The sequence below is a fragment of the Agrobacterium genomosp. 2 str. CFBP 5494 genome (assembly GCF_900013495.1).
In the GTDB taxonomy this organism is placed as follows: domain Bacteria; phylum Pseudomonadota; class Alphaproteobacteria; order Rhizobiales; family Rhizobiaceae; genus Agrobacterium; species Agrobacterium pusense.
In genome coordinates, this window is sequence record NZ_LT009721.1 from 188,489 (window position 1) to 233,119 (window position 44,631).

Sequence of the window (44,631 nt, forward strand, 5' to 3'; positions counted from 1 at the left end):
CTGGGCCGATTTGATCCGTGATCTCCACGGCGAAACGGAACAGATCAACGACTTGTTCGACCTGGCCGACGAAAGCCCCTTCAGCAAGCAAAAACCGAAACCAGCGCCAGCAACCGACAAAAAGTCGCGTCAGCGCAAACGTTGGGGGTCATACTCTTGAGTGAAAAACCTCGCCATCGCGTCAAGGCGAATTCGGTTCGGGTATCAGCCCCGGCCGCGAACAAGCCGCTGGCGCGAAAGATGACTGCGCGGTATCTGCGCGGCGACACGGCAGGAACCCTTGCCATGCGCCGCGCCGTCACGCGCGATGCCCGCCTCGATGTTCGCGAGTCGGCCGAACGCGCCTCGGCGCTTGCCTTCGACTTCATGCAGAACAGCGGCTGGATATCCGGCGCGGTTGAACAGATCATCACCGACACCATCGGCGACGAACTGAAACTCAATCTGCGCTCCCAGCTCGAAGCTTTCGGCTACACGAAAAAGCAGGCCTCGGCGTGGTGCCGCAAGGTTGAACGGGCATGGCGGCGCTTTGCGTGGAACCCGAAGGAATGCGATCTCGCCGGCAAGGCGACGATTGCGGATATGGCGGAAGCGCTTCTGCGGAGCTTCCTTGCCACGGGCGAGGGCTTTGCCGTTCTCGATCAATTGCCGGTGGACGTTCAACGCCGCCTCGGCCTGACCATCGGCCTGAAGGTTTCCGTCCTCGCCGCGCATCGTTGCCCGCGCACGACAAACGAAAGCGAGGGGCTTGATCAGGGCGTCTATCATGACGAACACAACCGGGCGATTGGCTACAAGTTCCGTGTCCGTAAGAATGGTATCGAGTCCGATCGGACTATCGATGGGGCTGACGTTATCCATGTCATGGACCGCGCCGCCAACCTCAACAGCCCGCGCGGGATTTCGGTCATTGCGCCGGCGCTGAAGGTCATCGCGCAATCCGACCAGCTCGCGGACGCAACGCTCGCCACGGCGCTGATGCAGACTATCTTCGCGGCGACAATCAAAAGCCCCGAACCCAGCGAAACCGCCTTCGACGCCATCCGGACACTTTCCGAAATGGAAGCGCCCGAAGGTTATGAGGGCGATTGGGACGCATTCATCGGCGGCCTGCAGGAAGACTTGATGGACGTTTGGGGCAATCGCATTGATGCCCTGAAGAACAAGGGCATTTCGATGTCCGAGTCCGGCCGCATCAATCATCTTGGACCGGGCGAAACTTTCGAGATGCACACGGCGGCAACGCCGGGTTCGCAGTATCTGCCGTTCTTCCAAAGCCTCCTGAAGGAAATCGCCCGCTGCCTCGGCATCACATACGAGGCACTGGCGATGGATCATTCCAACGCCTCTTATTCGTCGGTTCGCATGGCCGTTGCCACCATCTGGCCTATCGTCATGCGTCGGCGTTCGCGGATCGTTGCCCCGTTCCTTCAGGGCGTTTTCGAGCGCTGGCTTGATGAGATGATCTTTCGCAAGATCATTCCATTCAAGGGCGGATATGCAGCCTTCAGCCGGGACCGCGAAAGCGTTTACCAGTCTGAATGGAGCGGACCGGCTGCACCATCTGCCGACGACTACAAGGCGGCTCTTGCGGTCAAGATTCGTCTGGAAACTGGAATTTCAACATTCCACGACGAATGCGCTCTGGCCGGCAAGAACGGCGAGGAACAGATCGAACAGCTCGGCATCGAAAAGAAGATGTTTGAAGCCGCAGGCGTTCCCCATCCGTTTGGCCGTTCGCAAGGCGGGGGCGGCGGTCCGCTTGGCGCTGCTGCCGAAGGCAACCGCGATCCAGCAAAGGAGGCCGCCTGATGGCCGATAATGACGATCCTTTGAAGATCGACTGGTGCGCGCGCGCAGCCAAACTGCGCCGCGTTGAGGAAGCGTTGCTTACCGGCGAGATGATGACGGAAGGCCGCTTCGGCGAAGACATGATGCGCTATTCCACCGCCTCGCTCGACCAGGTGCAGCGCGCTTTGAATGAAGCCCTCCGCAATTGCCAGATTGCGCGCGGCGAGAAACCCAAAATTCGGCGGCACGCTATCAGCGGTCGTTTCCGGCCCTACTGAGGTAATCCCAAATGGCTGCAATTCTTGAAGACGGAAAGCTTCGGCTTTCCGGCTATGTCGGCGAGTATTACTACGATGACGGTTTTACCGCCGCTGATGTGATCGTTGCGCTCTCGCAGATCGATGGCGATTCCGAACTTGACGTTCATTTGAATTCGGGCGGCGGTGTTGCGACGGAAGGCGCTGCAATCCACGCGCTGTTGTCGGCTCGCCCTGGCATCACGAACATTGTCATCGAAGGCATTGCCGCGTCGGCCGCCTCGCTGATCGCCATGGCTGGCGCAACCGTCACCATGACGGCCGGCTCCGTGATGATGATCCATGATCCGAGCGGTTTCACCTTCGGAAATTCCAGCGAACACAGCAAGACAATCGAAGCTCTGGAAGCCTTGGCAACGTCCTATGCCCGCGTCTACGCGGCAAAGTCCGGCAAGAGCGCTGAAGACTGCCGCGAGATTATGAAAGCGGAACGCTGGTTCACGCCCGATGAGGCGGTTGCCGAGGGCTTCGCCGATGCGACGGCCACCACAAAGGCCAAGCCGGTTGCTGCCTTCGATTACAGCCTGTTTGCGCACGCGCCCAAAAAACTGGTTGCGCTGGCGAAAACGAAGAAATGGTCGATGGCATCCAGCCATCCGCCGAAGACCCAAACGCCAAACCCTCCAAAGGAAACCACCATGACCGATGCAGAGCGCGCCGCGCTGCTTGAAACGGAAAACAATGGCCTGAAAGAACAGGTCGCGAAACTGACGGCATCCGCGAACGACGCCGTTAAGGAGGCGCTTGATCGCCGCGCCGCCATCATGGCGCTGGATGAAGCCAAGGGCCGCGAGGCGCTTGCCGAGCATCTGTTCAACGCCGGCAACACTGTCGAGGCCGCCAAGGCAACGCTTTCCGTCGCGCCGAAAGCCGACGCCGGCGAGGAAGAATACCAGCCGCCGCGCCGCATGATGAATGCGGAAAACCTCAACCGCGAGCCGAACGGCAAGCCGAAGGCAAAGGGCGGTCTGTCCGCTCGCATGGATGCCCGCGCCGCCAAGATGAAAAAGAGCTGATCGGCTCCGCGCGTCACCCCTGAAAACTCCAATTCCTTTCGAAAGGGAACAACCATGGGCACTTTGCCTGTTATGAAATTCCAGCAGACCCCCGGCATGTCCACGCTGTTGAAGAAGGAAGTAGATCCCGAAATCTCGCGCGGCGTCGGTACGCTGCTCGGCGGCACGGGCGGTAGTGCCCGCCTGGTCAAGCTCGGCCAGCTCATCGGCCGTATCGCCGGAACCGAAGAAGCGCCGGCCGGCGACAAGCTCGGCAAGCTGGTCGCATGGGACCCGGCCGCGACGGATGGTAGCCAGATCGTTCACGGCGTTTGCCTGAAGGATTGCGAAGCGCCGGACGGCACGGACCGCGTTGACGGGCTGCTCTATTCCCGTCGCTTCTCGGTTCTCAACCGTGCCAACATCGTCTGGCCCGCTGGCGTCACTGCCGAACAGCAGGCCGCCGCCATCGCAGATATCGAAGACCGCCTCGGCCTGATCCTGCGCGCCTGATCCACCCTTTCCAACAATAGCCGGCCTTTCAGCCTGCGCGCGCGGGACGCGATGTCCTGCGCCTTTTTCTTCACAAGGAACAATCGGCAATGCCTGAAATCTTGCTGCCTTACTCCAACGTTGAACTCACCGACGAGGTCAACAAACTGCCGAATACCTTCGGCCTTCTGAACGCGCTCAACATCGCGCCGAGCGAACCGAAGCGTTCGCGCATGGTTCGCATCGACTTCCGCGACGGCCAGATCGTCGTTCTCTCGCATCAGGAGCCGGGTGCACCTGGTGAGGTCGCCGGCGATGATGACCAGAACGGCATCATCATTGCGATCCCGCATTTCGTGCACCTCGAAAACATCCTTGTCGGCGATATCGACGGCATGCTCGAAGTCGTCAACGGCGAGATTACCGAGCGCTCGCTTGATGCCGAACTTGAACGCAAGCTTGTCATCATCCGCAAGAACCATGCGATTACGCGCGAGTTTCTGCGGCTCGGCATGCTCCGCGGCGAAATCAAGGACGGCAAGCTTCGCACGCTGTACAATCTTTACGACACGTTCGGCGTCGAAAAGAAGGAAATCGATTTCGCGCTCGGCACGGCCGCTACCGATGTCCGCGCCAAGTGCGAAGAAGCAAGCGACCACATCATCAGCAATGCCAGGGGTGAAACGGTCGGCGCGGTGGAAGCCGTAGTCGATACGAAATTCTTCTCCAAGCTGATCTCGCATGCCAAGGTCGAAAAGTTTTGGGTGCAGGCACAGAATTCAGGCCTTCACACAACGCTTGAACGCCAGCGCCTCGGCGGCAATTGGGGCCGCGTCTTTGAATTCGGCGACATTCTCTTCCGCGAATACAAGGGCGGTCTGCCGGTCAAGGCGAATGATGGCTCTGTCTCGACGGTCAAGAATGTGGATGACAACAGCGGCACGGCCTACCCGACCGGTACGCAGTCCATGTTCCGCACCTATGACGGCCCGGCCTATCATATCGACCGCGTCAATCAGGCGCCTACGGAAGGCGAAGACGGCTCGATCTTCATCTCTACCGAGACGCTGAAACACGGAACCGGCCTCGAAATGAAGTCGCAGTCCAACATGCTGGCCATCTGCAAGCAGCCTGACTGCCTGGTGCAGCTCAAGACCAACTGATTTTCAACAAACGCCCGGTCGCCATCTCGACGGCCGGGCGCACTTCATGGGGATTGCCATGCCGGTTGCTTCTTCCTTTCGGGCTGCGCGCGATGCGGTTGTGTCCGGCGTCGACCAGAGGTTTGCGGAGCGCATTCGCCTGTCTCCCATGAAAAACGAAAAAGCCGATCCGGACCGGCCGCAAGTCGTCATCATGGCGGTTCTGCGGACTGGCGACGAAACGGCCGGGCCTCTCGATGTCAGCGGCGGCCGCTCCCTGCACTCGCGGATCGCGGCGGGAAAGGCGGCTCTCTACATCGACCGCACCGAATACCCCGATATCGTCCTTCGCAAGAAAGACAAGCTGCGCGCCTTGGAGCGCCCCGGCGAACCCGTCTTTGAAGTTTCCACGGTCGATGACCGAAATCACGCCCGGTTGATTGCCGGGCTTAATCAAGCCTGACGCTGGTAGGTGCCATGTCTCTTGTCCGTATTGCCCTCCGCATCTGCGCCGTTCAAGCTTTCAAGGGTCGAACGCTGGTTGGCGACAATGTTCTCGATAGCGAGATTGGCGCTCTGGAAACCAGCTCTGCCGGCGAGCTCAAAACCCCGCAGGAAAAGCAATTCGTTTCGGTCTATACCGACGACAGCAAACAGGTGAGCGGCCTTGAATTGCGCTCCCTGATCGCCAGCGGTGAAATCGATCTGGTTTTTGAAGCCGGCGTTGCTTCGCCGCACCTGATGACTGATTCCCTTACAGATGAAAAGGTCATCATGAATGGCCTTCCTGCGGCCGACGCCAACTTCGAATTCTATCTCGATATGACGCTTCGCCAGATCGCGGATGCTCTGGCTGATCCGGACAATGAGTGGGCCGCGATATTCAACAGCCTGATTTTGCGGGTCGAGAAATGCCAGCGCGCCCGTATCAGCGGCGACACGAACGGCGTTCGCTTGGCGGCCCATCAGATGAAAATGACTGTTGCCGCCGTTGCTGAGCCGGTTACGGGCCACCCGCTGAAAGAAGGTTCACCGATGGCTGCATTTTTCGCCAAATGCGAAAGCGACCTGGTGCACCGCGAGCCGGACATGGTCAAAAAGATCGCGCTTATGAAAGCGCAGATCGCCGGCAATGACGAAGAGCTGGCGGCGGCGATGCGGCGCTATGGCATGACACACAGTGAAGCAGACGCCATGCTGCTGACGCTTCCGGGTGGGGTGCGCCATGAAGGGTGATGACTGGCTGGTCCACCATATCGAGGAACTCAATTACCGGATTGCCGATATCGAACGGCGCGAGCGCAATCGTCGCCGCAAGGGCAAGATTGCCGAAATCAGCGACGACAAGAGCAGGTATCGCGTCGAGCTGTCCCGGCAGGGTGAGGAACCCTACCTGACGCCATGGATCAAGGCGCGCACACTTTCTGCCGGTGGCGTCAAGGTCGATGTGCTTTACAGCGTCGGCGAGCAAGTGGACGTGGTTTCGGAAAGCGGCGATCTCGCAGACGCGCAGATCGACTTCTCGACCTATAGCGACGAGAACGCCCGCGAAAATAGCGACACGCCGCTGCATATAAAGATCGGCAGTACCGTTATCGAAGCGATGGACGGACTGGCAAAAGTGACGGCCGACAAGGTCATCGTGCAATCCGATAACGTGCAGCTCGGCGGCGACGGCGGCAAAAAGGTCGCGCGGATCGGCGACCTGGTGCACGTCATGTCCGGCTCTTCCTCCGGAAAATGGCCGATTGTCGAAGGCTCGGGAAAAGTCTTCGCGATAGACTGAGGAACCCCATGAAAAACTACACGGTTCGCACCGGCTGCGAGATTGCCGGGCGCTGGCGTGCTGCCGGCGAACCCATCCAACTGTCTGCCGATCAGGCCCGCGAGCTTGCGCCGCCCTTCGGCGATGTCGTCTCGCCAATCGATGAAAAGGGGAAAGCGGATGCCAAGCTCAACAGGCGTCAACGCCGCAACCGGCGAACCCCTGACTGATTGGGATCATACCCGGCAGTCAATCGCCAAAATCCTCAACACGCCAATCGGCGCACGCGTCATGCGACGCGATTTCGGTTCGGACCTGCCGGACCTGGTCGATGCGAAGATGACGCGGCGCAATGTGCTGGCGCTCTATTCCTCGGCCGCAACCGCCATCCAGAGATGGGAACCGCGTTTCCGGATGCGGTTCGGAAAAGTCAGCCGTGCCGACGCCGGCGGCGCAATCGCGCTGGAAATCTTCGGCGTCTATTATCCTCTCGGCCATCGCGGCGATTATTCCATTGCGGAAGATGAAAGCGTGCGGGTCGTCATAGCGGGCAGATCATCATGACACTTGCTGTTTACGCGCCGGCCGCCATCGACGTTTCGCGCCTGCCGGCTCCGGATGCCATCGAGGCGCTGGACTTCGAAACCCTCTATTCGGCCTTCAAGGTCCGGTTTCTGGAATTCTGGAACCAGATGCGTGTCATCAATCCGGCCCTGCCGGTCTATGACGTGCAGAGCCTTGAAACCGATCCTGCCGGCATTGTCGGCGAAGCATGGTCTTATCTGCGCCTGATGGATCGCCAGCGCGTCAACGATGCCTTCCGGTCGCTGCTGGCCGCCTATGCCAAGGGCAGCAATCTGGAAGCCATCGCGGCCGGCCGCAACATCGTCCGTTCGGTCGTTGCGCCTGCCACGCCCAGCTCGGCCGCCATCATGGAAGGCGACGACGCCTTGCTTCGCCGCTACCTTCTGTCTTTCGATCTGCCGGCTGCTGGTTCGGCCGGCCGCTATCTCTTCGATGCATGGACGGCGTGGCCGCAATCTGCGGACAGGTCGCTTGGGCTTTGGGATGCGCGTGTGAATGGCCGTGCGGTCCACGGCCGGCGCGGCGATACGGATGTTGTCATAGCCGGTCCGATGGGCAGGCTTCCGACAGACGCCGAGCTGGCCGTTATTCGGGCGGCCGTTACGCATCCGGACCGCGCGCCGGAAGCCGTCGCCATCTCGGTCATGGCGGCCGGCCGCACCGAATATGCCGTTTCGCTCTCGCTGGAAATTGTGGCCGCGCGTGCCAGCGCCAGCATGATCAAGGCGGAAGCGGAAAAGCGCATCATCGCGGCAGCAACCTCCCGCATCCTGATTGGCGGCGAAATCCCGCAAGCGCTTCTTTCCGGCGCTGCCTTCGGCGATGGCGTAATCCGGGTGCGCGATCTTGCGCCGGTTGTTATCGAACCGGACCCATACAAGGTGCCCGTCATGACCAGCCTTGATATTCAGATCGAGGTGCGGGCATGAGCGATGTAGGCGTTTTGCTTCCGCCATCGTCGGAAGAATTCGAAAAGGCGCTCGCCGCCGCAATGTCGGATGACTTGCCGATCCCTTACGCCGTACTGATGGACCCGTACCGGACGCCGGCGCGGTTCCTGCCTTGGCTTGCCGTGCATCATTCGGTCGATCTCTGGTTTGATGATTGGACCGAAGAGCGAAAGCGGGAAATGATCGCGCAATGCGCCGGCGTTTCCACTCTCTACCCGGCGTCACCTTTGGCGGCGCTGAAAGGCACCCTTGCCGGATTGAAGCGCTATCTCGCCTTTGTCGATGCAGTCATTGTGGACCGCATCGCACATCCGAACCGCTTCACCTTCGGGCGGGCAGTGATCGGGCGAACGCCCATAGCCCATAAGCCATTCGTTGCGCACTACCTGGTGCGCGTCACGCTGACTGCCCCGAAGAACCGTTTTCAGATCGGCCGCAGCGCCTTCGGGCGGGCCGCAATGACGCCGGTTAACCTTGAACCCATCCGCCGCGCCAAACTGGCCATGACGACCGCCAAGACGCCGGAAACGCTCTACTCCGTTTCCTTCGCATGGCGGCGCGGCATCACCTTTGACGACAACATCTTCATCGACGGAAGCCACGCCCTCGGCGGTTACATGGACCGCAAACGGCTGGATTGAGGGAAACAGACATGCAGAGAACCGCTTTTTCTGAAGCCGAAATCGCCGATCACGCCGATTTCGAAGCCATCGGTTTGCAGGGGCAGGAGGCTACGGACAATCTTTGGCTTGATGCCATTGGCTATCCCGCTCATTGGGCCGCCTTTACGGTGGCGAAGAAATCCGCGCAGGAAATCACGGTTTCGGCCGGCCGCTATGTTGCCGGCAAGATCGTCTATGCGCACGAAGCGCCGACCAATATAAACCTGCAGCTTCATATTCCGGTCGCCGCATCGGACCAGCGCTGGGTTGCCGTCCTTCTGCGCGGCCGCGAAGTCACCGATACTGCGACGCGACCCTTTGAAACATCCGACGATCCCGAAACCAGTGTCATCGTCAACCGCACAACGCCAAAGACCATCCGCCGCGTCGTTGACCTGATTGTGCAGCCGGGCGAAGCAAACCCGGTTCCGGTCAAGCCGCTCGTTGATTCCACGGATGCCTGTATTGCGTTCGTTCTGCTGAAATCGACCGGTGTCGACGCCATAGAGCCGGGCAACAGTTCCCGCGTGAAGACCCTTTTTGAAGTCGAGGGCCGCGTCACGGCGCTGGAAGTCGATCTCGATGGCCTCTTCATGCGGACCGAGACGATTGAAACGCAGATCGTCAATATCACGGCCGAGCTGACGCAAATTCCGCGTCGTGAAGTTATTCGCCAGATGCAGCGCGATATCGGCGCGGCGCGGCTGAAGGTCGATTTGCCTGACGAGGCACGCGCTTATGTCTTCGATGACGGTCTGATTACCGACCGCTGGGACATGGCGCATGTGGACTGGCTGGCGCGCATTGAGGAGGGCATCCGCTTTGGCTTCGCTGCTGAAGCGCAGGCCCGCCTCGAAGTGCAGGCGGAAGACGATCCGAAGATTGCCTTTCGTGATCGCCGCATGGTGCCGGCCTTTGACGAGGTGACGCGCATAGCCAATACGGCGCTGGATGGCTCGCTCAACATCTCGCAGTTGGTGCACACGGAAACCACGCTCGTCCGAAAGGAAGCATCGCGTATCCGGATCACCTACGGCCCGACGATGCACGCTTGCGAAAACGCGGCGGGCTGGTCTGGCCTCGGCGGCGATGCGCGTGTCGGGCAGATGCTTAATGTTGGCGGCGAAACGTTCGAAGTAGTCTATCGCGATGCGAACTATGGACCAGGCCACCAGACTTATGGCGTTCGCCAAATTCGCCAAGAAATCTATAGCGAGCCTTATTGGGAGTATGTGACCGAAGAGGTCGGCATCAACGGCTCGATCTATGGGCAAACTTTCCTTGTCGCCCAGCCCATGCAGATCACCAGTCTCGATCTGTCATTTGCTCGGGTTGATAGTGACGGCGATGTGCATGTTTTCATCGTGGAAACCACGACTGGCGGTGCGCCACGTTTCGATGCGGTGCTGGCGCAAGGCACATTGAAGCATGCCGATCTGGTGGTTGGGTGGAACAAGGTTGTCCTGCCGATCACCTTGCTCGAAAGCGGCAAACGCTACGCGTTCGTAACCGTGACGACAGGCGCACACGCGCTGCATGTTTCCGCTGCGAACAAATATGTGGGCGGGACGCAGTTTCTAACGACAGACGGCGCATTCGCGCAGGGGTCAACGGAAACGGACATCTGCTTCCGGCTGAATGCCGCCCGCTACCGTAGCCCCCGCACGGTTATCCCGATGCAGGCTTTGAACCTTGCGGACGGCATGACGCAGATTGACATGCTGTTTGCCGGTTGGGTGCCTGGTGGCTGCAAGCTTGGCTGGGAAATCCGGCCGTCCGGCTCGCCGGTCTGGACGGAACTGGATGACGGTGACCCGTCAAAGAACCCGCTCGTGGGATTGCCTGCCTCGGTAGAGCTGCGCATGGTCATGATGGGTACGGCGGATTTGCAGCCGATGATCCAGCTCGACCAGAAAGCGGTTTCGAGGGTTGCCCGCAATCGCAACGCCATGCGAGCCGTCACAAAAAGCTTTCCGTTCGGGTTCGCGACAACCAGCATCCAGACGCAATACACGCTGGATAGCTTCGATCCCGACCGCCACACGTTTACGCCGGCCATCATGGTGGGCAACGCTGTGGTTAATCCCACCACAACCGAAGTCACGATCGATCCGCAGATGCCTGCGCGTCGGACGTATCTTACAACCTACATGCTCGGCGCGTCGACCACAGCCGCCCGCATGCGCCCTTCTGCCACCACAAACAATGTTGCCTCCGTACCTTTCGTACAGGACGCTTTCATTGCCGCACTTTAAGGAGTTCCCATGGCCTTCAAGATCGACACGGAGAAATCCTACGATGTGAAACTTTCTCGCATCGTGAAATGGGGGCGGTTCACCTTCTACCCCCTGAACAAAATCAACATGCGCGGTGAGCTGGTGGCGGCAATCATCGAGCAGGAAGGCGACGAGGTGCTTGATTATGCCAGAGAGGTCTAACGGCTATCAGGTTCCCTCATATCCGAAGACACTCATCGACCGCATTCTGTGGAATTTTACCATGGGGGATGTCGATGAGCGCCTTCGGGTTGTGGAGGCGCGCGCAGCATCTTTCACCGAACTTGAAGAGCGGGGCATTCAGGCCTCCCTCGATTACATTCAAGTGAATGTCGCGCCGCAAATTGCCACCCTGCAAACCAAAATCACTTTGGCGCAGGAGCAGATCGACCAGATCATCGTCGGCGGAAAGGCACCTGACACGCTGAAGTTTGGCGGGCAACTGCCGGCCTACTATGCGACGACGGAAGGTTTGGAAAGCCTTCAGGCAAGCCTCTCCGAGTACATGCGCAATGACCTGTTGAACCAGCCGGAGGGCGTGGCACCCCTCGGGGTGGACGGTAAGGTGCCGTTGGCTAACCTGCCGGCGCTGACTACCACCGCGACGGTGGGCGCGGCGATTGCAGGCGCAAACGGTCTGGCAACGCCCGATGATAGTGATACCTTCGCGGGTGTGAAATCCGGAACGTCCACCATGTTTCGAACGACATGGGGGAACATCAAGGCTGCGCTGACGGCCTTGTTCGATGGGCGGTATCTTCGGCTGATCGGCGGTGTCGTTAATGGCTCACTCACGATCCAGCCCTCAGCTAATGCGGCTATGCTTGAAATGCGAGCCGCTGCAAACGGCGCATGCCTTATCGACTTTTCGCCAAACGGCTACGGCGGCGATTTCAACTGGCGGATGATCGCGCAGCCGAACAATGCGGAGTTCGATTTCCTCCGAAACGGGGTTCATCTTTTCCGCGTCAACAGCGATGGCAATCTCTGGACGGCCTATCTCGGCTGGCTGTCCGACCGCTTCGCGGATCGGGGCGCACGCGTCCAGCGCGAGGGGGGTATTTGGGAGTTCGGTTCGATTGACCCGAATTACAACGCCCGCACTACCGATGCCCCAGCGCCTTACGTTCTGGTCGGACTGCGCAGCTCCAACGGTACGAACGTTATCAACATGCGTGCCGAACTGTTGAGGAATAACTGATGAGCGACCCTTATAGCACTGAGGGATTGCCCTACGATCTCTCGTCAGACGAACTGAGTTTCCTGATCCGCAAGCTTCATCCTGCGGCAATCCATGGCGTTGACTTCTGGTGCGCGCACAAGGTGAAGCCAAACAGCCCCGACAGGACCAGCACGGCCATCATCGTCAAATGGGATTTGGCGGCTGAAAAGCCATCGCCGGCCGAAATCGAAGCACTGGCGGCCACCTATGCCGCCGAGCTGGTAGCGCTTCGCGGGGTGACCGCACTCGATGTCGATATCGAGCGCGACCGTCGCGTCGAGGCGGGTTTCGTATTCGATGGCATTCTCTACCAGTCCCGTCCGGAAGATCGTGAGAACATCGCCGGGGCGGTTAAGGCGGCAACTGATGCGGTTGCTCTCGGAGCTGCGGCCGGTGATTACGGATGGCAACGCCTGCTGGACCCAAATGCGCCGCCTGAATTCAGGTGGATCGCAGCCGACAACACGACGCAGGCGATGGATGCTCAAACCGTCATGCGCTTCGGTTACGCCGCGCTCGGCCACAAGCAGGCTCATATCTTGGCTGCTCGCGAGCTGAAGAACATGAACCCGATCCCCGCCGACTTCGCAACAGAGCCGGCTTATTGGCCGTGACGCCTCTCACGCTCTGACAAAATCCGTCCCGCCATTTCTGGCGGGGCGCTTCCTCCTGTCCGGCAATGAGCCGGAACCCTCCCTTCACAATCTGGAAACTTCAAAGGAGTCCATAATGGCTGACCTGGCCTATGCGCATGGCGTGACCTTGACCGAAAGCACGGAAACCCCGTCGCTTCTCCGTGTCCAGCGCCAAGGCATCACTTTCATCAACGGAACGGCACCTGACGCCGATCCGGCCGCTTTCCCGCTGAATACCCCGACGCTCATCACGTCTCTGACGCAAGCGACCGGCCTCGGCGCTGACGGCACCCTGCTCGAAGACGTGAAGACGGTGTTCGGCGAAGGCGGATCGTGGTGCATCATCAACCGCGTGGAACACAGTGCCGATCCCGCAGAATTGCAAGCGAACCTGATCGGCGATGCTGTTGCCCGTACCGGTCTTTATGCGGCGCTCCGGGCCAAGGGTATCACGAGCTACCAGCCGCGCGTCATCATTACGGCCGGCAACACTGGCGCTTGGGTGGAAGCCGGCGTCGTTTCAGTTTCCGTTGTTGCTGAAGGTTCCAAGCTGACCGAGCCGCCAATCGTGAAGGCCACGGGCGGCGGTAACGACCAAGGCAAGGAGCTGCCGACGCTGGAAGCCGTCATGGGTGAAGGCACCAACGCGGATAAGGTTGTAGCCGTCCGCGTCGTCAAACCCGGCAAGAAGCTTTCGGAACCGCCTGTCATCACCTTCGAGGGTGGTGGCGCTGATGCCGCCAAGGTGCTGCCCGAAGCGACGGCCAATGTCGGTGACGTTGCAAACCCGTTTGTTTCGGCGCTGAATGCCATCACCCCGAAAATCCGCGCTCGCGCTTACATAAGCGGCCCGAACACGACCAACGCCGAAGCCCTGCGCTTCCGTCGCACCATCAATGGCGGTCGCATTCTGGTTATTGATCCGAAGGTCATCAAGAACGTGAACGGCGTTCCGGTGACAAAGCCCGTTGCGGCAGTGTTTGCCGGCGTGCGCTCTCGCGTCGTGGCATCCAGTGAGGGCGTGTCGGGTTCGGTTTCGAACAAGATCATCCGCACCATTGACGGCGTTGCCCGCACGATCATGTACCCCGATGATTCCAACTATCTGAACGAAAATCAGGTGGCGACGATCATCAACGAGCGTGGCGGCTTCCGCACCTGGGGTAGCCGTCTCGCGATTGATGATCCGATCTGGCAATTCGATAACGTCCGCGCCACGGCCGACATGATCAACGAGGCGCTGGAGGATATCTACTTCCTCTACGTGGATCGCAAGCTCTCGAAGGCCAACATGAAGATGATGATCGAGGACGGTAACGCCGCTGGTCGCGTCTTTAAAAACAACGGCGACATTCTCGGTTTCCGTTGCTGGTTCCCGACGGTCAATGATCCGACCCTGATGGCAAACGGAAAGCTCTTCCTCGATGTCGAGTTCGAGCCGGTTGGCATCATGGAGCAAATCCACATCACCACCCACCGCAACATTCTCTATTACCGGCTTCTGCTGGATGAAGTGAATGGGCTTATCGAAACCGGTCCGCTCGCGGTTGCCGCTTAAGGAGTAGCCAGACATGGCAGAAAAAACACTTCCCCGTTACATCCTCCGCGACTGCATGCTGTGGGCAGATCGCGAAAGCCAGCTCGGCCAGATCGGCGAAATCACGCCGCCCGTGCCGGAAGCCAAGCGCGAGGGGATGCGCAACGCTGGCATGATCAAGGAACGCAACGTGCACCTTGGTTACAATGCGCTGGAATTCAGCTTCAAGATGCCGGGCCTTGATCCGCAAATCCTGAAGCTCTTCGGCCTCAAGCCCGGCGCTGACACGCCTTTCCTCGTTACCGGCGCGCATGTCGATGAAGATGGCACCACGCACAGCGCCGTCATGTCCATTCGCGGCAAGCTCTACAAGCCCGATCCGGGCACCTGGAAGGGTGGCGATCTGGCGGCAAACGATTACGCCGTGGACGTGAATTACTACAAGCTCGAAATCGACGGCGAAGAAATCTACGAAATGGATGATTTCGAATTCAAAGTCGGTGGCGTCTCGCAAAACGCTGACATTCGTAGCGCGCTCTTGCTCTAAGGGCGCGTCACTCCCCTCCAGAATTTTCAACTTTCATTCGGCCCGCTTCGTGCGGGCCATTTCTTTGAGGTTCTACCATGACCGAGACTGTAACCGTTGCCCTCGCCAAGCCCGTCACCAATGGCGAAACCACAATCACCGAGCTGACCTTCCGCGAGCCGACCGTGGGCGATCTGATCATCGGCGACCAGATGACCGGCCAGCTTTCCAAAATGACCGCTATCCTCGCCTCGATCTCTGAAACGCCCCTGCCGGCGTTTAAGAAGATCGGCGCGAAAGACTTCTCCAAGATTGTCGATGCGACGGCCGGCCTCTTGGGAAACGAGAAGAAGAAGGACACGACTGGCGGCTGATCGCCGTCTTCGTCTCCGAACGTCACTCCACATCGCTTGAAGCCATCGAGCGATGGTCTCCTAAAAAGCTGCTGGCCTATTTCGAAAAGTCCTGTGAGCTTTCCAAGATCATGAGGCAATAAATGTCTGTCGTGCAAAGCACCCTGCGCATCTCCCTTCTGGAGGATGTCGTCGCAAAATCCGCCCCGATCTTCCGCACTCTTGACCGGCTGCAAGGCCAGCAGATGAAGGCGTTCGCGCCGATGCGCGGGCTGATCGGGCAGGCCGTCGCGCTGGGTGCCGGCTACCTCGGCGCGACCGAAGGTATTTCGGCGACGGCCGGCGCTGCCATCGAATTCGAAACCGCTTTCGCTGATGTGAAAAAGGTTGTCGAGGCGACCGACGAACAGTTTGAAAACATGCGCCGTAGCATCCGGCGCATGTCTGGCGAAATCCCTCTGGCCGCAACCGACATTGCGGCCTTGTTTGCGGCGGCCGGCGAGTCCGGCGTGGCGACTGAGGATCTACAAAGTTTTGCCGAGATGGCCGCCCGTGTCGGCGTTGCCTTCGATATGACGGCGGCCGACGCCGGCGAGAGCCTCGCCAAGCTGAAAACCCAGCTCGGTTTGAACGTCGCCGAAACCGGCGATATGGCCGACGCCATCAACCATCTGTCAAACAACATGGCGTCCAAGGCCAAGGACGTCACCGAATTCATGCTGCGCGTTGGCGCCATCGGCGAGATGAGCGGCTTTGTGAAAGAAGACGTTGCGGCCATGGGTAGCGCCATGATCGCGGCCGGCTCGGATGCCAGCACGGCCGGCACGGCAATGAAGAACGTTATTCGCGCTATGGCGAGGGGCGACTTTGCCAAGAGGTCACAGAAGGACGCGGCGAAAGCCCTTGGCCTGCATCTGCCGTCCATCGCAAAGGACATGCAGAAAGACGCAAAGGGCACCTTGCGCAAGGTTCTCACAGCCATTGCCAAGGCTCCGAAGCACCAACAGACGGCGCTCCTGTCTGAGTTCTTCGGCGATGAAGCCAGTGCCTTCATGCCGCTGGTCGGCAATATCAAGCTGCTCGACCAGGCGCTCGCATCCGTGGCCGACCGCACGAAATATTCCGGGTCGGCTTTCGCTGAGTATGTCCAGCGCGCCAACACCACGCGCAACGTTCTCGATCTCTTGGGCAACAAGATTTCTAACAAGTTCGCGGAGATGGGCGACAACATGTTGCCGGCAATCCGCGAGGGCGCTGAAGCCATTGGCTATGTGATTGACACCCTTGGCAGCCGGGTGACGATCTTTGACAAGTTAGAGGCCTCAATGAGGGGCTTCATGCAGGGACTTGGCTACGAAGGCGGTGTGCGTGAACTGACAGAAGATTTGGGCGATTTGCTGTTCGGTAAAATCGATCCAAACGCGGCAGATCGGATCGGCAGCATCTTCGTTCAAGCCAGGGAATGGGGAGCTTCGATCCGCGAATTAAATGACGCGATCAAGGATAACCCGATTGCCCAATTCCTCGCGGAAATGTCTGGTTACGGCTTCCAGCTTTTCTTGTACGCGGCCGGCATTGCGATGCTAGCAGGCACAATTCGCAAGCTGGCTGGGGCATTGATGCTTCTTTCAGGCGCGAGCACTGCGCTTTCGATCCTTAAGACGATAGGGACTTTGAGCGAGTTTCCGGGGCTGGGTGGCGACGGTGGAAAACCGGGCGGTAAAGCTCCCAAAGGTGGGGGCGGCGGCAATGTTCCTGAAGTTCTGCCTTGGTATAGCCAAGCTGGCCAGTGGCTAAAGGGTTTCGGTTCGCAGCTCGGCTTCGGCCTGTCCGTCCAAAGTTTGGGTGACACCCCCGGCGATACGTTTGAGGATCAGGTTAAAAACCAGCAAAAGTACAAAGAAGCTTTGCAGAAGCTCTTCGGCCTCAACAAGGATGCTTCGGGGGTTTCTGGCTGGGATAGCTTCTGGTTCGGCGATGCCGCCAAACCGGATTTCAGCTTCCGCGAACACGCCGGTATTTCTGGCGTCGGTGGACCGGCGAGCGGTGCGCCAGCCACGGCAAGCGCCTCCGGTCAGCCGGTTTTGGCTCGCATCGACGCTGGCTCAATTGCTGAAATGGTAAAGCCAAACGGCACGCAGGATGTCCGGGTGACAAACCGTGAGCCTGTTAACGTCACGGTGCACAACCAGATCAGTATCACGGGTGTTTCCGATCCGGAGGCGGCCGGTAATGCAGCCGCTGCGCAAGTCGGCGAAAAGGTGCGGCAGGGTGTCGAAAGCTCTTATAGCGACTAGCGGATGAAAGCGTTCGCCTTGGCGGTCCTGCGTATCTGTGTGCAGTGGGCTGCTTTGGCGGATGCTGTCATGCCCTTTTGGGCGGATTGTTTTCCGGCCGTCATCAACTGCAACAGAGAAGCGAAACCCATGTCGTCGGCCGCCACATTCTTCTCGATAAAAGCAGTGATCATCCCTTGATCATAGGTTAGGCCGCAAAAGTCTTCGGCAGCCAAAACCGTTCCGAGCTGAAGTGCAATGTCGCTCGAATCCTTTTTAGGGGCGGCAAGCGCGACGGTCGCGAAAATCATCAGCGGTGCAAGTATCAGCGTTGGCTTCACCGCTGTTCCCCCTCTTATTCATCATGCGTCGCCAGAGGTAAAATATGTCCGGTTACACGTCAATGATGCTCGGCGACTACGCTTTCGAGGCGCTGGGCTTCGGCTATCAGGGTGTCAAACGTTCCCTGAACACCCCATGGGCTGAGGTAGCCGTGGGGCAAACCCTCAACCCCCAGCAGTGGACCGGCCCCACGTCAGACGAAATGACCATCGCCGGCGTTATTTTCACAGAGGAATTCGGCGGGCAATCGCAGCTCGACGGAATTGCCGCTGAAGCGCTCGCAGGCGTGCCCATGATGCTGGTGACGGGTGATGCCGTCGAGGGTGTCATCCAAGGCATCTTCACGGTGCAGGGCATTGAGGAAGACAAGTCGCTTCACAACGCGCGTGGCGTGGCTGCGCGCAACGCCTACACCATCAAGCTCAAGCGCCAGCCGGACACAACGCCTCTGCCCGGTGGCTCATTGCTGGATCGCGCCACAAGCTTCCTCTCAAATCTCTTCCGGTGATTAGCCATGTCGAACACATACATCACGCGGCAGGGTGAAACCGTCGATCTCGCCTGCCTGGCGCACTACGGCCGAACGGAAAAAGTCGTCGAGGCCGTACTTGAAGCAAATCCGGGCCTCGCGGCGCTGGGCGTGGTGCTGCCGCTCGGCACCACGATCATCATGCCGGCCATGCCGTCGACCACGACACAACCGCGCCTTGTCAGCCTTTGGGATTGAACCATGCATCCACGCGTCGAAGTCACCATTGACGGCCAGCCCGTGGCCGGCACGTTCTATGAGCGTCTGAAATCCATCACAGTGACCGATAAGGAAGGCTTGAAATCCGACACGGTCGATATCGAGCTGAACGATGGCTCGCCCGACTTTCTCGCCCTGCCCCGCAAGGGTGCCATCATTGCGGTCCGGATGGGCTACGGCCAGCACCTCGGTTCGCTCGGCACCTTCACGGCCGACAAGATCAACGGATCATGTTTGCCCTATGGCCTTTCGATCTCCGGAAAGGCCGTGGACTTCCGGAGCGGCAAGCTGAAGGAACGGCAAGAGCGGGCATGGGATAAGAAATCCCTTGGTGATATCGTCTCGCAGATCGCCGATGAAAGCGGTCTGAAGCCGGCTGTTGATTCCGATCTGGCGAAGTTCGTTTACGACTGGATCGGCCAGCAGGACGAAAGCAACCTGCATTTCCTGCGCCGCCTCGCCCAGCGCCATAACGGGCTGTTTTCGATCAAGCAGGGCCGGTTGCTGTTCTCAAAGCTGGGATCGGGCAGATCGGCGAGCGGCAACAATATCGGTAGCGTCATCGTCACCCCTGAAATGGTGCTTCTCAACACCCTGAAATTCGATATCGGCGACCGCACCAAATACAGCAAGGTGGTTGCCTACTATCAGGACAGCGACAAGGCGCAACGCGTCGAAATCGAAGCGGACGCGGATGCGGATGGCGAAAGCGTCTACCGCATTCCGGAGCCGTTTTCATCTCCGGATGAAGCGGACAAGGCGGCGCAGGCGAAAGCCAAAAGCCTGAAGCGTGGCGAGGGCAGCACATCGGTCACGGTGATCGGTGATACCTCGATCTGCGCCGGCGCTCCCCTGCTCTATGCCGGCATTCGGCCGGGCCTCGATGGCGTGCCCTACATCATCGACACGGCCACTCACAAATATGTTGCGAAGGGCACCTTCACCACGGACATTTCCGGCAAGCTCTACGATGGCAAATCATCGACGGAAGGCGACGATGACGAGGGCGGCGGTTCCTCTGGCGGCGCTGGCGGTTCAAAGGACGGAACGGAAGGCAGCGGCAAGGTAGCGCCAAACAGCGCACCTGGTACACCCGCAACGCCGGCACATTTCCTGACGCCTCGGCTGGGGCGCACAGACGAAAACTAAAGCACTGATCGCCGGCGCAATGGGTCGGCCTCTCCTGTCTGGTCGCATCGCGTGACTTGGCAAAGCCCGGCCTCGCCGGGCGCGTGAACCACAAGGTTCATTCCCTCCCCTCGCCTTCGGGCAAACCTCATCAAAATCGGAGTTATCCTTATGGATGCGACAACGTTCTTCGCATATGCGAGGCGCGCGCCTTTTGGCGGCCGTCTTACGCAGGGCCAGATTGATGGCATGAATGCACTGTTCCGGTGCTGGGACTCTCACAAAATTCCCGCTCCGGATAAACGCCACCTCGCCTATATTCTGGCGTCGGTGTTCCACGAAACGGGCGGCCGGATGGTGCCCGTGCGCGAAACCTTCGCCTCGACCGACGCCGGCGCAATCGCTGCTTTGGACAAGGCGTACAAAGCCGGCCGGCTGGGACAGGTCAGCAAACCGTACTGGCGCAAAGGCGCGAACGGTAAAGCCTATTTCGGCCGGGGCGATATCCAGCTCACCCACGAAGAAAACTACAAAGTCCTCGGTGAGCGGATTGACGTTGACCTGGTTGGAAATCCTTCGCTCGCACTCGATCTCGATATCAGCGCCGAGATTGCCATCGTGGGCATGCTGGAAGGCTTGTTTACCGGCAAGAAGCTGACCGACTATTTCAACCTCAAGAAGGATGATCCGGTTGGCGCGCGCGCGGTCGTTAACGGCCGGGACAAGGCAAAGCTGATCGCCGGTTATTACCAGTGCTTCCTCGACGCCCTGGAAGCGGCGACACTCGCTTATTATCAGGGCCAGCCTGACGATGTTGCCGAGCGCGATGCGCAGCCGGACAACGTGCCGGCCATGAAAAGCAAGTCGCTCTTGACGATTATCGGCAGCTTCCTCGGCGCTATCGGCCTCGGCGCGGTGGACGATCTGAAGGGCGTTGTTGAAAGCGGCGCAACCCTGTTCGGCGCGATCTCCAATCCGTGGGCCTTCGGTAGCCTGGTCTTTGCCACGACAGGAGCCGTGGTTCTGACATGGCTTGTAGGTTCCGGCCGGATCACGATCAACCGGAGCGCCGCGCCGTAATGTTCGGTCTGGATGCCGGATGGCTGAAAATGGCGGCTGGGGGGCTTTTCTGCGCGTTCGCCCTCGCCGCTGGCTCCTATCACCTTGGAAAGCACGAAGGGCGCTCCATCGAGCGCGCAGAGGGCGAGGCGAAGGCCGCAAAGAACGCGCTCCAACGCATCACCGAAATGGAGAAAAACAATGCATCGTTCCGCGATCTTTCGCCTCGCCATCGTTGCCTCGCTCTCATGCGCTCTAGCGGGTTGCCTGACAGCGCCTGCGACGACTGAAGGCAGCGGATATCAGATCACGCGCTTTTCAAATGCGCAGGCGGCCCGGCTGGCTTCGCAGGATGCCACGGCTGGCCCTGCCATCCACTCAAACAACCAGCAGTGCATGAAAGACCCTGCCTGCCGCAAATAGAAATCGTAAGGCTTCAAGGAAGCCAAGGGGCTGAAGGTGGACAAGTTCAACTCGTTCAACGAAATGCTGACCGCATGGGGCGGCGGGGCATTCACAACTATCATTGGCGCACTTGCCGGCCGCTTCATGTGGCACGGCAACGAAGCCAGAAAGGGCAACAGGAAGTTTTTCGGGCGCGAGTTGCTTTGGGAATTTCCGGTGGCCGTGGGCATGGCGCTGATCGGTGAAGGCGTTGCGTCATACCTTGGCATGAGCCAGCCCGCATCAACCGGGCTTATTGCCGCGCTCGCCTATCTCGGGCCGCGCGGAACGGAAGTTCTCTTCCAGCGCTGGTTTAGCAAAAAGGTCGCCTGACCTTGCAAAAATAACGGGCCGGCTGGTTCTCCATCCGGCCCATTTCTTTTGCCGCCCTCGGGTGGCCGCAGCCTCGCGGCTGCAACAGCGGGTGCAGATTGGCGTCGTACCCCGCCCGACAACATCAAAGATCATTGCCGCACCCTTCGCCTGCGCAGGCCGGTGCGGTTTGTCAGAAAAGATGGTCTTAGACAAATGCAAAATCTCTTTCAGTTTTCCGAAGTGCGGCCGGTGTCTCCCCCCGCCGCCTATCTCGGCGGTAAAAAGCAGCTGGCCGGCCGGATCGCGGCATTACTCGAACAAATCCCGCATGATCTCTATGTGGAGCCATTCACGGGCATGGGAGGCGTATTCTTCCGACGACGCCTTGTGCCTCGCGCTGAAGTCATCAACGATATTTCCGGCGACGTGACGACGCTGTTTCGCATCCTGCAGCGTCACTTGCCCCAGCTCATGGAGGTGATGAAATTCCAGATCACGTCACGGCGGGAATTCGAGCGCCTGGCCGCGTGCGATCCTGTCACCCTAACCGATCTAGAAAGGGCCGCCCGGTTCCTCTACCTTCAAAAGCTGGCGTTCGGCGGCAAGATTTCCGGCCGAACCTTTGGCGTCGATACCACTGGCAGCGCGCGGTTCAACGTCACGCGACTGACGCCGATCATGGAAGAAGTCCACGAACGCCTCGCCGGCGTCGTGATCGAGTGCCTTGACTGGCGCACTCTCATCGAGCGGTACGACCGGCCGGGCGCGATGTTTTATCTCGATCCGCCTTACTATGGCTGCGAGAACGATTATGGAAAGAACGTTTTCAAGCGGGATGATTTCGCGGAAATGGCCGAACGTCTCAGCACGATCAAAGGCCGCTTCATGATCTCACTCAATGACCGGCCGGAAGTGCGGGAAACCTTCGGCCGCTATCCAATGACGCCGGTTTCCCTGACCTACACAATCCGGGGCGGCGAAGGCAAAGAAGTTGGCGAAGTCGTCATTCTTGACGGCAAGGAGCCGGCAATCCCGAACCTGCCATTGCTTTGAACGCGAAAGCCGCTCGGTACGCCGAGCGGCTTTTTGCGTTTCTGGCGCTGGCGTCGGGAATGACATTCTAATTTCTCGCGCCGATCGCGCGCTCGAGCGGATCCTCGACCGCAATAAAATTACAAGATCGCGAACGAATGTTTCACGCTGCAGCATCGGCCGCCGGCGTTCGCTGGAATGATTTTCCCCTCTCTTGCCGACAAATCTTTGTAAATGTTTCGGGCGCAGGCTGTAAGGTATGACAAAGCCCCCTCGCCCACGCTCTAAACCGCTGCTGCGCGATGATGGTAAACCCATCCAGTCGCGCGCGATCCGCAAGCGAAACAAAGCCCAGCCGGCATTGCCGCTGGAGCCAATGCCGGCGCGTGTTGAACCCGCCCTTGCGCTGCTGAAGCAAAAGCCGCCTTCAGGCGGCAAGTGGGGATGGGAAATTAAATGGGACGGTTATCGCCTTGCAGTTCATGCCGACGCGAGCGGCGTCCGGATATTGACGCGCGGCGGTTATGATTGGGCCGCGCGATTTCCGGCTATCGAGCAAGCGGCCCGCGATCTTGGCCCGGCGTCGTTCATTATCGACGGCGAAGCTGTTGTCCTGGACGAACAAGGGCGCTCGGATTTCAATGCGCTACAGAACAGCTTGGGTGCTGTTGGCGCGCGTAGCGGCAAGAAGACGGCCGGCAATGCCGTTCTGTTTGCCTTCGATCTTCTTTACCTCGACGGCCGCGATCTGCGCGAGCTGCCTTACAGAAGCCGCCGCCACCTGCTTGAAGAAATGCTGGCGGGCTTTGACGGCGCAATCCGGATTTCCGAAGAAGTTGAAACCGACGATCCCGGTTTGATGTTGGAGCATGCCTGCCGCCTCGGGCTGGAAGGCATCATCGGCAAGGATCGAAACAGCCCCTACCGGAGCGGAAGAACCGGCGACTGGATCAAGGTTAAATGCGTCGTGTCGGAACCCTTCATGATCGTTGGATACGAACCCTCCATGTCAGCCAGCGGGGGCTTTGCATCGCTCTTGCTGGCCGCCTATGACGGTGACGAGCTGCGCTATGTTGGAAGCGTCGGCACTGGCTTTAAAGAGCGGGCCGCGAACGAGCTGCGCCGGATGCTCGATAAATTGCCATGGCGGAAGAAAAAGCCGCCCGTGGCCTATGCCGGCCGGCGTGAGGTCGTTTGGGTGCAACCGACGCTCATTGCGGAGATTGAGTTTCGGCAAATAACGCCAGATCGCAAGCTACGCCACGCGGCTTACAAGGGGCTGAGAGAGCGGCAGGATAACGCGGACGTGTATCGGCTTGATTAAACGTCGCGGTTTTTAGTGTAAGCTCGCCGGATGAGCGAATTCAAGATAGAGCCAATTACGACCAATTGGGGTGATTTCGAAACCCTTGAAACAGTCACGGACTTGGCCCGGTGCCTTCTCGAAAAGTGGCCGGGTAGCCCGGATGGACAGGCCTATGTAACCGCTCTCATGGTTTGCTCTGCCGTCCTTGAAAATGGCTTGGATGATCGGCCGGAAGATGCCCGCGCGGCGTTTGTTGAGGCCGCCCATGAAGCGCTCCTGTCCGTATCGCCAGATGATGATTTAGATTTCTAGCTGCTATTTTTCTTCATCGGATCGGCGCACTATTCGGCCGCCATGCCGCAACCGCACGATGCCATTTATATTATGCTTGTAGACCTGATAGGCGGCATTCGCCGCCACGATGTTGTTAGCGCCGGCAAGCTCCATGCATCGAAAGCCCTCGCCCGTTATTTCATCGACGGTGAAAGGAAATTTGGTGTCAAAGAAAGGCACCTTTTGGGGGTCTGGCAAATCCACCACGTGTTGCTCCTGCCCGACTTCGCAAAAGAAGATGCTTTCCCGGCCGTATACCCATGCAATGATAGTGCGCCAGTCAAGTTTGCCTTTTGCTTTGTAACAAACCTGCCATTCACCTTGAAAGCAAATCAGCATCGGCCAGCTTAGTGGCTTCCTGATTGTCGTTTGAATTTCGGTTGATTTGAGGAGCGGCGCGGGCATTGATCCTTCCTTTTTGTTCTATGAATGTTCTCATATGCAAAAGGAGTCAAGCAATCGCCGGTAGACTAGAAGACGCAAAAAAGCCGCTCATGAGGGTGAGCGGCTTTCATGTTTGGTCACATCTCCATGATCAGGCAACTTCTAACGTGGGTACGTCTTCCAGATCCACATTATGTTCCGCCTGCCAAGCGTCATATGCCGCCTGCATCCTGAGCCAAATGGCGGCTCCATCTCCAAACAGCTTGCCTAATCTCGCCGCTATATTGGGCGATACGGGCTTCTTCTCATTTACGATATCGTACAGCTGCTGCCGGGAAATACCCAGCATATTAGCTATCTCTACCTTGGTCTTCCCGGTATCCGGGATTATGTCATTGAGTAATGCGCCCGGATGAGATGGGCACCGTTTCAGGGGCCTCTCTACCTCATAAGCCATTCTCGTCTCCTAACTATGACACGTGCACTTTCTAAGTGTTCGTTCTGTCTCTTCTGTATAGCGGTTTTTGTTTAGCACCAGCCGTACGAACTCCGGACGGCTGGTGCAGGTTCCATTAGTGGTATTGCTCAAAATCAACGTTGAATGCATCGCCGTCTTCAAATTCGAAGGTTATGCACCATGGTCCGTTGACGTGAACGGTGTATCTAGTGGGATTGAACCCACTTAGAGCATGATAGTTGAAGCCGGGCAGCTTCATGTCGCTGGGGGACGCGGCCTGTTCTAAGCGGTCTAGTCGAGCCTTGATGCGCTTGTGCATCTGGCTGTCTATCTTTGAGCTTTCACCAGTGTTGAAAAGCTCGCTTAGTCCCTTACTTTTGAAATTCCTGATCACAATGCCATCTCCTAAATCACCATTTTTTTCCCTTTCTTTCGTTGTTGCTAACGAAACGAATGTAAGCGTATTGCTTACACAAAACAAGGGGTGATGTAAGTTTTTTGCTGACAAAGTGAAGCCCGCCCAAATATCGGGTGGGCGGCCCATTGAAATAACGTGCGTTAACGCAGATGCGTCAATCGATTTTAGCGCGATCCATCAGCTCTTTGAGAGCTTCGGGATAGCTCAGTCTGTTCTCAATCGCCCATTTCACAAAGCGGTTGTGCGTCGAAATTGGCGGTCGAATATTGAGGTTGGCCGATGGCTCGGCTTCCTTGCGCCTCGTAATCTTCTGCACGGGTTCACGCGCAACGAAGCCATGGCGCTCTGCCACCTCGTCAAGCTTTCTGTCAGGAATATCGTTTTCAGGTTCATCATCCGGCTTAATGCTTGCAAGACGGTTGCCAAATCCGAGGTCTTTCATTCTGCGGCTTCCTTCTGTACGACCATGTCGACCAGTTCGGCTGTAAGTTTCAGGGCATTGTCGCGCGCCTGCGGAAGTCCGTTGACTTCGGCCGGGTCGAGTTCGTCCAGGTCGAGTTGATGAAAGAACATGCTCTTGTAAGCGGCGCGCTCGTTTAGATGGTTTGAGAATTGGGGAATTTCCCCACCACTGAGCTGGGCGAAAATCTGGCGCTCGATTTTGGTTTTGATCTGCGGCGACGTGCGCGTGAAAAGAACGCGGTACGGAATGACTTTGTCGAAAGACTCGCCTTCATCTTTGATCAGATGGATTGCCTTTGCGGCAAGCTCCGCGTCGGTTGGGCTTGCCTGTATCGGTATGATTGCCAGATGCGCCCTGAATAGCGCGCGAGACATAAGCCGGTTCGCGGTGCCTTCGAGGTCCACAAAAACGAATTGAGACTTGCGGCGATGATGATCCAGCTTTTCCTTGAAACTCTCCTCATCAACTGCGCTATCCACCAAAACAGGATTTTTAGACTCCCCTGCCCTCCAGCCTGCTATTGGCTGGTTTCGGTCGCAATCGAGCACCGTGACGGATGCGCCTTGGCGGGCAAGGGTGGTTGCGAGAACTAATGTGGTGGTGGATTTACCCGCGCCACCTTTTGGATTTGCGACTGCGATAACGGGCATTGCGCGTCCTTCCTGATTAAAGTTGTAGCGTCATCGTGCATCATAATACTTTATGGCGCGTTAACAAGCGCGCACATTAACGTTGTTGCGTCACGACTGACGTTGATGCGTCAACGTTGACGCTCGCGCTGAATTTCTAGAATCTTGATGCACTTTCACACGTAGCTGCCAATATCATCGCTGGAACGTCTGTACTGGGATGCGCAGTGCTGCAAACTAAAGCAGCTTTCACTTTAAAAACAGTGACAAACCCACTGTAGCGTCAGACAGTTACACTAAGTCGCTTTTCGAGGATAAGAGCATGGAACGTCAATACACATTGAAATCCACTACTGAAAACAGAAATCTGCGAACACTGCCTCGTCATACGATGATGCTGTTGCTTTCTGGTCTTGATGATTATCTGCTCGCGCGGGTGGGTCTACAAAGCGGCCTGTTCGCCTCGTTCATACCGGCACACCAGGTGGTGGAAAAATACCTGAAAGCTTTCATAATAATATCCAGTGCTGGCCGTTATAGCGACATTCCAGCACTCAAGAGGGCACTGAAAACCCGCGCTATTCCGAAAATCTCCGGGCTTCCCGAGACGCACAATCTCGCTGCTCTTTACGCGTGGGCGCAAGAGGTGAGGGGTTGCACATCGGCCGCGCCGCCGATCCTCGGAACCCTGAACGACAGATATATCGGCCGATATCCCGACAACGAGCGCGGTGGCCCTCAATCCGCCAGCACGGCAATGCTCGCTCAGCTCGATGCGTTGATACATGACATTTGGTCTTGGTTCGAGCCGTTGAACCCTCACTTGTATTTGACGCACGGCATCTCGATGCCGACGCACCTGGCTATCCTTAATCCTGCCAGCCCGTTTAATTATCAGTACGCCATCCTTTCCAAGGGAAACGAAGCCCACGCTATGGCGCTCTCAACATTGGCTCCGAAAATTGAAGCGTTGTTCGAACCCATAGTCGCGCCCGCGTGATGCTCAAAACCGTCCGGTTATAGACAGGGCAGGGCGGTTCTGCTCAAAAGTGCCTATCCCGACTTTCTTGCATGCTCAAAAAGAACGGGACACTTTTGAACAGGGAAACAGCTATGTCGCGCACGTTCGCTTATGTCAGAGTGTCAACCACGGGGCAGACGGTCGAAAACCAGATTACCGAAATCTCGGCCGCTGGCTTTTCGGTCGAGCCGCGCCGGATCATATCCGAAACGATTTCCGGTAGTACGCCGGCTGCGAAACGACCTGGCTTTATGAAGTTGCTCGACCGGATGGAGCCGGGCGATGTGCTGATCGTCACAAAACTGGATCGCCTCGGCCGTGACGCCATCGATGTCAGCAGCACGGTCAAGATGCTTGCTGAAAACGGGGTGCGGGTGCATTGCCTCCAGCTGGGCGGCCTCGACCTCACCAGCTCGGCCGGCACCATGACGATGAACGTCCTAAACGCCGTCGCGCAATTCGAGCGGGATTTGAATATTGAGCGCACGCAAGCCGGCGTGGCGAGGGCGCGGGAAAAGGGAAAGCGTTTCGGCCGGCCGCCCGCCCTGACGGATCGGCAAAAACAGATGGCGCTTGCCGATCTGGCGGCCGGCGCGAGCATTGCAGCCGTGGCCCGAAAATTCGGAACAAGCCGCCTGACAATCTCTCGCCTTAAAGGTGCATCGCAAGACGCCACTCCGGGCGATTTGGAATAATATTCTCTTCAAGATTTCCCCTTGCGACCTCTCATAAGCCAAAAGACCTATCCGAGCGTGTAAATGGTTCTGAAACTGCGTATAGGTTGCCGCCGAACCGCACTTTAACGCGGTTCGGAACCGCCGCAGGGCCGCGTTAGCGGACCGAACAAGCGGCGTCCGCTTATTAATCCGCAGGATTATAAAAATCAGGACCGGATTCAGTTCTTTCAATGAACTCACGCTCCTTCAAAAGCTTTTCGGCCTTTCGTGCCTCCAAATTTTTGCGGATGCGCTCAATGGCAGGGTTCGCCGTGACCGGCTGGGTGTAGTGAAACTGCATCTGCTTTGCTGCCGGCGTCTGACGGCCTTCCTCGGCCCGCTGGGCGCGGTTCTGTGCAGCCCGCTCCACAATGCCCGCCAGTTGCTCGGCGCGCGCCCTGTCCTCCACTGTTTCCCGTAGGCGATCTGCCGGCGAAAGGCTGTCCATGTGCGCCTTGATGGCGTCTTGGCGTTCCTGCTGGGCCTGTAGCGCGTCATCGGGCAGGGGGGCGGCCTTCCTCGCATACTTGCCAAGAAGCGCCTTGGCGCGCGCCGGCAGGCTCAAGCGATAGGCGTTGCTTGTCTGCTGCACCTGCGGGCCTGCGCCTTTGTTGCCGGTCGGAATGTATCGGCGCAACCAATCGACAAAGCCATGGGTGCGGAGCGCATCGAGCGCGCGGCATACAGCAGCTCGGGCGCGGCCGATCTTTTCCATGATGGTGCTGATGGACGGGTCAAGGCGGCCGTTTCCGAAATCAACCAGATTGGTGAGATAATCCAGCACCTCAAGCGCGACGTGGCCGAGGGGGCCGGTGCGCTTACCAGGCTGTTTCATTGCCAGCTCATACTTGCGCGCGGCAAGCAGGATTTCACGGGCTTCGTGGCGGGGCAGGGGCTTCCAGAATACAGCCTCACACTTGCCCTTCAGGCGGGAATTTCTGCGCACGGGTGCGCCAGTTCGTTTGGTGCCGGATTTTGCCTGCACCGCGCCAATCTGCTGGAACATGGTTCCTTTGTCCTCTCTCAAGAGGGCATGGACAGCAGACAAAAAATCAGCGTTCTCGCAAGCGCTAACATCTTGCGAGTTCGTTAATTCTGAACTATCTTGAGACTGTCTTACGGTTCTCAAGATCGTTTTATCTACTTATCCAAAAAAGCCCTGCCTCGCCAAAGGCGGGCTTTTTTATTTTATGCCCTTGTTTGTTCTATATAAAACCTGAAGGCCTCTTCCAGTATCGGGGCGCGGGACGATGCCCCACGCTCCTGTTTCAATCGGTCAATCTCTGCTACCACTTCACCCGGCATAACAATGCTGACATTCACAAGCCCTTTGGCTGCTTGTCTCGCACGGGTGGCTGCAACGCTTTCACGGGATGAGGGACGAGTATTCTTCATCTCTACATGTAGCAGTGATTCCTGTTGATTCTGCAAGCGGCGTCACAAAGTTTCCTCGGTGATGGCGTTTCGCCGCTGGCAAAACCCTGCCTCACTTAGTTCGGGTGTGCGTCATCTGTGGCGGGTGGCAGGTGCCACGCCACTACGCCCTCGATATCTGTGAGGGGAACGCGGCGGCTGGCTACGCTGGCGAGCTGGGCGACGAACCACATACGCATGTCTTTATCGAACGTGGCAAGCGCGGCCCTGTTCGGGTGCGCGACAATGAGGCTTTTCAGGTGCGTCTCAAGCGCATCGCCCTCCAGCTCTGCGGATGGGTCAGATCGGAGGATTGCTTCCTCTACGGAAAGACTCTTTTGAGGAGCGCTCGCCCGAAGCATCGCTTCCCATCGTTTGAAGCCGTCGAATTTGCGGGCCTCACGCGGGCTTTCACCTTTAAAGGGTTGATCCAGCACATCGAACAGCCACCGCATGGTGGCGCGCACGTCCGCGACTTCTTCCATAAGCTGGGTGCTGTTCAGTTTTTGCGTCACCGGATCGGCCTCCACATAGCCTTGGATCATGCAGCGCGTTGCGATCTTCGCCAGCTCGCTGCATTCCTCGGCCAGCTTGCCAAGCGCCTGGTGCAAGACAACGTCGCCTTCCGGCTTCCATGCATTGATAATGCTCATGCGGTAGTCCCTCCATCACGGTTTGCAATTCTTACGGCATCGCAAAACCTCAAGTGTTCGACGGCAACTGTGCGGTAATCCTCGCCGTGCTTTAGGAGGAGCTTGATAAGCCAATGTAGAACATGGGCTTGCTCGTCTTCTGCTCGATAGGGGATCGCATCGCCGCCGGCGCGCAGGATTTCGGCAAGCGGGCCGGTTTCCCAAAGCATTTTCGAAAGCACTGTTTTCAGATCGCCCGTCAGCTCGTTGGGATAAGGCAGGGGCGTTGCTCCTTCCGCCTCAAGTTTCCGCAAATCGGAAGGCTTGAAGTCCAGCGCGATTGTCTCGCCGCGCTGGTGAAGCATCATCGCGAAATTCGCCACGTCGATGGGGTCGCCTTTCTGGACATGGTGGGCGAGAGCCTGCGATAGCGAAGCTTGGCTGCACTTTTCATTGTCGCGCCATATGTCGAGGCCGCAATCGCGCTTCTTCGCCAGCTTTGCTTTCATTGCGGCCGCCACCTGGTCGACCGCGATATCGTCGGCGTGCCTCGCGTCTGGCCGGTTCAAGATGGCGTGCACTTCGTGGGCCGCGCGCAAGGTCGTGTCGGATAGCAGACCGCCATTGCCGCCCTTGCCCATCGTACCATTCATGTCATGTTCAACCGCGTTTGCGAGTTTGAGGGCTGCTTTTGCCAGATCGTCGCGGCTCATTGAGCTACCCCTTCGATACGCTCGAAGCGGGCCGTTTCACCTTCAACAACGAAGCGAAGCGGCACTTCATAGTCCGACCACCAATAGGCATCGATAGAATACTCGCCTTCCTTCAGCTCCATGATTGAAATCAGGTCATCTATCGAATGAGATATCGTTTCGTTCTCGCGTTCGAGGCGAAAGCAATTGGCTTGCGCCGGTACGTGCGTAGTCGTCAGCCATCGGCCATCATCCACAATGATGAGGGTGAAATCGCCAAAGACGCGGTTTTCATCGAACATGACGATATCGCCGTGCTGTAGGCGCTGAGAGTAATTCTCATCATCTTCGTCTTCTTCTGTCGGCCGAAGAAACCAATCGTCGCCGGCGCGATGGATAAAGCTGTTCGGGTCTTCTTGTGGCTCGGGGATAGATTCGTCCATCCATGCGGACGGCAGGTATCTAAGCTCAGTCATCGGAACGCCTTTCAGGCTGCGGAATTTTTCAGGGTGAGGGCAGGGACGGCGGGGCGGGCGTTATGCTCAACGCGGTCCAGAAAGCGGCCTGTCTTGCGCTTGCCTGCCCGGATCATGCTGTGATCAGGGTCCATCTCGTCGCACCACATTGGGTTAGGCCAGTGTTCCCATTCCTCGCCGGTCCACTCCATCCAATCGAACCGGCTGATTTCCGGGTCATCATCGAGTGTGACCGAGCCGAGCTGCGGCACGTACTCGCCCCACTGCTTGAAATGGAAGGCAACGCCGGCCGCCGCGCACTGGTCGCGCAGGCTGCGAACCCAATTCGGATGGGCCGGCCGTGCCTTGTGTTCGCCTTGGTCGGTTTCGCCGCCAACGATCACCCACTGGATGCTGTGGCAAAGCCCGATGTAGTCCCGGCCGTTTTGGACAAAACGCGTGGTGGGAATGTCGTTGTCTTCCGGCCGCATCCAGACTTTCCCGCGCAAAGCGTCGGTAAAATATTCGGATGTCGGGTATTCCTGAAATGCCGTCAGATCGACCGGGCCGATAAGTGGCTCACACGACAGGAACAAAAAGAGCGGGCGTGTCTTCGCGTGCCACAAATCAACGCTCGCCTGCAGTAATGCTTGCACGTTGATATTCGCCCGCGGCTGATCCTCAACCGTGGTTCCGATCGCTGCATTTTCCGGCAGTCCTCCGGCCTTTTCGGCCATCTTGGCAATGTTCTGCGGGCGCTTCGTCAGAAGCAACCAGACAAGGTGCGGTGTGGCGCGGATAAGGTCGAATAGATCCCGACGCCATTCATCCGGAACGGCGTTATCGAACACGTCAGCAAGCGAAGCGCAGAACACAAAGGGGCGGGTTCCTTCCTTCGCAGCCTTGGCGTTCCAAACGAGCGGCTTGCGCCAGTTTGCGGCATTGGTGCGAACGCGGGTGCCGTTGCCTTTGCCCGGCCCGCCCCACTCGGCGCGGTGCATGCGGGTTTCCATCAAATGGGCGGCGTAACAGCCATCGCAAGCTGGCGCGATACGGGTGCAGCCAATCCAAGGATTAAACGTCATGTCCGCCCATGAAATGTTCGTCGTATCAGCCATGGGAAACCTTCTTCAAAAACTTGATGCTCTTGATTGCGCCGGGGCGCAGGCGCTCGGCCTGTGCGCCTGCTTGAACCGAGCTTGCGGCAGTCGTCGTAACCGTCGCGCCATCGCGATAGGTGACGCGGAAAAGCGATCTTGGCTTCCGGCTGGGGCTGGCATTCATTTGGAAGTCGCTCGGTGCTGGGGTGTTGGGCATGGCCTGTCCGTCTATTCGGGAAACCGCACCTGCCTGCGCAGGCGAAGGTGCGGAAACCGGAAGGGGCATTCAGGCCGCTTCGCGACGGGCAAGGCGGCCGGCCAGCTCGCGGGCCTCCTCGCCGTACTTTTTGATCTGTTCGCGGGTAAATCGGTCGGCGATATCGTTCTCGGTGCAGCCTTCGCCAAGGCCCAAAATTGCATCCGCCATCTTGTTGATGATCTTGTTCTCTTCCTGCGAGCGCTGTTTCATGCCTGGTTCTCCATCCTGTTGAGGTGGATGGGCGGCATGACATTTCGAGGAAAGCCGCCCATCCGGGAACCCTTCTGCCGTGAGGGGGCTCAACGGTTCGGGATGGCGGGAATATGTCGATAAACGACAATCAAAGTCAAGCAAGCGTATGTCGAATTTCGACAATACATAAGGAGAACAAAAAAAGACCTATGTCGATCAATGACATAGGTCTTTGAAAAATTCGGATGCTGTGACAGGCGGCTTTACGTCTCGCGTTGTACCGAGAACGTCACTCTACCTACGATCCTCACGATGTCGTTATCGCCGCCGCTCAGGTCGATAGGTTGTTGGTGACGCGGATCATTCGACTCCGGCAGTAGCCAGAATTTCCCTTCGTCATCCTTGAAGAGTGTTTTGACCGTGGCTTCGCGTAAGCCGTCTGCGCGCTCTCGCTCCACGATGTATCTTTTCCCGGGGATAGGGGATTCTCCGGTTTCCATCAGGCTGGTGTAAATGACTGCCGAACCCTCGGCGTAACGCTTATTCATAGATGGTCCGCGCGTTTCCGCGCCATAAAGCATGACATTCTGAAACTCTGGATCATTCGGAACGATTACGTCATAGCAATCGTCTTCATGCCATAGCAGTGATTCTGCCCATTCCCCCGCCTGCACATGCTGACGCACCCTGACCGTCCGCACATTGCCGTGGCTGGCGATCAGTTCGGCCGGCTGCCTGTGGAAAAACTCGGCCAGCTTTTCTATCTTGGAAAGGGTTAACTGCGTCTTGCCCGTTTCCAGCCGGTTGTAATTTTCAGTAGTGATATCAAGCACCGCAGCCGCTTCCGCCTGCGTCTTGCCACTCATTTCCCGAATTTTTCTGATCTGATTTGTCATGGTATTTTTATAGCGATTTTCGACAAAGAGGGTATGTCGGTTTTCGACAAGTATTTTGATTGACTTTTATTGTCGTTTATCGACATATTCCCGGCCATGCGATTGAAAGAGTGGCGACTGACGCGCGGAAAGACCCTGGCTGACATGGCTGCGCTTCTCGGTATCGAGAGGGCGCGCACCTATCAGCGTTATGAGGACGGGGAAAATCGTGCCGATGCTCACTTAGTCGAGCGCATCCGTGACGTGACCAACAATGATGTTGCCGTCATCGACATGCACAACCAGCGTCTTGAATGGCTGAAAGCCAATCGCTTGGACCTGTTTTCTGAACCGGAAGGTGCCGCGAATGAATAGGGCGTTCACCTCCATCGTTTCCATTCGCGCGGCCTTTCCTCCCGGCCTGCTGCGGCCCGCGCCGGGGCGCAATCTCACTGATGCTCTGGCGCGGGTTTCTAACTTTGTTTCGCATCGGGTGATCTCCGTAACTCTGTAGCTGTCACCTGAATACGCCGCCTGCGAACGGCATTCACGGAATCATTTCCAGATTTTTTTTCCTTGCTTTTGTGGGGTCTCTAAGTGCGTCAGAATTCCAAGATTTTTGAAACTGCTCTCAAGGCTAACACGCAGGCGGCATACGACGCGGTCGGCGGCACCTCTTCCGCTTCCGGCTTGCTCGGCGTCGGTATCTCCGCGTTGTCGAAATACGCATCGCAAGACGAGCAGTGGAAAGAGAACTTCATCCGCATTGATCTCGCCGTCGATCTGGATCGCAGGTCGCCCCATCCGTTCATCCTCACCACGATGGCAAGAGAGCTGGGGTTCGCGCTGGTTCGTGACGACCTGCCGGGAGGGGATGATGTCAAGCTGTGCCCGATGAGCCTGCTCAAGCTTGATCGCGTACTCGACGATGTCGTCGATGAGGTTGCAAACGCTCTGTCGGACGGCCACGCGGACGCCTACGAGCGCAAGGAAATCCGCAAGCGCATTGCATCCGCAAAGATCGCTTTGGCCCGCCTCGACGCGATGATGATTGGCGGTGACGAATGAAGCCCGCTCGCAATTCTCCTGCCACCCGGATTTTCCAAAAGCCGCTTAGCAGGCTGGATCGACAGTTTCTTTTCATGCTGCGTGACGTAGCGGGCGGAAAGATGAGCCTCATTCGCATCTATGATCGCGACCGCGCCAAGTCGTGCACGGAAGCGGGATATTGCCGCATCGAAGAACCGAAAGCCGGGCCTGCCCGCGTCTATCTGAAGGATAGCGGTCGGCGCTACCTCGATGCCATCGTGAGGGCTGACTGATGGACGGCCCGGATAGGCTTCCTCCCCCAAATCCAGAAAAGGCCGCGACGATGCGGCGCTTCGATGCTCTCCCGGTCGATGCTCGCCGCGCCATTTCTGGTGCGGCTTTCCAGTTTCATCCGCAGGCGGCCGAAAAGATGCTCTCGCGCGGAATGAGTGGCAAGCGCGTCGGCGAAAAGCTGAAGGCGTCGGATCACGGCAACTATGTTCGGACGGAGCCTAGCCGATGATCCTCGAACCAAAGAAAAAGATTGCCGTTGCCCGGCACATTGAAAAGATCATCGTCGGAACCCGGCTGCGCAATCTGGATGAAGCCAAAGTGCTTTCGTTCATGGATTCGATCAAAGCGGTTGGGCTTAAAACCCCTATCACGGTTTATGGCGATGAGGCGGATGCGACGGTCCGCCTAAGCGCCGGCGGTCATCGTCTGGAAGCGTGCACCAGGTTGGGCATGTCAACCATTCTCTGCTTTCATGAGCAGGGCGACGATACGGACCGCGAGCTATGGGAAATTGACGAGAACCTTATCCGCTCTGACTTGAGTGTCGCCGAGCGCGCTTTGTTCATGGCCCGGCGCAAAGAGTTGCATCTCATCAAGTACCCGGAAACAGCTAAAGGGGTTGCGCAGGCTCTGGCCTCAAACGCTGCGCAGGGACGTGGCGGACAAGTTGTCCGTGACGCCAAATCGTTTGCCGCCGCAACTGCCGAGGCGACCGGTAGGGATGAACGTTCCATCCGGCGCGATGTCGAGCGTGGCGAAAAGATTTCCAAGTCCGCAATTCAGCAGCTCATCGGCACCCGACACAACAACGGGGTGACGCTCGATCATCTTAAAAAGATTGAGACGCCTGAAGCGCAGGAAAGCTATGTCCGCGCGCTCCTCGCTGCTGACAGGGCGGTGAAAGCCGAAAACAAGGTCGTTCGCAATGCAGAGCGCGCAAGCAGTCGGGCATCACGCCTTCGGATGATCAGCCTGATTGCTGAGCAGGGCCGAAGGTCCACGGCCGAAATGCCGCGTGCGGCTTATTCGGTCGGTTATGCTGATCCACCATGGAAGCAAGAGGCTTGGAGCGACGAAACGGGGCAGGATAAGGGGCTTCCTTATCCTCCTATGCCGGTCGAGGAAATCAAGGCGCTCTGCGCTGGTGACAAGTCGCCATTTACGCGCGATGCGGTGCTGTATCTTTGGGTGACGGCCAATCGCCTGCCTGATGGCATCGCCGTGCTTGAAGCTTGGGGCTTTGAGTACGTCACATGCATGGCTTGGGACAAGGTCAACATCGGCATGGGTCGGTGGGTCCGGGATCGTCACGAATTGCTGTTGATCGGCAAGCGCGGCTCCATTTCGATGGCGCCTTTAGAGGGCACCCAGCCGGCCAGCCTACATTGTGAGGCCAAGACCGAGCATAGCCGCAAACCGGTATGGTTCGCCGAGCAGATTGATAGGCTGTGGCCCGATCTGCGAAAGCTTGAGCTTTTCCAGCGCAAAGACAGTTTGGCCGAAGGCGATATCCGCCTTAACGGCCGCTGGGATTTTTGGGGCAATCAAGCTGGCACGCCGGAAGGCGGTGCGGCATGAACGCTCATGTTGGTGCACTTTTCGCAAGCACACTATTGGTGGCAACTCCTGCCATCGGTCCGAATGGCCCTTACATCATTGACAGCTTCGCGGGCGGCGGCGGCGCTTCGACCGGGATAGAGCAAGCGCTTGGCAGGTCGCCAGACTATGCGATCAATCACAACGCTCTTGCGCTGAAGCTGCATGAGGAAAACCACCCGAACACAATCCACCTTTCGGAAAACGTCTACAAGGTAGATCCTTTAGACCATCTACGCGGCAAGCATATTGGACTGGCGTGGTTCTCGCCCGACTGCAAACACTTCAGTAAGGCCAAGGGCGGCAAGCCTGTCGAGCGCAATATTCGTGACCTCTGCTGGATCGTTCCCGGATGGATTGAACGCATCCAGAAAAGCGGCGGCAAAGTCGATGTCGTCATGATGGAGAATGTCGAGGAGTTTAAGGATTACGGCCCGCTCATCATGACGCCGCGCGGCCTGATGCCTGATCCTGAAAAGAAAGGGCAAAGCTATCGGAAGTGGTGCAAGGCCATCCGCAAGCTTGGCGGCAAAATGGAAAGCCGCGAGCTACGCGGGTGCGACTATGGCGCTCCGACGATCCGTAAGCGGTTGTTTATCATCATTCGTTTTGACGGCCAGCCCATCGTCTGGCCGGTGCCAACGCATGGCCGTCCGGATGATCCGGAAGTAATTGCCGGCCGCAAGCTCCCGTGGCCTATCGTCGGTGACTGCATCGACTACAGCATTCCTTGCCCTTCGATTTTCGACAGCGCCGCTGAAATCAAGGAAAAGCACGGCGTGCAAGCCAAGCGGCCCCTTGCTGACAATTCCATGGCTCGGGTTGCGCGTGGGTTTGACCGGTTTGTGTTGCGTGCCGGTCGGCCGTACTTGGTGCAGGTCGGATACGGTGAGCGGGCAGGGCAAGCGCCGCGCTGCATGTCGGCGGATCAACCGCTAGGAACCGTTGTTGCCGGTAGCGGCAAGCATGCGCTGGTCGCGCCTGTACTGACTTACGCCCAGCAGGGAGGGGCAAACCGTTCTGTTCGGACGCCCGCGCATACCATCACTGCCAGCGATAAAGATCAAAACGCCGTCATTTGCGCGTTCATGGCCCAGCACAATAACGATAGCCGGCGCATCGGCGGGGTAAATCCGGGCCGGCCGGCGTCCGCGCCTTTGTCGGCCGTCACCCAAACTGGAAGCCATCAGCAACTCGTTGCCGCTTACGTGGCGCGGGATTTCGGAACCTCTACCGGCCACAGCATGAGGCAGCCTTGCGGCACTGTGATGCCGGAAGGGCAGGGCAAAAGCCGTCTGATACTGCCGTTCCTGCAATCCTATTACGAGACTGGCGAGGGTTCGCGCGGCGATGAGCCAATGCGGACCGCGACTTGTAAGGCGCGCCACGCTCATCTTGAGGCGGAAATCGGCATTCCGCCATTCACTGAAGCGCAAGCAGCTCGCGCGCGGCAGGTGGCGGATTTCATGCGGTCCCATGGTCTTTGGGATGCTCGGGAATTCGTCACTCTAGAAATCGACGGCCTGACATTCGTTGTTGTCGATATCGGCATGCGCATGCTGACGCCTCGCGAGCTTTACACGGCTCAAGGGTTCCCGGCTGATTACAAGATCGACGGTTACTATGACCGCTCGCGGATCGGCCACAATGGCGGTCCTGAGTGGGTTCCATTTTCCAAAGAAGTGCAGATTTCCTGCGTTGGAAACAGCGTTTGCCCACCCGTGGCGAAGGCGCTCGCCGCCGCAAACTGCAATCACCTCGCGGTCAAGGCGGTCGCGGCATGAGGGATCATCAAGCAGAGCAACGAAAGGTTGACCGTGTACGCTACCTCGCGGATCGGCTGGCCGGCGATCAATGGGTGGTCGAAACCGACAATGAGCGGGTGCACCTGGTCACGTTCCGCCACATGGACGAAGCAACGATAATCGCAACCTTCAGCAAGGATGCGTTGTCGCATGAAATCGAGCTGGTAGCGCTCGGCCTCGATGTCGCCCGCCTGCTTCTCGATGTTGGCGAAAGAGCCGGCAAGATCATCGCCGCCCTGCGTCGCGCCTTGGGCCATGAGGACCGCAAGGAACGCGAAAAGAACTACGCGGCCAATGCAGCGATTACGGCGAAAGAACCATCGTTCTGGCGCTTCCTAGAGGCCACCACGGCGGGCGGTCAGGTCCGAACGCAAACGGCGGCCGATACGCGGCTGAAAAGCGTTCTCGCGATCAGCTCAAAAAATCAACTCAACGAAGACACGCAAGCGGCTCGCAGATGGCTCGATCTGCGCCGCGCTTACGAAAACTGGAAAGGGTGAAAACGAGCATATGTCGGGGCTAAAGGACAGAAAATGAGCGAAAACAGAACACGAAAGGAGCAATCGCGGATGTGGCGGTGGCGCTGGGCAATCGGTAATTCCGATCTGCCGGCGACGACGCGCGACGTTCTGCGTGTGCTTTCCGAATTCATGAACCGCGAGGGCGACCGTTGCTTTCCTCCCATTGGCGACCTGGTCGAAAAAAGCGGGCGTGACCGCAAGACAATCCGGATTCATCTGCGTGCCGCCGAGGAAAAGGGCTGGCTGCGGGTGGAGAGTGCCGGCATGAAGGGTCAAAAATGGCGTCAAAAGAAGTACGTTGCCCGCTGGCCGGACGGTTACAGCCATCCGGAATTATTGCAGCAAGGTGGCGGTGTCATGCCCTCACCTTATGACGATGCCGGCGCTGGTGAGGTGGGGGAACTGCGCCCCGAAGCTGGGGGCGCTGCGCCCCATAAGCTGGGGGCAGAGCGCCCCCTCTATAATAACTCTCCACTTACCTCTCCAATTAACTCTCCAGAAAGAGGCGCGGGCGAGCGCGCGCTGACGCCGACAGAGCGAAAGCGGATAAATCGCGAGTTTGAGCGGTGGAAACCGACTTGGCCGCGACACGAAGATTACAGCCGTGACGAGGCGAAAGCGGAATGGGACAAGCTGGCTGACGCGGATCGGCGCGACTGCATCCGGTTAACGCCATCGTATCTCAGGTGGATTGAGGGCAGGGTGAAGCCCTATAGCCCCGCTATTTTCTTGCGGAAAAAGGCATGGAAGGAGCTGCCGCCAGCAAGCGGACCGGTCGCGAAAGTACCCGCAAAATCCTTTTCCAACCTCTGGATGGCGACTTGGCTCGAAATGCTTTTGACGGCCTCAAACCAGCCAATCCGGTTAGCGCCTGTCGAAAAGATCATGGTCGATACCGGCCAAAAGTCTGCCGACGAAATCCGTCGAAACAAGCTGGTTGATTACTGCGCAAGCGTTGTCGAGGGTATGCTTTTTGCAGCCAGACGCCGCGAGCCTTGGCGATGCTCCACGTTTTTGGAGCCGATTTCCGAACGGTTCCAATGGGTCGCGCCTGATAGCGATCTGCTGGCGGCATGGAAGCGCCTGCACGAACGCCGATGCTGGCCGTGGTTCTCATGGGTGCCGCCTATGGGTATGCGCTTTCCGCCTGTCGATCCGGAAGAAACCAATCTCGATACGGCTGTTGAGGCCGCTATCACCGAATTTGAAACACAGATTAGTAAGGTTTGACGCGGATGCGGGGAAAGAAATCGGGGGCGCAAGTGGACGTTTGCGCACAAAACGAGCCATCGGAATGGCAAAAGAGGCGCATGACGCGACGGCTCCGACTTGCGATCCAGCAACTCAGCGCCGCCGCCATGTCGCGTTTCGAGGATGAGCCGACAAGGGCAAAGTGGTTTTGCATGGCGGTCTTTGGAGGGCGGGAACTGACGCTTGAACAAAATCTCAAAGATGCCGGCGTTGACGTTTTCGTACCACGCGAGCGCTGGACGGCTGTGAAAAAAGGGGTGAAGGTCGAAGGCGAAAGCGCGCTTTTGCCCGGTTACATGCTGGTTAGGGTGCTGCCCTCGGCCGAAGCGTTCTTCGGGCTGAAACTGCAAGAGGGCGTGGTGGATTTCGTGGGCGGCTCCACGGGCTATTACGAAGTCCGGCTGGCTGATGTAACGAAGCTGAAGGCCATCTGCGACACGAACGATGTAAGCCGCATGGCCGTTGATCGTTCGATAGGGCAGGGCAGCAAAGTTCAAATCACCCACGGGCCTTTTGCCGGTCATGATTGCGTTGTGGTGCAGGTCACGGCCGCCAGAAACGCCAGAGCAACCGTTTGGATTGAGGCTTTTGGGGATCGTTTGAAGCCCGTCACACTGCCGCTTGCATTTCTGAAAAAGGTGTGAGAGTCATTTGGGCAACGGATATTTCGGATTCGTCACCCTCATATGCCAGCGCTAGACGCTGCCAGAGCTAACCAGACGGTTACAGGGAACAGGCGATCCGGAACCCAGCCTTGCCGGCCTCGCTTCTGAGGCATCGAGTCAGGGTCGGTGCGATAGCTATGTTTTCAGAAGGCGACCTTAACCGGTCGCCTTTTGCGTTTGTATAGGGGTTATTTCCCGGAGGCGCGGCCATGTCTGGTGTTTTGACGATCAAATGGGCCGACAGAAACCTTGCCAAGTACGGCAAGCGCCTTCAAACGCTGAATGCGCAATTCCCGAAAGTCTTGCCGCGCATCGTCAACCAGGTAGGCAACCGCTCGAAAACGGTTGTCATCCGTGAGCTGACGAAACAGACCGGCTTGCCAAGGCAGGTTATCGTCAAGGCGATTGGCAATCCTGCCGCAGCTCGGCCCGGTCGGTATATTTACGACATGACGACGCGGGGCGGAAACATCCGCCTCAAGTATCTTCGGCCGAAGGAAACGCCGGCTGGCGTGGTGGCGAGGCCGTTCGGGAAGGCAACCCTTTACCCGGGCACTTTCATGCGGGGCGGGTTGTTCCCGGATCGCAAAGAGGTGCCGAAGTTCAACGGGCACGTTTACTACCGGCTGAATTCGTCGGGCAGTAAAATCACCTTCGCGCGGTCGGGTGTCTTCATTCCGGTGGAGATGTCCACGGGCGCAACAGCCGCCGCCTTCCATCGTATCGCCGCTCCGCTGCTCGATCAACGTGTCTCGGCGGTGCTTGATAAGCTGGTCCCGTGACCCTTCGACGCTGCCCCCTTTGAGGGGCGGCACCCCCACCCCCCCCATTTAGGGACCGTATTCGAAGAAAATCGACCATACGGGACAGGGGTACTGCGGGATTTCACTAGTTGCACTTTCGAAAAGCGGTACACGCATACACGCACGATGCACGCACGCTTGCACGGATGGATTTGATGGACGAAGACTGGATTTCCATCACCGAAGCGGCGGCGCGATTGACGCAATCCGGCGACAAGGTGGACCGCTCGACGCTCTCCCGCTACCTCAAGCAGCACGCGGAAGCGTTGCCGCTTCGCGAAGACGGAAAGTCGAACAAGGTTGATTACATCGCCCTGGTGGAACATCGATCCGGCAACATCCGCATCCGTTCCGCCCCGGCCGGTACGCTGTTTAGCAGCGTAGCCAGCCCGGCACCTTCCTCGGGTGGCGTCCACAATCGCAACAAAACGCAGGCCGATGGCAACGCGCGCAAGGCGCTTGCCGACGCCGAACTGAAAGAAATGGACCTCGCCAAACGGCGGGGCGAACTCACCATCGTTGACGAGGTCGATCAGGCCGGCCGCGATGCGGTTGCCCTGATGCAAAGCGCGTTCGAACGCGCCATCGAGCCGGAAGCCGCAACGCTCTCGCTCAAGTTCGGCTGGGACGAACGGACCGTGCGCCTTGCGTTGAAAGGGTTCGTCAAGCTCGGTCTGGCGACATTCAACGAGCAGGTGACAAAGCAACTTGAAGCGCTGAAGCGCCAAGCCGAGGGCGAGCTGCTTCAGCAAGACTAATCAGGGCGGGCTTACCAGTGACCATTCACGATGTGCGCGCTCGATTTCCAGAACTTGTCCATGGCGCATTGGTTCTGTTTCGCGGCATGGCCGCCGCCAGCCGGCCGACTGAAGACCTGACGATCAGCGAATTTTCCGACGCATATCGCAAGGTGTCGCCGGAATCGGGTTCGCCGTGGCCGGGTAACTTCCTGACGGACCGCGTTCCATATCTGCGCGAGCCGCAAGATTGCCTGCATCCGGATCATCCGGCGCGGCGCGTGACGTGCCGCTGGGCCGCCCAGCTCGGCAAATCGACCGCAATTGAAAACTGGTTCTGCTTCATCGTGGATCAAGCGCCCGGCTCGATGATGATCGTGCTGCCGACGCTGGAAGAAGCGACGAAGTTCAACCGCATCAAATTGCAGCCGACAATTGAGGTGTCGCCCCGCATCGCTCACAAGGTGATGCCGGTCAACAGCCGCGACGAACAGGGCAGCACGTCCGCGTTCAAGCGCTACGCCGGCGGCTTCTGCCAGATCGTCAACGCAGGTTCTTCCAAGGGCTTGCAGATGGTGTCCATCAAGTATCTGGCGATGGACGAAGTCACGGGATATCCGAAAGACGTTGACGGTCGCGGCAGTCCTCGCGATCAGGCGCGGGCGCGTCAGAAGATGTACGGCGATCTTGCCAAGGAATGGCAGGGATCAACGCCGGGCATCGCCGGCGAATGCGCCATTACCGAAGATTTCGAGGCGGGCGATCAGCGATATCGCTATATGCCCTGTCCTCATTGCGGCACCTATCAGGCGCTCGAATTCGACATGATGCGCGGACCGGACGCCGCGCGTGGCCTTCCGGTGCACATGCGTTGCGTCCGTTGTGACGAACCTATCCTCGACGGCCACAAGCGGCAGATGGAGGAACAGGCACACTGGATCGCGCGGCGCGTCCATGAGGGTGACGATCCTGTACCGCTGGCGATAGCGCCGGCCGATCTTGCGAAGTGGCTTTGCCCCGTAAAAGAGGGCAGGTGCCGCGAGTGGGAACCAAGCTATCACCTTTGGGCCGCTTATGCGCCCCGCGAACGCTGGGCCGAAATCTGGAAACGGTGGGAAGACGCGCAAGGCGACACCACCAAAATGAAGGCGTTCTATCAGCAGGATTTGGCCCTGCCATACGATCCGGGCGGCGTCGAAATCGATCACGAAAAGATCGTTGAAGCGGCCCGCGACGAGGGCATACCAAACAACGTCATTCCGGAATGGGCGGCCCTGCTGGTTTCGGCTGCTGACGTTCAGGGCTACGGCATCAAGTGGGGTGTCTATGCCATCGGGCCGCGCGGGCAGTATTGCCTTATCGACCGCGAGATTTTCGAGGGATCGCCCGATAAGTCGGACGAACCATGGATCAAGCTTTCTGACGCGCTCTCGCGGACCTATGTCACGCCGAGCGGCAGGGAAAAGGGCTTGGACATTTCCGGTGTCGATACCGGTTGGGCAACGGACCGGGTTTACCGGTTCTGCGCCGGCCGGCCGAATGTGCTTGCCCTCGACGGTCGCGAACCCATCGGCCTGCCGTGGCTTGGAACGCCGAAAAAGAAGGATATCAAGGATCATCGCAACCGCGTGATTGCGAAAGTCCTGCTTTATCCGGTCGGCCTCTACGATGTGAAAACGGCCGTTGCGGCCGCCCTCGCCAACCTGGTGCAGGGCGTCGGCGAGGATAGCCAGTGGCCACGGGGCACCATCCATTTTGCCGCCAACCTTTGCGACACCGATTTCGCCAAGGAGCTGACGGCTGAAAGGCTGGTTGACGAGGAAGAAGAGGCGCGAACCAGCCTCAAGCGCGGTTCGCGAAAGCTGGTCAATCCGAAGGCCGGGCGCAAATGGAAGAAGATCAACGGTCGCCAGAACGACTGGTTTGACGTGACCGTTTACGCCTATGCGCTCGGCTGGCACCTCGAAAACAAGCGCCGGCTGACAACCGACCG

The 44,631-nt window shown here is 58.3% G+C and carries 58 protein-coding genes; 43 read left to right on the forward strand and 15 right to left on the reverse strand.

Annotation, left to right across the window (positions count from 1 at the left end):
- Positions 1-156: 156 nt before the first annotated feature.
- The 20 genes from AGR2A_RS27675 to AGR2A_RS27765 all read left to right on the forward strand — a co-directional run bounded on the left by AGR2A_RS27675 (position 157) and on the right by AGR2A_RS27765 (position 17,545).
- Positions 157-1,812 carry a phage portal protein gene (locus AGR2A_RS27675; RefSeq protein WP_286079609.1) on the forward strand — a complete coding sequence of 552 codons (1,656 nt, stop codon included), beginning with the start codon at positions 157-159 and terminating at the stop codon, positions 1,810-1,812.
- A complete protein-coding gene (locus AGR2A_RS27680) occupies positions 1,812-2,069 on the forward strand; it encodes a hypothetical protein (RefSeq protein WP_080823777.1) in 258 nt (85 codons plus the stop codon). The genes AGR2A_RS27675 and AGR2A_RS27680 overlap by 1 nt, the downstream gene beginning before the upstream one ends.
- A gap of 11 nt (positions 2,070-2,080) precedes the next feature.
- Complete coding sequence (locus AGR2A_RS27685) at positions 2,081-3,124, forward strand: head maturation protease, ClpP-related (RefSeq protein ID WP_080823779.1); 1,044 nt, start codon at positions 2,081-2,083, stop codon at positions 3,122-3,124.
- 54 nt (positions 3,125-3,178) lie between these two features.
- The gene (locus tag AGR2A_RS27690; protein WP_080823783.1) at positions 3,179-3,616 is read left to right on the forward strand and encodes a head decoration protein; all 438 of its coding nucleotides are present in this window, start codon (positions 3,179-3,181) and stop codon (positions 3,614-3,616) included.
- An 89-nt stretch (positions 3,617-3,705) separates the two neighbouring features.
- The gene (locus AGR2A_RS27695) at positions 3,706-4,758 is read left to right on the forward strand and encodes a major capsid protein (protein ID WP_080823784.1); all 1,053 of its coding nucleotides are present in this window, start codon (positions 3,706-3,708) and stop codon (positions 4,756-4,758) included.
- Between the two features lie 58 nt (positions 4,759-4,816).
- Positions 4,817-5,200: a hypothetical protein gene (locus AGR2A_RS27700; RefSeq protein ID WP_072495482.1), complete on the forward strand. Its 384-nt coding sequence runs from the start codon at positions 4,817-4,819 to the stop codon at positions 5,198-5,200.
- Between the two features lie 14 nt (positions 5,201-5,214).
- Positions 5,215-5,973: a hypothetical protein gene (locus AGR2A_RS27705; RefSeq protein WP_080823787.1), complete on the forward strand. Its 759-nt coding sequence runs from the start codon at positions 5,215-5,217 to the stop codon at positions 5,971-5,973.
- Positions 5,963-6,523, forward strand: coding sequence for a phage baseplate assembly protein V (locus AGR2A_RS27710; RefSeq protein ID WP_080823789.1), 561 nt, complete (start codon positions 5,963-5,965; stop codon positions 6,521-6,523). The genes AGR2A_RS27705 and AGR2A_RS27710 overlap by 11 nt, the downstream gene beginning before the upstream one ends.
- Before the next feature lie 8 nt (positions 6,524-6,531).
- The gene (locus AGR2A_RS27715; protein ID WP_080823791.1) at positions 6,532-6,732 is read left to right on the forward strand and encodes a hypothetical protein; all 201 of its coding nucleotides are present in this window, start codon (positions 6,532-6,534) and stop codon (positions 6,730-6,732) included.
- A complete protein-coding gene (locus AGR2A_RS27720) occupies positions 6,683-7,066 on the forward strand; it encodes a GPW/gp25 family protein (RefSeq protein WP_080823793.1) in 384 nt (127 codons plus the stop codon). The genes AGR2A_RS27715 and AGR2A_RS27720 overlap by 50 nt, the downstream gene beginning before the upstream one ends.
- A complete protein-coding gene (locus AGR2A_RS27725) occupies positions 7,063-8,016 on the forward strand; it encodes a baseplate J/gp47 family protein (RefSeq protein ID WP_080823794.1) in 954 nt (317 codons plus the stop codon). The genes AGR2A_RS27720 and AGR2A_RS27725 overlap by 4 nt, the downstream gene beginning before the upstream one ends.
- Entirely contained in the window at positions 8,013-8,678 is a 666-nt protein-coding gene (locus AGR2A_RS27730) for a phage tail protein I (protein WP_080823796.1), read from the forward strand. The genes AGR2A_RS27725 and AGR2A_RS27730 overlap by 4 nt, the downstream gene beginning before the upstream one ends.
- Positions 8,679-8,689: 11 nt before the next feature.
- Entirely contained in the window at positions 8,690-10,954 is a 2,265-nt protein-coding gene (locus AGR2A_RS27735) for a hypothetical protein (RefSeq protein ID WP_080823797.1), read from the forward strand.
- Positions 10,955-10,963: 9 nt separating this feature from the next.
- A complete protein-coding gene (locus AGR2A_RS29830; RefSeq protein ID WP_167378259.1) occupies positions 10,964-11,137 on the forward strand; it encodes a hypothetical protein in 174 nt (57 codons plus the stop codon).
- A gap of 61 nt (positions 11,138-11,198) precedes the next feature.
- Positions 11,199-12,176, forward strand: coding sequence for a hypothetical protein (locus AGR2A_RS29940; protein ID WP_208617160.1), 978 nt, complete (start codon positions 11,199-11,201; stop codon positions 12,174-12,176).
- Positions 12,176-12,811, forward strand: a complete 636-nt coding sequence (locus tag AGR2A_RS27745; protein ID WP_080823800.1) for a DUF4376 domain-containing protein — start codon at positions 12,176-12,178, stop codon at positions 12,809-12,811. The genes AGR2A_RS29940 and AGR2A_RS27745 overlap by 1 nt, the downstream gene beginning before the upstream one ends.
- A 115-nt stretch (positions 12,812-12,926) precedes the next feature.
- Positions 12,927-14,390 carry a phage tail sheath C-terminal domain-containing protein gene (locus tag AGR2A_RS27750; RefSeq protein ID WP_080823802.1) on the forward strand — a complete coding sequence of 488 codons (1,464 nt, stop codon included), beginning with the start codon at positions 12,927-12,929 and terminating at the stop codon, positions 14,388-14,390.
- A 13-nt stretch (positions 14,391-14,403) separates the two neighbouring features.
- Positions 14,404-14,916, forward strand: a complete 513-nt coding sequence (locus tag AGR2A_RS27755) for a phage major tail tube protein (protein ID WP_080823804.1) — start codon at positions 14,404-14,406, stop codon at positions 14,914-14,916.
- Positions 14,917-14,993: 77 nt separating this feature from the next.
- On the forward strand, positions 14,994-15,269 hold the full coding sequence (locus AGR2A_RS27760) for a phage tail assembly protein (protein ID WP_080823806.1): 276 nt from the start codon (positions 14,994-14,996) through the stop codon (positions 15,267-15,269).
- Positions 15,270-15,391: 122 nt separating this feature from the next.
- Entirely contained in the window at positions 15,392-17,545 is a 2,154-nt protein-coding gene (locus AGR2A_RS27765; protein ID WP_080823807.1) for a phage tail tape measure protein, read from the forward strand.
- On the opposite strand, the gene AGR2A_RS27770 is transcribed toward AGR2A_RS27765, so the two are convergent.
- On the reverse strand, positions 17,542-17,865 hold the full coding sequence (locus AGR2A_RS27770) for a signal recognition particle (protein WP_245316641.1): 324 nt from the start codon (positions 17,863-17,865) through the stop codon (positions 17,542-17,544). The genes AGR2A_RS27765 and AGR2A_RS27770 overlap by 4 nt on opposite strands.
- 44 nt (positions 17,866-17,909) lie before the next feature.
- On the opposite strand from AGR2A_RS27770, the gene AGR2A_RS27775 reads away from it, so the two are divergent.
- The 9 genes from AGR2A_RS27775 (at position 17,910) to AGR2A_RS27815 (ending at position 24,210) form a co-directional block, all read left to right on the forward strand.
- Positions 17,910-18,374, forward strand: coding sequence for a phage tail protein (locus AGR2A_RS27775; protein WP_080823808.1), 465 nt, complete (start codon positions 17,910-17,912; stop codon positions 18,372-18,374).
- Between the two features lie 6 nt (positions 18,375-18,380).
- A complete protein-coding gene (locus AGR2A_RS27780; RefSeq protein ID WP_020811263.1) occupies positions 18,381-18,593 on the forward strand; it encodes a tail protein X in 213 nt (70 codons plus the stop codon).
- 3 nt (positions 18,594-18,596) lie between these two features.
- A complete protein-coding gene (locus AGR2A_RS27785) occupies positions 18,597-19,763 on the forward strand; it encodes a phage late control D family protein (RefSeq protein ID WP_080823810.1) in 1,167 nt (388 codons plus the stop codon).
- 150 nt (positions 19,764-19,913) lie between these two features.
- Complete coding sequence (locus tag AGR2A_RS27790) at positions 19,914-20,822, forward strand: glycoside hydrolase family 19 protein (protein WP_080823811.1); 909 nt, start codon at positions 19,914-19,916, stop codon at positions 20,820-20,822.
- Positions 20,822-21,091 carry a hypothetical protein gene (locus AGR2A_RS27795; RefSeq protein ID WP_080823813.1) on the forward strand — a complete coding sequence of 90 codons (270 nt, stop codon included), beginning with the start codon at positions 20,822-20,824 and terminating at the stop codon, positions 21,089-21,091. Before AGR2A_RS27790 ends, AGR2A_RS27795 begins: the two co-directional genes overlap by 1 nt.
- A gap of 196 nt (positions 21,092-21,287) precedes the next feature.
- On the forward strand, positions 21,288-21,578 hold the full coding sequence (locus AGR2A_RS27800; RefSeq protein WP_031234067.1) for a phage holin family protein: 291 nt from the start codon (positions 21,288-21,290) through the stop codon (positions 21,576-21,578).
- A gap of 195 nt (positions 21,579-21,773) precedes the next feature.
- Positions 21,774-22,613 (forward strand): DNA adenine methylase, encoded by an 840-nt coding sequence (locus AGR2A_RS27805; RefSeq protein ID WP_080823814.1) that lies wholly within the window; start codon positions 21,774-21,776, stop codon positions 22,611-22,613.
- 238 nt (positions 22,614-22,851) lie between these two features.
- Complete coding sequence (gene ligD / locus AGR2A_RS27810) at positions 22,852-23,916, forward strand: non-homologous end-joining DNA ligase (protein WP_080823816.1); 1,065 nt, start codon at positions 22,852-22,854, stop codon at positions 23,914-23,916.
- Between the two features lie 30 nt (positions 23,917-23,946).
- Positions 23,947-24,210 carry a DUF982 domain-containing protein gene (locus tag AGR2A_RS27815; protein ID WP_080823818.1) on the forward strand — a complete coding sequence of 88 codons (264 nt, stop codon included), beginning with the start codon at positions 23,947-23,949 and terminating at the stop codon, positions 24,208-24,210.
- A 3-nt stretch (positions 24,211-24,213) separates the two neighbouring features.
- On the opposite strand, the gene AGR2A_RS27820 is transcribed toward AGR2A_RS27815, so the two are convergent.
- The 5 genes from AGR2A_RS27820 to AGR2A_RS27840 form a co-directional block, all read right to left on the reverse strand.
- Positions 24,214-24,636 carry a hypothetical protein gene (locus AGR2A_RS27820; protein WP_072495433.1) on the reverse strand — a complete coding sequence of 141 codons (423 nt, stop codon included), beginning with the start codon at positions 24,634-24,636 and terminating at the stop codon, positions 24,214-24,216.
- Positions 24,637-24,766: 130 nt separating this feature from the next.
- Complete coding sequence (locus AGR2A_RS27825; protein ID WP_072495434.1) at positions 24,767-25,072, reverse strand: HigA family addiction module antitoxin; 306 nt, start codon at positions 25,070-25,072, stop codon at positions 24,767-24,769.
- Between the two features lie 115 nt (positions 25,073-25,187).
- Complete coding sequence (locus AGR2A_RS27830; protein WP_072495435.1) at positions 25,188-25,466, reverse strand: type II toxin-antitoxin system RelE/ParE family toxin; 279 nt, start codon at positions 25,464-25,466, stop codon at positions 25,188-25,190.
- A gap of 178 nt (positions 25,467-25,644) precedes the next feature.
- On the reverse strand, positions 25,645-25,932 hold the full coding sequence (locus tag AGR2A_RS27835; RefSeq protein WP_072495436.1) for a hypothetical protein: 288 nt from the start codon (positions 25,930-25,932) through the stop codon (positions 25,645-25,647).
- Entirely contained in the window at positions 25,929-26,603 is a 675-nt protein-coding gene (locus tag AGR2A_RS27840; protein WP_080823820.1) for a ParA family protein, read from the reverse strand. The genes AGR2A_RS27835 and AGR2A_RS27840 overlap by 4 nt, the downstream gene beginning before the upstream one ends.
- Before the next feature lie 301 nt (positions 26,604-26,904).
- Here AGR2A_RS27840 and AGR2A_RS27845 point away from each other — a divergent pair, with 301 nt between their 5' ends.
- Complete coding sequence (locus AGR2A_RS27845; RefSeq protein WP_139786434.1) at positions 26,905-27,582, forward strand: HEPN domain-containing protein; 678 nt, start codon at positions 26,905-26,907, stop codon at positions 27,580-27,582.
- A gap of 113 nt (positions 27,583-27,695) precedes the next feature.
- On the forward strand, positions 27,696-28,298 hold the full coding sequence (locus AGR2A_RS27850) for a recombinase family protein (RefSeq protein WP_080823823.1): 603 nt from the start codon (positions 27,696-27,698) through the stop codon (positions 28,296-28,298).
- Positions 28,299-28,464: 166 nt separating this feature from the next.
- Here AGR2A_RS27850 and AGR2A_RS27855 read toward each other — a convergent pair whose 3' ends face one another.
- The 9 genes from AGR2A_RS27855 to AGR2A_RS27895 form a co-directional block, all read right to left on the reverse strand.
- Complete coding sequence (locus AGR2A_RS27855) at positions 28,465-29,448, reverse strand: hypothetical protein (RefSeq protein ID WP_139786435.1); 984 nt, start codon at positions 29,446-29,448, stop codon at positions 28,465-28,467.
- A 59-nt stretch (positions 29,449-29,507) separates the two neighbouring features.
- Positions 29,508-29,714 carry a ribbon-helix-helix protein, CopG family gene (locus AGR2A_RS30430; RefSeq protein ID WP_080823827.1) on the reverse strand — a complete coding sequence of 69 codons (207 nt, stop codon included), beginning with the start codon at positions 29,712-29,714 and terminating at the stop codon, positions 29,508-29,510.
- Between the two features lie 95 nt (positions 29,715-29,809).
- On the reverse strand, positions 29,810-30,385 hold the full coding sequence (locus AGR2A_RS27865; protein WP_080823828.1) for a hypothetical protein: 576 nt from the start codon (positions 30,383-30,385) through the stop codon (positions 29,810-29,812).
- Positions 30,382-31,077 (reverse strand): hypothetical protein, encoded by a 696-nt coding sequence (locus AGR2A_RS27870; RefSeq protein ID WP_080823830.1) that lies wholly within the window; start codon positions 31,075-31,077, stop codon positions 30,382-30,384. The genes AGR2A_RS27865 and AGR2A_RS27870 overlap by 4 nt, the downstream gene beginning before the upstream one ends.
- Positions 31,074-31,532 (reverse strand): hypothetical protein, encoded by a 459-nt coding sequence (locus AGR2A_RS27875; RefSeq protein ID WP_080823832.1) that lies wholly within the window; start codon positions 31,530-31,532, stop codon positions 31,074-31,076. Before AGR2A_RS27875 ends, AGR2A_RS27870 begins: the two co-directional genes overlap by 4 nt.
- Before the next feature lie 11 nt (positions 31,533-31,543).
- Positions 31,544-32,629 carry a DUF5131 family protein gene (locus tag AGR2A_RS27880; protein ID WP_080823834.1) on the reverse strand — a complete coding sequence of 362 codons (1,086 nt, stop codon included), beginning with the start codon at positions 32,627-32,629 and terminating at the stop codon, positions 31,544-31,546.
- On the reverse strand, positions 32,622-32,828 hold the full coding sequence (locus tag AGR2A_RS27885; protein ID WP_208617161.1) for a hypothetical protein: 207 nt from the start codon (positions 32,826-32,828) through the stop codon (positions 32,622-32,624). The genes AGR2A_RS27880 and AGR2A_RS27885 overlap by 8 nt, the downstream gene beginning before the upstream one ends.
- 69 nt (positions 32,829-32,897) lie before the next feature.
- The gene (locus AGR2A_RS27890) at positions 32,898-33,080 is read right to left on the reverse strand and encodes a hypothetical protein (protein WP_020811226.1); all 183 of its coding nucleotides are present in this window, start codon (positions 33,078-33,080) and stop codon (positions 32,898-32,900) included.
- 245 nt (positions 33,081-33,325) lie between these two features.
- Positions 33,326-33,958 carry a LexA family transcriptional regulator gene (locus AGR2A_RS27895; RefSeq protein WP_035264236.1) on the reverse strand — a complete coding sequence of 211 codons (633 nt, stop codon included), beginning with the start codon at positions 33,956-33,958 and terminating at the stop codon, positions 33,326-33,328.
- A gap of 96 nt (positions 33,959-34,054) precedes the next feature.
- On the opposite strand from AGR2A_RS27895, the gene AGR2A_RS27900 reads away from it, so the two are divergent.
- The 12 genes from AGR2A_RS27900 to AGR2A_RS27955 form a co-directional block, all read left to right on the forward strand.
- A complete protein-coding gene (locus tag AGR2A_RS27900; RefSeq protein ID WP_353615853.1) occupies positions 34,055-34,312 on the forward strand; it encodes a helix-turn-helix domain-containing protein in 258 nt (85 codons plus the stop codon).
- Between the two features lie 222 nt (positions 34,313-34,534).
- Complete coding sequence (locus AGR2A_RS27905) at positions 34,535-35,005, forward strand: hypothetical protein (protein WP_080823839.1); 471 nt, start codon at positions 34,535-34,537, stop codon at positions 35,003-35,005.
- A gap of 101 nt (positions 35,006-35,106) precedes the next feature.
- Positions 35,107-35,259 (forward strand): hypothetical protein, encoded by a 153-nt coding sequence (locus tag AGR2A_RS29835; RefSeq protein ID WP_167378260.1) that lies wholly within the window; start codon positions 35,107-35,109, stop codon positions 35,257-35,259.
- A 50-nt stretch (positions 35,260-35,309) separates the two neighbouring features.
- Positions 35,310-35,489: a hypothetical protein gene (locus AGR2A_RS27915; protein WP_139786436.1), complete on the forward strand. Its 180-nt coding sequence runs from the start codon at positions 35,310-35,312 to the stop codon at positions 35,487-35,489.
- Entirely contained in the window at positions 35,486-36,838 is a 1,353-nt protein-coding gene (locus tag AGR2A_RS27920) for an MT-A70 family methyltransferase (protein WP_080823842.1), read from the forward strand. The genes AGR2A_RS27915 and AGR2A_RS27920 overlap by 4 nt, the downstream gene beginning before the upstream one ends.
- A complete protein-coding gene (locus AGR2A_RS27925; RefSeq protein WP_080823843.1) occupies positions 36,835-38,640 on the forward strand; it encodes a DNA cytosine methyltransferase in 1,806 nt (601 codons plus the stop codon). Before AGR2A_RS27920 ends, AGR2A_RS27925 begins: the two co-directional genes overlap by 4 nt.
- Entirely contained in the window at positions 38,637-39,161 is a 525-nt protein-coding gene (locus AGR2A_RS27930; protein WP_080823844.1) for a hypothetical protein, read from the forward strand. Before AGR2A_RS27925 ends, AGR2A_RS27930 begins: the two co-directional genes overlap by 4 nt.
- Positions 39,162-39,230: 69 nt before the next feature.
- On the forward strand, positions 39,231-40,412 hold the full coding sequence (locus tag AGR2A_RS27935) for a helix-turn-helix domain-containing protein (RefSeq protein ID WP_080823845.1): 1,182 nt from the start codon (positions 39,231-39,233) through the stop codon (positions 40,410-40,412).
- 80 nt (positions 40,413-40,492) lie between these two features.
- The gene (gene nusG, locus AGR2A_RS27940) at positions 40,493-41,077 is read left to right on the forward strand and encodes a transcription termination/antitermination protein NusG (RefSeq protein ID WP_167378261.1); all 585 of its coding nucleotides are present in this window, start codon (positions 40,493-40,495) and stop codon (positions 41,075-41,077) included.
- Positions 41,078-41,307: 230 nt separating this feature from the next.
- Positions 41,308-41,880: a hypothetical protein gene (locus AGR2A_RS27945; protein ID WP_080823847.1), complete on the forward strand. Its 573-nt coding sequence runs from the start codon at positions 41,308-41,310 to the stop codon at positions 41,878-41,880.
- 176 nt (positions 41,881-42,056) lie between these two features.
- On the forward strand, positions 42,057-42,659 hold the full coding sequence (locus AGR2A_RS27950) for a hypothetical protein (RefSeq protein WP_245316644.1): 603 nt from the start codon (positions 42,057-42,059) through the stop codon (positions 42,657-42,659).
- Positions 42,660-42,676: 17 nt separating this feature from the next.
- Positions 42,677-44,631, forward strand: a 1,955-nt coding sequence (locus AGR2A_RS27955) for a terminase gpA endonuclease subunit (protein ID WP_167378262.1), incomplete at its 3' end; no start/stop codon positions are given.

Coding starts and splice junctions, on each gene's coding strand:
- AGR2A_RS27735 (WP_080823797.1), top strand. CDS start 8,690: ATGCAGAGAACCGCTTTTTCTGAAGCCGAAATCGCCGATCACGCCGAT.
- AGR2A_RS27870 (WP_080823830.1), bottom strand. CDS start 31,077: ATGAGCCGCGACGATCTGGCAAAAGCAGCCCTCAAACTCGCAAACGCG.
- AGR2A_RS27865 (WP_080823828.1), bottom strand. CDS start 30,385: ATGAGCATTATCAATGCATGGAAGCCGGAAGGCGACGTTGTCTTGCAC.
- AGR2A_RS27710 (WP_080823789.1), top strand. CDS start 5,963: ATGAAGGGTGATGACTGGCTGGTCCACCATATCGAGGAACTCAATTAC.
- AGR2A_RS27690 (WP_080823783.1), top strand. CDS start 3,179: ATGGGCACTTTGCCTGTTATGAAATTCCAGCAGACCCCCGGCATGTCC.
- AGR2A_RS27825 (WP_072495434.1), bottom strand. CDS start 25,072: ATGGCTTATGAGGTAGAGAGGCCCCTGAAACGGTGCCCATCTCATCCG.
- AGR2A_RS27795 (WP_080823813.1), top strand. CDS start 20,822: ATGTTCGGTCTGGATGCCGGATGGCTGAAAATGGCGGCTGGGGGGCTT.
- AGR2A_RS27880 (WP_080823834.1), bottom strand. CDS start 32,629: ATGGCTGATACGACGAACATTTCATGGGCGGACATGACGTTTAATCCT.
- AGR2A_RS27680 (WP_080823777.1), top strand. CDS start 1,812: ATGGCCGATAATGACGATCCTTTGAAGATCGACTGGTGCGCGCGCGCA.
- AGR2A_RS27885 (WP_208617161.1), bottom strand. CDS start 32,828: ATGCCCAACACCCCAGCACCGAGCGACTTCCAAATGAATGCCAGCCCC.
- AGR2A_RS27705 (WP_080823787.1), top strand. CDS start 5,215: ATGTCTCTTGTCCGTATTGCCCTCCGCATCTGCGCCGTTCAAGCTTTC.
- AGR2A_RS27915 (WP_139786436.1), top strand. CDS start 35,310: ATGCGGCGCTTCGATGCTCTCCCGGTCGATGCTCGCCGCGCCATTTCT.
- AGR2A_RS27935 (WP_080823845.1), top strand. CDS start 39,231: ATGTGGCGGTGGCGCTGGGCAATCGGTAATTCCGATCTGCCGGCGACG.
- AGR2A_RS27765 (WP_080823807.1), top strand. CDS start 15,392: ATGTCTGTCGTGCAAAGCACCCTGCGCATCTCCCTTCTGGAGGATGTC.
- AGR2A_RS27785 (WP_080823810.1), top strand. CDS start 18,597: ATGCATCCACGCGTCGAAGTCACCATTGACGGCCAGCCCGTGGCCGGC.
- AGR2A_RS27780 (WP_020811263.1), top strand. CDS start 18,381: ATGTCGAACACATACATCACGCGGCAGGGTGAAACCGTCGATCTCGCC.
- AGR2A_RS29830 (WP_167378259.1), top strand. CDS start 10,964: ATGGCCTTCAAGATCGACACGGAGAAATCCTACGATGTGAAACTTTCT.
- AGR2A_RS27925 (WP_080823843.1), top strand. CDS start 36,835: ATGAACGCTCATGTTGGTGCACTTTTCGCAAGCACACTATTGGTGGCA.
- AGR2A_RS27695 (WP_080823784.1), top strand. CDS start 3,706: ATGCCTGAAATCTTGCTGCCTTACTCCAACGTTGAACTCACCGACGAG.
- AGR2A_RS27875 (WP_080823832.1), bottom strand. CDS start 31,532: ATGACTGAGCTTAGATACCTGCCGTCCGCATGGATGGACGAATCTATC.
- AGR2A_RS27685 (WP_080823779.1), top strand. CDS start 2,081: ATGGCTGCAATTCTTGAAGACGGAAAGCTTCGGCTTTCCGGCTATGTC.
- AGR2A_RS27775 (WP_080823808.1), top strand. CDS start 17,910: ATGTCCGGTTACACGTCAATGATGCTCGGCGACTACGCTTTCGAGGCG.
- AGR2A_RS27920 (WP_080823842.1), top strand. CDS start 35,486: ATGATCCTCGAACCAAAGAAAAAGATTGCCGTTGCCCGGCACATTGAA.
- AGR2A_RS27900 (WP_353615853.1), top strand. CDS start 34,055: ATGCGATTGAAAGAGTGGCGACTGACGCGCGGAAAGACCCTGGCTGAC.
- AGR2A_RS27760 (WP_080823806.1), top strand. CDS start 14,994: ATGACCGAGACTGTAACCGTTGCCCTCGCCAAGCCCGTCACCAATGGC.
- AGR2A_RS29940 (WP_208617160.1), top strand. CDS start 11,199: ATGGGGGATGTCGATGAGCGCCTTCGGGTTGTGGAGGCGCGCGCAGCA.
- AGR2A_RS27820 (WP_072495433.1), bottom strand. CDS start 24,636: ATGCCCGCGCCGCTCCTCAAATCAACCGAAATTCAAACGACAATCAGG.
- AGR2A_RS27800 (WP_031234067.1), top strand. CDS start 21,288: ATGCTGACCGCATGGGGCGGCGGGGCATTCACAACTATCATTGGCGCA.
- AGR2A_RS27805 (WP_080823814.1), top strand. CDS start 21,774: ATGCAAAATCTCTTTCAGTTTTCCGAAGTGCGGCCGGTGTCTCCCCCC.
- AGR2A_RS27835 (WP_072495436.1), bottom strand. CDS start 25,932: ATGAAAGACCTCGGATTTGGCAACCGTCTTGCAAGCATTAAGCCGGAT.
- AGR2A_RS27895 (WP_035264236.1), bottom strand. CDS start 33,958: ATGACAAATCAGATCAGAAAAATTCGGGAAATGAGTGGCAAGACGCAG.
- AGR2A_RS27790 (WP_080823811.1), top strand. CDS start 19,914: ATGGATGCGACAACGTTCTTCGCATATGCGAGGCGCGCGCCTTTTGGC.
- AGR2A_RS27850 (WP_080823823.1), top strand. CDS start 27,696: ATGTCGCGCACGTTCGCTTATGTCAGAGTGTCAACCACGGGGCAGACG.
- AGR2A_RS27750 (WP_080823802.1), top strand. CDS start 12,927: ATGGCTGACCTGGCCTATGCGCATGGCGTGACCTTGACCGAAAGCACG.
- nusG (WP_167378261.1), top strand. CDS start 40,493: ATGACGCGACGGCTCCGACTTGCGATCCAGCAACTCAGCGCCGCCGCC.
- AGR2A_RS27700 (WP_072495482.1), top strand. CDS start 4,817: ATGCCGGTTGCTTCTTCCTTTCGGGCTGCGCGCGATGCGGTTGTGTCC.
- AGR2A_RS27720 (WP_080823793.1), top strand. CDS start 6,683: ATGCCAAGCTCAACAGGCGTCAACGCCGCAACCGGCGAACCCCTGACT.
- AGR2A_RS27945 (WP_080823847.1), top strand. CDS start 41,308: ATGTCTGGTGTTTTGACGATCAAATGGGCCGACAGAAACCTTGCCAAG.
- AGR2A_RS27755 (WP_080823804.1), top strand. CDS start 14,404: ATGGCAGAAAAAACACTTCCCCGTTACATCCTCCGCGACTGCATGCTG.
- AGR2A_RS27815 (WP_080823818.1), top strand. CDS start 23,947: ATGAGCGAATTCAAGATAGAGCCAATTACGACCAATTGGGGTGATTTC.
- AGR2A_RS29835 (WP_167378260.1), top strand. CDS start 35,107: ATGAGCCTCATTCGCATCTATGATCGCGACCGCGCCAAGTCGTGCACG.
- AGR2A_RS27845 (WP_139786434.1), top strand. CDS start 26,905: ATGGAACGTCAATACACATTGAAATCCACTACTGAAAACAGAAATCTG.
- AGR2A_RS27715 (WP_080823791.1), top strand. CDS start 6,532: ATGAAAAACTACACGGTTCGCACCGGCTGCGAGATTGCCGGGCGCTGG.
- AGR2A_RS27890 (WP_020811226.1), bottom strand. CDS start 33,080: ATGAAACAGCGCTCGCAGGAAGAGAACAAGATCATCAACAAGATGGCG.
- AGR2A_RS27840 (WP_080823820.1), bottom strand. CDS start 26,603: ATGCCCGTTATCGCAGTCGCAAATCCAAAAGGTGGCGCGGGTAAATCC.
- AGR2A_RS27730 (WP_080823796.1), top strand. CDS start 8,013: ATGAGCGATGTAGGCGTTTTGCTTCCGCCATCGTCGGAAGAATTCGAA.
- ligD (WP_080823816.1), top strand. CDS start 22,852: ATGACAAAGCCCCCTCGCCCACGCTCTAAACCGCTGCTGCGCGATGAT.
- AGR2A_RS30430 (WP_080823827.1), bottom strand. CDS start 29,714: ATGAAGAATACTCGTCCCTCATCCCGTGAAAGCGTTGCAGCCACCCGT.
- AGR2A_RS27930 (WP_080823844.1), top strand. CDS start 38,637: ATGAGGGATCATCAAGCAGAGCAACGAAAGGTTGACCGTGTACGCTAC.
- AGR2A_RS27950 (WP_245316644.1), top strand. CDS start 42,057: ATGGACGAAGACTGGATTTCCATCACCGAAGCGGCGGCGCGATTGACG.
- AGR2A_RS27725 (WP_080823794.1), top strand. CDS start 7,063: ATGACACTTGCTGTTTACGCGCCGGCCGCCATCGACGTTTCGCGCCTG.
- AGR2A_RS27745 (WP_080823800.1), top strand. CDS start 12,176: ATGAGCGACCCTTATAGCACTGAGGGATTGCCCTACGATCTCTCGTCA.